The organism is Nonomuraea sp. NPDC005692 (assembly GCF_040631115.1).
Lineage (GTDB): Bacteria > Actinomycetota > Actinomycetes > Streptosporangiales > Streptosporangiaceae > Nonomuraea.
Window position 1 is genome coordinate 1 of the sequence record NZ_JBEXYU010000039.1, and the last position, 56830, is coordinate 56830.

The window sequence follows — 56830 nt, forward strand, 5'->3', positions numbered from 1 at the left end:
ACACAATCCCCTTTTTTCATACTTTTCCCCTCTCCGTTTTTTATTTTTTTTTTTTTTTTTTGCTCCTATGGTCACCTCCCTTTTTCCCGGGCGGCGGCCGGGATCCCGGCCGCCGCCTCTGGCGTGACTAGCTGCAACCCTCGGCCGGAGGCGCGGTCTCCGACAGCTTCAGGCCCTGGATGCCGCCGAACCACTTCTCCAGCAGCTGCTTCATGGTGCCGTTGTCCCACAGCTTCTTCACCGCGGTGTTGACGGCCTCACACGTCTTGCTGTCGCCCTTCTTCAGGCCGATGCCGTACTTCTCGTCGGTGAAGCCCTGGCCGAGCACCTTGAAGTTGCCGCCGGCCTGCTTGGCGAAGCCCGCCAGGATCAGGTCGTCGGTGGTGACGGCGTCGAGGTTGCTGCCCGACAGCTTCTGCACGCACTCGGAGTAGGTGGCGGCGTCGACGGTCGTGGCGTCGATGTCGAGCTTGCCGTCCGGGGGCGGGTCGGTGACGCGCTTGTAGGAGTTGGAGCCGGCCGCCTTGCAGATCTTCTTGCCCTTGAGGTCCTGCGGGGTGTTGATCGCGGTGTCGTCCTTGCGGACCATGATGTCCTGGTGCGCGATCACGTACGGGCCGCCGAAGGACACCTTGCCCTTGCGCTCCTCGGTGATGGAGTACGTGGCGAAGATGATGTCGACGGTGCCGTTCTGGAGGAAGGGCTCGCGGTTGGAGGAGGCCGACTCCTTCCACTCGATCGAGGCGTCCTTGCCGCCGTTCATCTCCTTCAGCACGGCCTTGGCGACGTCGACGTCGAAGCCCTCCGGCTCCGACCCCTTCTTCAAGCCCAGGCTCGGCTGGTCCCACTTGGTGCCGACCACGACCTTGCCGCCGTCCTGGACCTTCTCCAGGACGCTGGCGTAGGTCTTGTCCCCGCCGCAGGCGGCGAGCGCGGCGAGCATGCCCACTCCCGTGACCACCGCTCCCAAACGACGCATGTGCATGTATACCTGCCTCAAAATCTCAGTGCGTGAGGATCTTCGAAAGGAAATCACGCGCGCGGTCGGTCTGCGCGTTGGTGAAGAACTCGTCGGGGGTGTTCTCCTCCACGATCTGCCCGTCCGCCATGAAGACCACCCGGTTGGCGGCCCGGCGGGCGAATCCCATCTCGTGCGTGACGACCATCATCGTCATGCCGTCACGTGCCAGCCCGATCATCACGTCGAGCACCTCCTGGACCATCTCCGGGTCCAGGGCCGAGGTGGGCTCGTCGAAGAGGATCATCTTCGGGTCCATGGCCAGCGCACGTGCGATCGCGACCCGCTGCTGCTGGCCGCCGGAGAGCTGGGCCGGGTACTTGTCCGCCTGCGCGGCGATGCCCACCCGTTCCAGCAGCTCCATGGCCCGCGCGTCGGCCGCCTGGCGGTCCTTGCGGCGCACCTTGATCGGGCCGAGCGTGACGTTCTCGCGAATGGTCTTGTGCGCGAACAGGTTGAAGGACTGGAACACCATGCCGACCTCGGACCGCAGCCTGGCCAGCCCCCTGCCCTCCGCGGGCAGCAGCTGGCCGTCGAACACGATCCTGCCGTCGTCGATCGTCTCCAGGCGGTTGATCGTCCGGCAGAGCGTGGACTTCCCACCGCCCGAAGGGCCGATGACCACCAGAACCTCGCCACGAGAGACGGTCAAGTTGATGTCCTTCAGGACGTGCAACGCCCCGAAGCGCTTGTTGACGCCCTCCAACTGAACGAGTGGAGTGGCGTCGCCGTTCTCCGTCATGGACCAAAACGGTAGAGGTCATTAAGACGCTGGTCACTAACCAGGTGGTACCGATCCGGTCACATCGTGCCGTCAAGCTGGTGTTTTAGACGGGGGCGGCTGCCGCGAGCCGGACAACGACTACCCTTGAACCTGCCATGACTGTGACCCAGGAGAGCGCCCGCACGTACGAAGTGCGCACATACGGGTGCCAGATGAACGTGCACGACTCCGAGCGCCTTTCCGGCCTGCTGGAAGACGCCGGCTACGTGCCGGCCCCCGACGGCGCGACGGCCGACGTCGTCGTGTTCAACACGTGCGCCGTGCGGGAGAACGCCGACAACCGCCTTTACGGAAACCTCGGCCATTTGCGGCCGGCCAAGATGGACAACCCGCGCATGCAGATCGCGGTGGGCGGCTGCCTGGCCCAGAAGGACCAGGGCGACATCGTCCGCAAGGCGCCCTGGGTCGACGTCGTCTTCGGCACCCACAACATCGGCTCCCTGCCGGTGCTGCTGGAGCGGGCCCGGGTGGCCGGCGAGGCGCAGGTCGAGCTGAAGGAGTCGCTGGAGGTCTTCCCCTCCACGCTGCCCACCAAGCGCGAGTCGGCCTACGCGGCGTGGGTCGCGATCTCGGTCGGCTGCAACAACACCTGCACGTTCTGCATCGTGCCCTCGCTGCGCGGCAAGGAGAAGGACCGCCGTCCCGGCGACGTCCTGTCCGAGGTGCGCACGCTCGTCGGCCAGGGCGTCCTCGAGGTGACCCTGCTCGGCCAGAACGTCAACACCTACGGCGTCGAGTTCGGCGACCGGCTGGCCTTCGGCAAGCTGCTGCGCGCCTGCGGCGACGTCGAGGGCCTGGAGCGGGTGCGCTTCACCTCGCCCCACCCGGCCGCCTTCACCGACGACGTCATCGCCGCCATGGCCGAGACGCCCAACGTCATGCACCAGCTCCACATGCCGCTGCAGTCGGGCTCCGACCGCGTGCTGCGGGCCATGCGCCGCTCCTACCGCGCCGAGCGTTACCTCGGCATCATCGAGCGGGTGCGGGCCGCCATGCCCGACGCGGCCATCTCGACCGACATCATCGTCGGCTTCCCCGGCGAGACCGAGGACGACTTCCAGGCCACCCTCGACGTCGTCCGGCAGAGCCGCTTCGCCAACGCCTTCACCTTCCAGTACTCCATCCGTCCGGGCACCCCGGCGGCCACGATGGAGGACCAGATCCCGAAGGAGGTCGTCCAGGAGCGTTACGAGCGCCTGGTGGCCCTGCAGGAGGAGATCTCCTGGGAGGAGAACAAGAAGCAGGTCGGCCGCACGCTGGAGGTGCTGGTCGCCGAGGGGGAGGGCCGCAAGGACGACGCCACGCGCCGCCTGTCCGGCCGCGCCGCCGACAACCGGCTCGTGCACTTCGCGGTGGGCGAGGAGACCCCGAGGCCCGGTGACATGGTCACCGTCGAGGTCACCTACGCCGCCCCCCACCACCTGGTCGCCGACGGCGCGGTCCGGGCGCTGCGGCGCACGCGGGCCGGCGACGCCTGGGAGGCCCGCCAGGGCGCCCCGGCGAAGGGGCCCGGCGTGCTGCTCGGCATGCCGTCCGTCGGCCGCCCGGCGGCTCCCGCCCCGGCCGCCGGAGCCTGCTCGGCCCACTGAGTCACCGCGTTCCCGCACCCCGCCGCCCCTTCCGGACGGCGGGGTGTTCGGCGTGGGTCAGCGGCGGAGGCGGTCGAGGAAGCTGTAGCACGGCTGCCGGCGGAAGTCGTCGAACGTGGCGCACGGGTCGGGCGCGCCGGCCCGTACGGAGGGAGGCGGCGGCGGGGGAGGCGCCTGACGGTCCGGCTCGGGGACGACCCGTTCCCTGGGCGGCGCCTGCGGGGACGCGTGCGGAGCCGGACGGCGCACGGCGGCCCGCCGGGACGGACGCGGCGGCGCGACGAGCGGCGGACGCGTCGGAACCGCCTTGAGTGAGACCGGGGACGACGGCCCGCCCTCCACGGGCCTGCCCTTCCACGGCTCGCCCTGCACCGGCGGGAGCGAGGGCTCGCCCGGCTCCGTCGTCGTGGGCCGGCCGGGCGCCGGCACGGCCTCCATCCAGCCCGGCGACCAGGGGCCGGGCGACCAGGGGCCCGCCGACGGTGTGGGCGGCGCCGGGGACGGCTCGGCCACCGGTGAGACCGCGATCTGCGAAGGAAAATGCGATCTTGGGATAAGCGGTGTTTCCTGATCGAATTCACGACGGCTTTGCGGGCGCGATTCCGGAGAACTGGTGAATGCCAGGAAAATCCCGAGGCCGGCCGTGACGAGTACCCCGGCCGCTCCGGCCGCGGCGCCCAACCGGGGACGGCCACCTGGGCAAACAGATCTTTGGGGGGACAAGTCGTGATTCCTTTGTGATTGGTGTGCGAGCATTCCGCTGATGCGGCTAGTGTGGTCCATCACCCGCGGAAGCCGGCGAGCTTTCCCCGATACGACCGCAGGGAGCTGCACCACCATGCATGATCCGACCGAGACGGATCGTCAGGAGATCCTCTCCGGGCCGGGCCCGTCCCCGAGGCCCCCCGGCAAGAGCAGGAAGACCGCCATCATCGCCGCGTCGGCCCTCGTCGGCGTGCTCGCCGCGGGCGGCGCCGGCTACCTGCTGGCGGCCAAGCCCGGCCCGAGCGCCCAGCAGGAGCAGGGCTCCGGCCGCCCGTCCCCGGCCACGAGCGCCGGCGACGAGGTGTTCGAGGCCGACGAGGAGGCCACGATGGGCGACGCCACCACCGACGCCCCCGACGACGGCCTGCCCACCGACGGTTCCGACGACTCCGCCATGGGCGACGCCGTCACGGACACGGGCGGCGGCTCCGACCCCGCCGACAAGGGATCGACCGGTTCCGACGGCACCGGCGGCACGACGCAGACGGGCACCGGCAAGAAGCCCGGCACACCGTCCACCAAGGCCCCGCAGCCGGAGGGCGACAACCCCGCCGACGGCCCCGCGGGGGAGCTGACCGGCCAGTGCGCCAAGAACGGCTGCTGAGCGGACCGCGCCAAGTGGCTCGCCCTTTCCGGCCGGTAATGGACCTGCTGGAGAGCCGGCCGTCCTCGTAGGGTGCCGGGCATGACGACTGACAGAGCGGCCACGTTGCGCCGGCTGCATGTGCCCGGCAGCCCGCTGATCCTGCCCAACGTCTGGGACGCCGCCTCGGCGCGCGCGGTCCAGGAGGCCGGGTTCCCGGTGGTGGCCACCGGCAGCGCGGCCGTCTCCCGCGTGCTGGGGTACGCCGACGGCGAGAGCACGCCGGTCGGCGAGATGATGGCCGCCGTCGCCCGCATCGCCAGGGCCGTGGACGTGCCCGTGACCGCCGACGTCGAACGCGGTTACGGCCTCGCGCCCGGCGAGCTGGCCGAGCGGCTGGCCGAGGCGGGGGCGGTGGGCTGCAACGTGGAGGACTCCGACCCGCGTACCAGCGAGCTGGTCGACGCCGGGGCGCAGGCGGACTTCCTGGCCGGGATGCGGGCGGCCGCGGGCGACGCCCTGGTGATCAACGCGCGGGTCGACACCTACGTACGGGGCCTGCGCGACCGGGCGGCGGCCGTGTCGCGCGGCCGGCGCTACCTGGAGGCGGGGGCCGACTGCGTGTACCCGATCACGCTGGCGGACGAGGACGAGATCGCGGCCCTCGTCGCCGAGGTGGGCGGGCCGGTGAACATCCTGTTCCGGCCGAAGGCGCCGTCGTACGCGCGGCTGGCGGAGCTGGGGGTGGCCAGGATCAGCTTCGGCGGCGGCCTCCACCAGGCGGCCCACGCCTACACCGAGCGCCTGCTCACGGCCATCGGACAAGGCCACGACCCCTACACAACCTGACCACCGAACTCAGCGCGCGCACCGGGGTCCTGAGGGTTTGGGGCGCTGCACGCGTTGGGGTGTTGAGGGGTGCGGGCCCTGGGCGGGCTGGCCGTCGGGGGGTGGCGGGTGGCGCGTACGCTTGCGCTCGTGCTTGTCGCCGCGGCCGTCTGCCCGCAAACCCCGCTGATCGTGACCGGGCTGCCCGAGCTGCGCGCGGCCTGTCGTACCGCGGTCGCCGCGCTCCGGGCCGCCCGTCCCGACGTGCTGGTCGTGGTGGGCGGTGCGGAGACGACCCGCTCCTACGACGGCGCCGCGGCGGGCAGCCTGCGGCCCTGGGGCTTCGAGGTCACGGTGGGCGAGGGCCCACCCGTGCTGCCGCTGTCCCTGACCGTCGGCCGCCGCCTCCTGAACGACGCCGACCAGCCCTCCAACCGGCCGCCCACCACCGACGCCGAACGACCCCCCACTCGATCGCGCACTCACGACGCCGAGGGGGTTCCCGCGCAGGCGGTTGCCTTTGACGCGGCTCCGGCCGAGTGCCGGGCGATCGGTGCCGAGCTGGCCGCCCTCGGGCGAGTCGCGCTGCTGGTCATGGCCGACGGCTCGGCCTGCCTGACCCCGCGGGCCCCGGGCCGGTACGACGAGGCGGCGGGGCCGTACAACGACCTGATCGCCGAGGCGGTCGGCAGGGCCGACGCGGCGGCGCTGGCCGCGCTCGACCCCGTCGAGGCCGACCGGCTCTGGGTGACCGGCCGCGCGGCCCTCCAGGTGCTGGCCGGCGCGGCCGAGGGGACGCCCCTGACGGGCACGCTCCTCATGCAGTCGTCGCCCTACGGCGTCGGTTACTTCACAGGCGTGTGGAGCTGACGAGGCGGCACAGGGAGACGCGTCAAGCCAGGGGTCGGCGGCGGGGGACGGGGATGCGCATCAGGTCGCGGGCCGTGATCACTTCGCCGTCGAAGCTGCGCCGCACCTCCTCCACGAACGACGGCTCCTCGGCGAACCCGTACCGCTCGGAGAAGTGCGTGAGCACCAGCCTGCGCACGCCCGCGTCGGCCGCCACCACGCCCGCCTCGAACGCCGTCAGGTGCCCGTACTCCTTGGCCAGCGCGCTCTCGGCGGACAGGAACGTCGACTCGATCACCAGCAGGTCGGCCCCGGAGGCCAGCTCGAAAACGGCGTCGCACAGGCGGGTGTCCATGACGAACGCGGCGCTCTGCCCCGGCCTGGGCTCGCTGCACTCGGCGAGTGTGACGCCCCGGACCGAGCCCTTGCGCTGGAGCTCGCCGACCTCCGGGCCGCGGATGCCGTGGCGGGCCAGCCGGTCGGGGAGCATGCGGCGGCCGTGCGGCTCCTGGATGCGGTAGCCGTACGACTCGACGGGGTGGGACAGGCGGCGGGCGATCAGGGGCCCCACCCCGGCCAGCGCGCCGGAGACCGGATGCTCCTCGATCACCGTCGTGTCGGCGAACGCGGCCGCGTGCCGCAGCCTGCGCCAGTAGGTCTCGCCGGCGGCGGGGAAGACCGCGCGCACCGGATGGCGCACCCGGTCGCGGGCGATGCGCTGCACGACCCCGGGCACGCCCAGGCAGTGGTCGCCGTGGAAGTGGGTCACGCAGAGCCAGTGGACGTCGTTCGCGCTCAGCCCGGCGTGCAGCATCTGCCGCTGCGTGCCCTCGCCAGGGTCGAAAAGGTAGCCTTGCCCGTCCCAGCGCAGAAGGTACCCGTTGTGGTTACGGTGTCGGGTGGGCACCGCGCTGGAGGTGCCCAGCACCACGAGTTCACGTGAGGACATGATGACCACGGTCGCGTTCGCCGAGGTGCCGACGCCGGTCGGCCCGTTCGTCCTGGCCGTCACCGAGCGGGGGCTGGTCGCCTCGGGATGGGGATCGCCCGCCGGACTGGCCGGCCGGCTCGGCCTGGCTGAGGTTCATGATGCGGATCGTACGGCCTCCGCCGTCGCCGAGCTGAACGCTTATTTCGCCGGCGAGCTGCGCACGTTCAGCACCCCCGTGGACTGGCGGCTGATGACGGGCTCCCGGCTGCAGGTGCTGCAGGCCCTGCACCGCGTCCCGTACGGCACCGCCGTCACCTACGGCGAGCTGGCCCGGCGCGCCGGGTCGAGCGTGCCCGCCCGCGGCATCGGCTCGATCATGGGCTCCAACCCGATCCCCATCATCGTGCCCTGCCACCGGGTGGTCGCGGGCAACGGGCTGGGCGGGTTCAGCGGCGGCGTGGGGGTGGAGACCAAGCGCTGGCTGCTGACCCACGAGGGATACCTCCAGCCGACGCTCCTCGACCTGTAGGTGGTCCGTCCACACCCGGACAGTTGACACACTGGTCGGTGTGCGCCAGCAGCCAGTCATCGCCGTCGTGGGCCCCACGGCGGCCGGGAAGTCCGATCTCGCCGTCGACCTCGCGCTCCGGCTCGGGGGCGAGTGTGTCAACGCCGACTCCATGCAGCTCTACCGCGGCATGGACATCGGCACGGCCAAGCTCACCCTCGCCGAGCAGCGCGGCGTCCCCCACCATCTGCTGGACATCTGGGACGTCACGGTCACGGCCAGCGTCGCCGAGTACCAGCGGCTGGCCAGGGAGCTGTTCACGAAGATCGACGTCCCGGTGCTGGTCGGCGGCAGCGGCCTCTACGTCCGCGCGGCCCTCGACGACCTGGAGTTCCCCGGCACCGACCCGGTGATCAGGGCCCGGCTGGAGGAGGAGCTGGCCGAGCGCGGCCCGGCCCCCCTGTACGAGCGGCTGCGCGAGCTCGACCCGGCCGCCGCCGAGGCGATCCTGCCGAGCAACGGCCGCCGCATCGTGCGCGCGCTGGAGGTGATCGAGCACTCCGGCCGGCCGTTCTCGGCCACCATGCCGTCCTACGACGCCGTCTATCCCAGCGTGCAGCTCGGCCTGGAGGTGCCGCGGCCCGAGCTCGACGAGCGCATCGAGCTGCGGGTCGAGCGCATGTGGGCGGCTGGGCTGGTCGAGGAGGTCCGCGCGCTGCTCGGGCAGGGCCTGGCCGAGGGGCGCACGGCGGGCCGCGCGCTCGGCTACGCCCAGGTCATCCGGTTCCTGGAGGGGGAGTGGAGCGAGGAGCAGGCGTTCGCCGAGACGGTCAGGGCGACCAGGCGCTTCGCCCGCCGCCAGGAGTCGTGGTTCCGCCGCGACCCGCGGGTGCGCTGGCTCCCGTACGACGCCCCAGATCTGCTCGAACGCTCCCTCGCGCACATCGCCGACCCGGGTGCGGCATAAACTCAGGCAATGCGGTTTCTCAAGGGGCACGGCACCGAGAACGATTTCGTCATCCTGCCCGATCCCGATGACGGCGTGGAAGTGACGGCCGCGCTCGTGGCCAAGATCTGTGACCGGCGGGCCGGGATCGGCGCCGACGGCGTGCTCCGGGTCGCCAGGACCAAGCAGCACGCCGAGGTGGCCGAGCAGGCCGCGGTGGCCGACTGGTTCATGGACTATCGCAACGCCGACGGCAGCGTCGCGGAGATGTGCGGCAACGGCGTACGCGTCTTCGCCCGCTACCTGGTGGACGCCGGGCTGGTGGAGGGGGCGGAGTTCAGCCTGGCCACCAGGGGCGGCCCGCGCCGGGTCCGCGTCGAGCCCAACGGCGACATCACGGTCGACATGGGCAAGCCCGCCGTGCTGGGGGAGAGCGTGGCGGGCGTCGGCGGTCACGAGTACTCCGGTCTCCACGTCGACATGGGCAACCCCCACCTGGCCTGCGCGATCGGCGACCCGGTCGTCCAGCTCGACCTCAGCCACCAGCCCGGCTTCGACACCGGGGTCTTCCCGGCGGGCGTCAACATCGAGCTGTTCAACCCGGTCGGCGTCAGCCGCGTGGTGATGCGGGTCTACGAGCGCGGCTCGGGCGAGACGCGGTCCTGCGGCACCGGTGCCGTGGCGACCGCCGTGGCCGCCGCGCACATGTCCGGCGACACCACCGGCACCTGGACCGTCGAGGTCACCGGCGGCTCGCTGACCGTCATCCTCGACGAGGACACGAGCTACCTGTCCGGCCCGGCGGTGATCCTGGCGAGCGGCGAGCTGATGCTTGCAGAATGATGTTCTCCTGAGGGATGCTGGGTCCACTTTCCGAACCGAGGAGGGGTTGAGGATGGCGGACCCGCGTACCACGGCGGTCCAGGTCAAGGCGCCGATCGGCCAGTACGGCGGCGGCTTCATGGTCTCCCGCGAGGCCAAGGCCGTCTGCGAGGAGCACGGGCTCGGCCCGCGCGAGCTGTACTTCCGCGGGCGCTGCGGGGTGCTCGGCGAGTGCCATGCCGACGTGGTCACCTCGGTGGCGGTCTTCTTCCCGGCCGCCCACGTCCAGGAGAGCTGGAACGGCGGCAGGAAGATGCCCGTCGAGCAGGCCGTCGAGCTCTACACCGAGGCGTGCAGGCAGTGGGGGCGGCGCAAGTTCGGCGGCCACGACGGCTGCGCCCGGATCGCCGAGCTGCTCGAACCGGTCGTCGCGCAGGCCTCGCCGGTGGGCGCGCCGCTGTTCGCCGGCTGGCGGGCGGTGCCGCTGCCGGACGACGCGCCCGCGCGTGCCGTCCAGCTCATGCACGTCCTGCGCGAGCTGCGCGGGGGCCTGCACGCCAACGCCGTGCTCGCGGCCGGTCTGCATCCTCTGGAGGCCACGCTCGCCGCCGTCCACGACACCACCCCCTTCGGCTACGCCGACGGCGTGACGATCGCCAGGTTCTTCACCTGGCCCGAGCCCTACGCCACCCCCGGCCCCGAGGTCGTGGCGCGGCGGGCCCAGGTCGAGGAGACCACCGACGACCTGATGGCCCCGGTCTTCTCGGTCCTGCGCGACAGCGAATCGGACGAGCTGATCGAGCTTCTGCGTTTTGGGCACGCTCGTTGACCTGGCAGACTGACTGCCCATGGACGTGGACATCTGGGCCTGGGTCGGCGAAACCCAGCAGCAGCTTTCCGAGGCGGGCAACGTTGGCCTCGCCATGGCGCTGGGAGACCTTCCCGCACAGGCCTACGAGGGCCGGTATCCGCAGCTCGACGTGATGGCCCCGGCCATCGCCCAGCAGGCCGAGACGCTGGAGCTGCCCTGGCTGGAGTTCTACGCCCGCTACTGGCACCTCGTGGGCCGCATCGGCGACCGGGCCCAGGGCGCGGTGGCCATCGACGACGCACGGCAGCTGCTCACGTTCGCCCAGCGCGAAGACGTGCGCGAGTGCCCGGCCACCCCGGCCGCCGTCGAGGCGATGGCCATCGTGTGGGCCAACACCGACGGCCCCGGCTACGCCGGCGACCGCCTGGAGACGGTGGGCGCCTTCCTGGAGGGCATGAGCCCGGAGCGGCCCGCCTTCAGCGGCCTGGTCACCCAGTACGTCGCGGCGCTCGTCGACGCGGGCAAGGCCGGCGAGGCCGTCGCCTACGCCGAGTCCGCGGTCGAGCGGCTGCGCACGGCCGGTCGCGAGGCGAGCTGGGAGCTCGGCGCCGAGCGCGCCCGCGCCCTGCTGGCCGCCGGCCGGGCCGACGACGCGCTGGCCGCCCTGCAGGCCGCCGCCGACCTCGCCCCCGACGACCCGCCCGCCAAGGCCCATCGCGAGGGTGTGCGCCGCGCGCTCATCCTGGCCGAGCTCGGCCGCACGGCCGAGGCCGTCGACGCGCTGCCCGACCTCGACGTGGTCGGCGAGCACCCGCGTGTCTTCGTCGAGTGGTCGCGCGCGGTCGCCAAGCTGGCCGGGTCCTCCCAGATCACCAACACCTGGCAGCTCGGCCGGGTGCTGCGCCAGTGGATCGACTACTTCGGCATGATGGGCGGCTACCGCGCCCGCGTCGAGCTCGCGCTGGTCGCGGGCGACCTGGCCGTCGCCAGGAGCGGCGTGTGGCAGGCCCGCCTGCTGGCCGACCTGGCCGAGTCCGGCGCGGCGGAGCTGCGCGGCGAGACCGGCGACCTGACCGAGCGCGTCGCCGCGCTGCGGGCCGCCGCCGACGCCGCCGCCGAGCCCGCGGCCCCCGGGCCCCTGCCGGAGCGGGTCGGCCTGTTCGACGCCGCCGACGGCTTCAACGCCGACCCCGAGAAGTGGGTGGGCTGGCTCGCGCCGCTGTCCGGCGAGGACCTGGAGGCCACCCGCCGCCACACCACCACGCTCGGCTTCCTCGGCTTCCCCGCGGCGGGCGCCGACATCTACTGGAAGCTGCTGGTCGACTCCGGCGACATCGCCTCCGCCGACCCCGACGACGTGGCCTACCTGACCACCCTGCTCATCGAGGCCCGCCAGGACGAGCGCCTGGAGCAGATGGCCGCGCTGCTGCCGCACGCCGCCCAGTACCTCGCGCTGGCCAGGCTGCACAGCGCCCGCGAGCGCTGGCCGGAGACCCTCGACGCAGCCGAGCACGCGGTCGCGGCCGGGGCCGGCATCGAGGCCAGGCGCCTGCTGTCCGGCGCCGCCCAGCAGCTCGACCACAACGACAGGGCGGCCGGCGTGCTGGCCGAGGTGATCGACGAGCTGACCGACGAGGACACCTGGCGCATGGTCGTCATGGCCACCTCGGCGGAAGACTGGGACACCGTGCGCAAGGGCGCGGCCAAGATCGGCATGCCGATCAAGTCCAAGCAGGGCCCGATCGAGGAGGAGATGGGCCTGATCCGGCTCATCCTCCCGGCGCCCGACGGCGGCCAGCGCCAGGTGTTGTCCATCCGCACCGGCCCGGCCACCGCCCGGCTGGCGCTGCCGCAGCCGCGCGGCATGGACTACAACGCGGGCGACCTGGTCGTGTTCGACCCGCAGCTGCTGGAGCCCGTCCCGGAAGACCCGCAGGAGCAGCAGAACTTCGTGCCGCCGTTCGCGGCCGTGCGCATCCTGCGTCCCGGCGGTTACACCAGCTACTTCTTCGACGGCGCCGCGCCGAGCGAGGAGGACTGGGCGGAGTTCACCGAGGTCATGGCCGAGCGCGGCTGGCCGATGTGGGTCTACAGCGACGAGAACTACGCCGTCACCCACCCGACCAGCGGCGAGTCACTGCCGGGCGTGTTCGGCTGGGTCGCGGTGCCGCCGGACGTGTCGGCCGCCGAGGTCGACGCCCTGCTCGACGACGCCACCGAGCGCTGGGTGCACCCGCTGGCCTGGCTCGACCTGGCCCGCGAGATCGACGTCGAGGTCGAGCGGCACGAGCGCATCGTCAAGGAATACGGGCTCTGACGTGCTGGAGCGCTTCAGCCTCGACGGCAAGGTCGCCATCGTCACGGGCGCGTCGTCGGGGCTGGGCGTGGCCTTCGCCCGCGGGCTGGCCGAAGCGGGCGCCGACGTCGTGATCGGCGCCCGGCGCGCGGACCGGCTGGCCGAGACCGGGCGCCTGGTCGAGGAGACCGGGCGTCGCTGCCTTCCGGTCCAGACCGACGTGGCGGTGCCGGAGGACTGCGACGCGCTGGTCGCCGCGGCCGTGGCCGAGTTCGGGGCGGTCGACGTGCTGATCAACAACGCGGGGGTCGGCACCGCCGTGCCCGCGCTGCGCGAGCGGCCCGAGGAGTTCCGCCGGGTGGTGGAGATCAACCTGCACGGCACGTACTGGATGGCGCAGGCGTGCGCGCGGGTGATGCGGCCGGGCTCGTCGATCGTGAACATCGGCAGCATCCTCGGCGCGACCACCGCCGGGCTGCCGCAGGCCGCCTACAGCGCGTCGAAGGCGGCCGTGGCCGGGCTCACCCGCGACCTGGCCCAGCAGTGGACGGCCCGGCGCGGCATCCGGGTCAACTGCCTGGAGCCGGGGTTCTTCGCCTCGGAGATGACCGAGCAGTATCCGCCCGGCTACCTGGAACGCATGCTGGACCTGCGGGTGCCGATGAAGCGGGCCGGCGACCCGGTCGAGCTGGTGGCGGCGGCGGTCTTCCTGGCCTCCGACGCCTCGTCGTACGTCACCGGTGTCACGCTGCCCGTGGACGGCGGCATCCTGATCACCTAGACGGTCCTTCCAGTACGTTGTCGGGAATGAGCGCCCCCTACGTACGTTCCTACCGTCCGGCCGATCTGGCCGCCGTCTACGACATCTGCGTGCGCACGGCCGACGCCGGTGGCGACGCCCGCGGCCAGTACGCCTCCGACCTGCTCATGGGCGACATCTTCGCCGTCCCCTACGTCACCCTGGAGCCCGAGCACGCCCACGTCGTGGACGACGGCACGGGCCGGGCCGTCGGCTACGTCGTGGGCACCGCGGACACGGCGGCGTTCGTCCGCCGCTACCGCGAGGAGTGGATCCCGGCGTCCGCGGCCCGCTGCCCCCTTCCCGCCGACCCGCCGGTCACCGCGGACGACCTGATGCTCGCCCTGCACCACCGGCCCGAGCGCATGCTGGTGCCCGAGCTGGCCGATCACCCCGCCCACCTGCACATCGACCTGCTGCCCGACTGGCAGGGCAAGGGCTGGGGACGCCGGCTCATGAGCGCCTTCGTCGACGGCCTGCGCGCCGCCGGGGTGCCGCGGCTGCATCTGGGGATGGTCAGCACGAACACGCCCGCGCGGGCCTTCTACGACCGGCTCGGGTTCGCGGAGCTGGCCGTGGCCGACGCCGGGCCGGTGACGTACCTGGGACGGGACACCTCGCCACTCGGCTAGCTCTTGTCCGTGGGGAGCCAGGGCCTTATGTTCGTTGCGTAGTCCGGTGCGTGTTGCGTATTAAGGAACAACCGGAGGCGTGATGGGTCGGCCGCGCGTGGTGATCATCGGAGCCGGGATCGTGGGTTGCGCGGTGGCCGACGAGCTCACCGAACGCGGCTGGAGCGACGTCACCGTGGTGGAGCAGGGCCCGCTCTTCGCCGCGGGCGGCTCCAGCTCGCACGCTCCCGGCCTGGTCTTCCAGACGAACCCGTCCAAGACCATGACCGAGTTCGCCGCCTACACCGTGCGCAAGTACACCGCGCTCGGCGCGCACTGCTTCCGGCAGGTCGGCGGGCTGGAGGTGGCCACCACCCCCGAGCGCTGGACCGACCTGCACCGCAAGCTCGGCTGGGCGCAGTCGTGGGGCGTCGAGGGCCGCCTGCTGGAGGCCGCGGAGTGCGCCGAGCTGTGGCCGATGCTGGACCGCGACCGGGTGCTGGGCGGCCTCCACGTGCCGAGCGACGGCCTGGCCGCCGCCGTGGCCTGCGGCGAGACGCAGGCGGCGCGGGCCACGGAACGCGGGGCGCGCTTCCTCGGCGGGCACACCGTGACCGGCGTCGAGCAGCGGGGCGGCCGGGTCACCGGCGTGTCCTGCCTGGTCGCGGGGGAGTACCGGACGATCCCGGCCGACGTGGTCGTTTGCGCGGCCGGATTCTGGGGCCCGTCGATCGGGGAGATGGCCGGGCTGACCGTGCCGCTGCTGCCGCTGGCCCACCAGTACGCGAAGTCCGGCCCCCTGCCCCCGCAGCCCGAGGGCCCCATCCTGCGCCACCAGGACCGCGACCTGTACGCCCGGCAGCACGGCGACCGCATCGGCATCGGCTCCTACGCCCATCGCCCCATGCCGGTCGCCCAGCACGAGATCGGCCCCAAGGGCACCACGATGCCCTCGGTCCAGTCGTTCACCGAGGAGGACTTCGAACCCGCCTGGCGCGACGCCGCCGAGCTGCTGCCCGCCCTGGCCGGGTCCAAGTACGAGGACGGCATCAACGGCGTCTTCTCCTTCACCGCCGACGGCTTCCCGCTGATCGGCGAGGCGCCGCACCTGGACGGGTTCTGGCTGGCCGAGGCCGTCTGGGTGACGCACTCGGCCGGGGTGGCCAGGGCGGTCGCCGAGCTGCTGGTGACCGGCCGGTCGCAGGTGGACCTGCACGAGTGCGAGCTGGCCAGGTTCGAGCAGGCGCAACTGTCGCCCGCCTACGTCGAGGAGCGCGGCAGGCAGAACTTCGTCGAGGTCTACGACGTCATCCACCCGTTGCAGCCCATGGAGTCGCCGCGGCCGATGCGGACCAGTCCGTTCCACCCCCGCCAGGTGGAGCTGGGCGCGTACTTCCTGGAGTCGGCCGGATGGGAGCGGCCGCACTGGTTCGACGCGAACGCGCCGCTGCTCGCCGGCATCGAGGAGCCGCGGATCGGCGCCGACCGGCGGGACGCCTGGGCCGGCCGCTACTGGTCGCCCGTCGCCGCCGCCGAGGCGTGGGCCACCCGCGAGCGGGTCGCGCTCTACGACATGACCTCGCTCAAGCGCATCGAGGTCAGCGGTCCGGGAGCGGCGGCCTTCCTCCAGCACATGACCACCAACAACGTGGACAAGAAACCCGGCACGGTCACCTACACCCTGCTGCTGGACGCCGGCGGCGGCATCCGCTCCGACGTGACGGCGGCGCGGCTGGCGGAGGACAGGTTCCAGCTCGGCGCGAACGGCAACCTCGACCTCGACTGGCTGACCCGGCACGCCCCCCGCGGGGTGCACATCAGGGACATCACGCCCGGCACCTGCTGCGTCGGCGTGTGGGGGCCGCAGGCCAGGGAGCTGGTGCAGGGGCTCACGGACATGGACCTGTCCAACGACGGCTTCCGCTACTTCACCTGCCGGTCGGGGTACGTCGGGCAGGTCCCGGTGCTCGCGATGCGCGTCTCGTACGTGGGCGAGCTGGGCTGGGAGCTCTACACCGGCGCCGACATGGGGCTCAAGCTGTGGGACACGCTGCGGGCCACCGGGATGCCGATCGCGGGCGGGCGGGCCGCGTTCAACAGTCTCCGGCTGGAGAAGGGGTACCGGCTCTGGGGCGTGGACATGACCACCGAGCACGACCCGTACGAGGCCGGGCTGGGGTTCGCGGTCAAGGAGGACAAGGACTTCTACGGCCGCGACGCGCTCCGCGCCGAGCCGTCCCGCAGGCTCGTGCCGCTGCTCAGCGCCGAGGTGGTCATGGGCAAGGAACCCGTCCGGCACGCCGGCCGCGTCGCCGGGTACGTCACCAGCGCCGCGTACGGGCACACCATCGGCCGTCCGATCGCCTACGCCTGGCTGCCGGCCGAGCTGGCCGGACCGGGGACGCGGGTGGACATCTCCTACCTCGGCCGCCGCGTGCCCGCGGAGGTCGCCGCCGAGCCGCTGTTCGACCCCCGGATGGAGAAGATCAGACGTTGACCCACCCCGGCTTCCTCTGGCGCAACCCCGATCCGCGGCCCTCCTACGACGTGGTCGTCGTGGGTGGCGGCGGGCACGGCCTCGCCACCGCCTACTACCTGGCCCAGAACCACGGCCTGACGAACGTCGCCGTCCTGGAGAAGGGCTGGCTGGCCGGCGGCAACATGGCCCGCAACACCACCATCATCCGCTCCAACTACCTGTGGGACGAGAGCGCCGCCCTCTACGAGCACTCGCTGAAGCTGTGGGAGGGCCTGAGCGCGGAACTGGACTACGACCTGCAGTTCAGCCAGCGCGGCGTGCTCAACCTGGCGCACAACCTGGGTGACGTGCGCGAGGGCAGGCGGCGGGTCAACGCCAACCGGCTCAACGGCGTGGACGCCGAATGGCTGGACGCCGACGAGGTCAGGAAGTTCTGCCCGATCGTCGACGTCTCCGGCGGGGCCCGCTACCCCGTCCTGGGGGCCACGTTGCAGCGGCGCGGCGGCATCGCCAAGCACGACCACGTCGCCTGGGCGCTGGCCCGCAAGGCCGACGCGTACGGCGTCGACCTGATCCAGGGCTGCGAGGTGACCGGGTTCGAGATCACCGGGAACCGGGTGACCGGCGTGCGCACCTCGCGCGGGCCCATCGCGGCGGGCACGGTCGCGCTCGCCTCGGCCGGGCACACCTCGGTCCTGGCCGAGCGGGCCGGGATCCGGCTGCCGCTGCAGTCGCACCCGCTCCAGGCGCTGGTGTCGGAGCTGCTGGAGCCGGTGCTCGACTGCGTCGTCATGTCCAACGCCGTCCACGTGTACGTCAGCCAGGCGCACAAGGGCGAACTGGTGATGGGGGCGGGCATCGACGCGTACAACTCCTACGGGCAACGCGGCGGGCCCCATGTGATCGAGGCGCAGATGGCGGCGGCCCTGGAGCTGTTCCCGCTGTTCAGCCGGGTCCGCGTGCTGCGGACGTGGGCCGGGATCGTCGACGTCTCACCGGACGCCTCCCCGATCATCGGCGCCACCCCCGTGGACGGCCTCTACGTCAACGCCGGGTGGGGCACCGGCGGCTTCAAGGCGACCCCCGGCTCCGGCTGGGTGTATGCCGACACGATCGCCAACGGCCGGCCGCACCCGCTCGCCGAGCCGTTCGCGCTGGAGCGGTTCAGCACGGGCGCGCTCGTCGACGAGCACGGCGCGGCGGCGGTGGCCCACTGATGCTGCTCCTCGACTGCCCCCACTGCGGCCCCCGCGACGAGAACGAGTTCCACTACGGCGGCCAGGCCGGGATCGCCTACCCGCAGGCCCCCGGCGAGCTGTCCGACCAGGAGTGGGCCGCCTACGTCTTCCTGCGCGACAACCCCAAGGGCTGGTTCCGCGAACGCTGGTTCCACACGCACGGCTGCCGGACCTGGTTCACCGTCGAACGGCACACGGTCACGCACGAGATCAGGAAGGCGCCATGAGGTTCACCTTCGACGGCCGTCCCCTCCAGGGGGAGCCGGGCGACACGCTGGCGGCCGCGCTGCTGCGCAACGGGGTGCGGGTGGTGGGCCGGGGCGTCGAGTCCGGCCGCCCGCGCGGGGTCTTCTCGGCCGGCCCCGAGGAGCCGAACGCCCTGGTCCGCGTGGGCGCCGACCCGATGCTGGCGGCCACGACCGTGGAGCTGTACGACGGGCTGGAGGCGTGGAGCCTGCGCGGCAAGGGCCGGGTGGACCTCGACGCGGCCGACGACCGGCGTTGCGACAAGGGGTACCTGCACTGCGACGTGCTGGTGGTCGGCGGCGGCCCGGCCGGGCTCGCGGCGGCCGCCGCGGCGCGCGCGGCACGGGTGATCCTGCTCGACGACCAGCCCCGCCTGGGCGGCGACCTGCTGAACAGCCGGGTGCTGCTCGACGGCGCGCCCGCGCTCGACTGGGTGGACTCGCTCGACCTGTCCGGCGTGCGGGTGCTCACCAGGACCACGGCCGTCGGCTACCACGACCACAACTACGTGGTGGCCGTGGAGCGGCGGGCCCGCGGCGAGCGGCTGTGGCACATCAGGGCCCGCCGGGTGGTCCTGGCGACCGGCGCCCACGAGCGCTCGCTCGCCTTCCCCGGCAACGACCGGCCCGGCGTCATGCTGGCCTCCGCCGCCCGCGCCTACGCCAACCGGTACGGCGTGCTCCCCGGCCGCCGGGCGGTCGTCCTCGCCTGCGCCGACTCCGGCTACGAGGCCGCCGCGGACCTGCGCGCGGCCGGCGTGGAGATCGCCGCGATCGTCGATCCGCGCCCCGAAGGACTCACCCCCGACGCCCTGGCCGGGCAGGTGATCACCGGCACCACGGCCGGCGCGGACGGCGTGCTGACCGGCGTGCGGGTGGGGGAGCGGCACATCGAGGCCGACCTGCTGGCCGTGGCGGGCGGCTGGAACCCCGCCGTGCACCTGTTCAGCCAGTCGCAGGGACGGGTGCGCTTCGACGAGGACGTGCAGGCGTTCGTGCCGGACGCCTCGGCCCAGGCCGAATGCTCCGCCGGCGCCTGCCGCGGCCGGTACGGCACCCGCGAGGCCATCGCCGACGGCCACGCCGCCGGCCGGGAGGCCGCCGGTTCGGCCGCCCGCGAACTCCGCGTGCCCGACTGCGACGAACGGCCGCCGCGGCCGCCCGCCGCGTTGTGGCTGGTCGAGGGGGACGGCGACGAGCCCGCCTTCGCCGATCTGCACCGGGACGTGACCGTGGCCGACCTGGCCAGGGCGACCGGGACCGGCATGCGCTCGGTCGAGCACGTCAAGCGCTACACCACCGCGGGCACCGGCGCCGACCAGGGCAAGACGTCGGGCGCGGTCGTCGTGGGCGTGATGTCGGCTCTGCTCGGGACCGCGCCGGGGCAGGTGGGCACGACCACGTTCCGGCCGCCGTACACGCCGGTGTCGTTCGCGACGCTGGCCGGGCGCGACCGGGGCGCGCTCTCCGACCCGGTCAGGACCACCGCCATGCACGCTTCGCACGTCGCGGCGGGCGCGGTGTTCGAGGACGTCGGCCAGTGGAAACGCCCCCGCTACTTCCCGCTGGACGGCGAGACGATGGAGGCCGCCGTGGCGCGCGAGTGCGTGGCCGCCCGCACCTCCGTCGCCGCCATGGACGCCTCCACCCTGGGCAAGATCGACATCCGGGGCGCGGACGCGGGCGCGTTCCTGGACCGGATCTACACCAACATGTACTCCATGCTCGCCGTCGGCGCCTGCCGCTACGGGCTCATGTGCCGGGCCGACGGCATGGTGTTCGACGACGGCACCACGACCAGGCTCGCCGACGACCGCTACCTCATGACCACGACCACCGGCAACGCCGCCGCGGTGCTCGACTGGCTGGAGGAGTGGCGGCAGACCGAGTGGCCGGAGCTCGACGTCTCCTTCACCTCGGTGACCGACCACTGGGCGACGGTCGCCGTGGCCGGTCCCAAGGCGCGGCGGGTGATCGCCGCCGTCGCGCCCGGCGCGCTCGGCCTGCCCTTCATGCGGTACGCCGAGACGGACGTGCTCGGCGTGCCCGGCCGGGTGTTCCGGATCAGCTTCTCCGGCGAGCTGGCCTACGAGGTCAACGTGCCCTGGCCGTACGGCAGGGCGTTGTGGGAGGCCGTGCTGGAGCTGGGCGCGGTGCCGTACGGGACCGAGGCGATGCACGTGCTGCGGGCCGAGAAGGGGTTCGCCATCGTCGGCCAGGAGACCGACGGCACGGTCACGCCGTGGGACCTCGGCATGTCGTGGATCGTCTCCCCGCGCAAGCCCGACTTCGTGGGCAAACGCTCGCACGCCCGCCCCGACACCGCCCGCGACGGCCGCAAACGCCTGGTCGGCCTGCTCGCCGACGACCCCGCGGCGCCGATCGAGGAGGGCGCCCAGCTCGTCAGGGGCGGGCTGGGCGCGCCGATGCTGGGGCACGTGACGTCCGGTTACGCCAGTGCGGCGCTCGGCCGGACGTTCGGGCTGGCCATGGTCAGGGACGTCGTGCCCGGGGACCGGCTCACGGCGGTGTCGGGGGCGGCGGCCACCGGCGTGACGGTCGTCGAGCCGGTCCTGTACGACCCGGGCAACACCCGCCGCGACGGCGACCCCCTGGAGGAGGACGTGCCCGCGGCCCTCGGGGGCGTTCCGGCGCGGGAGAGCCCGGCGGCGGCGTTCGCCGGGCGGTTCGCGGCGGCGAGCGGGCCGTCCGTGCGGCTGCGCGAGCTGCCGTTCGAGCCGATGTGGGAGGTCCGGGGCGCCGATCCCGGCGTGGGCCTGCGGCTCGGCCCGTCGTGGTGGCTGGTGACCGGGGACGCCGAGCCGGGCCCCGGCTGGGTGGACGTCTCGGGGCAGCGGACGATCCTGGAGCTGTCCGGGCCGGCGGCGGACGACGTCCTGATCACCGGCTGTCCCGTGGACCTGCATCCCGACGTGTTCCCCGGGTCCGCGCAGACGCTGCTGGGCCGGGCCCCGGTGATCCTGGAACGGCGGGCGCCCGGCGAGTACCGGATCCACGTCAGGTCGTCGTTCACCGCGTACCTGGCAGAGTGGCTCTTGGACGCCCTTTTGGCGTTATAAGACCATTTAGGGGTACTTGCTATACCTAGACTTTACGAAAACCGAAGTCTGGGGGATCTCGTGCGCGTACGGGCGTTCACGGCCGGTCTGGCCATGGTGTCGATGTTGGCCGGCTGCGGCGGCCTGGAGGCGCAGTCGGGCGGCGGCCCCGACCCGGCCAAACCGGACTCCGCGTCGGTCTCGGACGCCCGCAAGAAGCTGGACAAGCTCAAGGTCAAGGGCCGAGCCCCGCGCACCGGCTTCGACCGCGACAAGTTCGGCCCCGCCTGGGCCGACGTCGACCACAACGGCTGCGACACCCGCAACGACATCCTCAAGCGCGACCTGAAGGACGAGACGTTCAAGTCGGGCACCCACGACTGCATCGTGCTCACCGGCACGCTGGACGACCCCTACAGCGGCAAGACCATCAAGTTCAAGCGCGGCCAGGACACCAGCACGGCCGTCCAGATCGACCACCTGGTGCCGCTGTCGGACGCCTGGCAGAAGGGCGCGCAGCAGTGGTCGCCCACCAAGCGCAAGGAGTTCGCCAACGACCCGCTGAACCTGATGGCGGTGGACGGCCCGCTGAACAACCAGAAGAGCGACTCCGACGCGGCCACCTGGCTGCCGCCGCGCAAGGCGTACCGGTGCGCCTACATCGCCCGCCAGATCGACGTGAAGAGCAAGTACGACGTCTGGATCACCGACGGCGAGAAGAGCGCGATGGCAGGCATACTCAAGGACTGCTGAGAGGCCCGTCGGGGGCGGTCAGCGTCAGCTCCACGCGGGCCCCGCCGCCCTCGGGCGCCGAGACGGCGAGCGTGCCGCCGCACGACTCGGCGGTGCGCCGCGCGATGTCCAGCCCCAGGCCGGTCGAGCCGCCCCCGCTGATCCCCCGCTCCAGCGACCCCGGGTCGAACCCCGGCCCCGAGTCCTCGACGACCAGCAGGGCCCCGGCCGGCCGGGACGACAACCGCACGGCCATGGCGGCCCCTTCCGGGGTGTGCGCGAACACGTTGCCGAGCAGCGCGTCCACGCACGCGGCCAGCTCCTTGCCGCCGACGGCGACCGGCGCGGGCGCGTCGGGCAGCGACACCGACACCGGCCGCCCCTGGTCCTCGGCCAGCACCGACCAGAACCGCACCCGCTCGCGCACCACCTCGGCCGCGTCGCACGAGCCGCGCCCGGCCGAGCGCCGCCGCGCCTCGGTGATGACCGCGCTGACCGCCCGCTCCAGCGCGTCCACCCTGGCCTGGACCCGGGCGGCCTCCTCCGGGTCGCGCAGCGACTCGGCCTCCAGCCGCAGGCCGGTCAGCGGCGTGCGCAGCCGGTGGGACAGGTCGGCGACCGACTCGCGCTCGGCGGCCAGCAGGTCGCCGATGCGCCCGGCCAGATGGTTGAGCGCCAGCGCCACCGACCGCACCTCCGGCGGCCCGCCCGGCTCGGCCCGCGCGCTCAGGTCGCCGCCGGCCAGCCGGTGCGACACGCGGGCCAGCCCGACCACGGGCCTGGTCACGGCCAGCGCCAGCCGGTCGGCCAGCACGATGCCGAGCACCACGAGCCCCAGCCCGAGCACGAGCAGCGCCAGCCAGGCCGCCCGCACGCCGTGCGTCAGCTCGTCGTCCGGCACGAACACCCTGATCACGGCCGTGCCGTCGGGGGACTGCGCCGAGACCAGCACCTCCCGGCCGCCGGGGGCGACGGCGGTCACGCTGCGGCCCGTCGCGGCCAGCCGCACGGCGTCGGAGCGCCCGGCGGGCGCGCCCATCGTGCCCCCGCCGGGCAGGAACACCGTCACCCGCCGCGGCACCTGCTCGACGGCCAGCGGCAGGTCGGGCGTGCCGACCGCGACCGCGACGGACTCGGCGGCGGCGGTGGCCCGGCTCATCGCGCCGTTCTCGGCCACCGTGCCGATCAGCAGCGCCATCGGCACCAGCAGCGCGATCAGCACGAGCGACGTCGTCGCCGCCACCAGCAGCGCCAGCCAGCGCCTCACGAGGGCCCCACCAGCTTGACGCCGACGCCCCTGACGGTGTGCAGGTAGCGGGGCTCGGCCGCGGTCTCGCCGAGCTTCCTGCGCAGCCACGACAGGTGCACGTCCACGGTCTTGTCGGCGCCGCCGTACGGGAGCCGCCACACCTCCGTCAGCAGCTCGCGCTTGGTGACCACCTCGCCGGGCCGGGCCGCGAGGAAGTGCAGCACGTCGAACTCGCGCGGCGTGAGGTCGAGGGACACGCCGTCGAGCGTGGCCGTGCGCGCCCGGGGGTCGACCCGCAGCCCGCCCACGGCCAGCGGCTCCGGCGCCGCCTCGCCCGCGCGCCGCAGCACCGCCCGCACCCGGGCGTCGAGCTGCCGGGCGCTGTACGGCTTGACCACGTAGTCGTCGGCCCCCGCGTCCAGGACGGGCACCATCTCGGCGTCGCCGTCGCGGGCGGTCGCCACGATCACCGGCACCCGGCTCACCGCCCGCAACATGCGCAGCAGCTCGACGCCGTCGAGGTCGGGCAGGCCCAGGTCGAGCACGATCAGGTCGGGACGGTCCTGCACCGCCAGCCGCAACCCCTCCAGCGCGGTCGGGGAGGAGGAGACCGCGTGGCCGAGATCGCGCAGGCCCCGGCTCAACGACGTCCGGATGGTCACGTCGTCCTCGATGAGCAGGATGTCAGCCATATACCCAAACCGTAGACGGTCCGTGGCGATGCACCGAGCATCGTTAGCGTCGCCTTAACCTGCGCTTAGCCGTACGTGGGGGAGGGTGAGAGCGTGAAGCGTCTCGTGCTGGCCTGGGCCGTCACCGCGGCCTCCGCGACCGGGGCGGCCGTGGCCGTGCTCGGCCTGCTCGGAACCGGGGTGACCGGCACGTCCAGCCGGGTGCTCAGCGGGCCGGAGGTGCGCGCCGCGCTCTCCACCGCCACCGCGCGCGCCGCCACGCCCATGCCGCGGACGTCCGCCCGCGCCCAGGACCGGCTCATGCGCACCCCGGCCGGCACGGTGATCGCCTCCTGCTCCGGCGGCCTGGTCACCCTGCGCTCCTGGAGCCCCGCCCAGGGCTACTCGGTGGACGGCGTCCAGCCCGGCCCGGCCCGCGAGGCGAAGGTCGAGTTCGAGCCGGAGGACGGCGAAGAGGTCGAACTCAAGATCTTCTGCACCCCCGAAGGCCCCGCCACCCGCTGACCCGCTTCTTCAGAGTCCGGTGGCGATGACCGATCTCGTGACGTCGGCCTGCCGCCTGATCTGTCCCAGGACGATCGGGTTGACGCCCTTCGCCGCGAACAGCCCCACCATCCGGTCCAGGACGGCGCCCGCCCGCGCCAGGTCGCCCCGCCGGGCCTCGGCCCGAGCCAGGCGGCGCAGCACCAGGTTGAGGGTGATGTTGTCGATGCCGTCCTGCCGGACGACCCGGGACAGGTGCTCGATGCCCTGCTCGGGGTCGGGCGGCCGGACGCGCAGCCGTTTGCCCGCGGTCAGCGCCTTGAACCCGCGTTCGGCGTTGAGGCCCTTGACCAGCCGGGCGTAGACGGCGAGCGGGTGGCCGCCGTACCGGTCGAGCAGCTCGTCGAGCGCCTGGTTGCCGGCGCGCAGGGCGGGCGAGTCCGAGCCGAGCAGCGAGAACAGCTTGCCCTGCTGCTCGCCCAGCATCAGCTCGGCCACCGCGTGGTCGTCCCGGCCGGCGGGCGGGCGCACCCGGATCACGCACGGCGGGGACAGGACGCGGGAGCCGTCGGCGGCGACGTACCGGGCGCGGACCCGGTACTCGCCGGGCCGCTGGAAGTAGTGGCCGTCGCGGCCGTGGCCGACGTAGGCGCTGCGGTACACGGCCGGGTTGCGGTCGTCCAGGCGGATCTGCGGGGAGGCGTCCACGCAGTGGCGCATCATCGGCCGGTACAGGACGGTCCCGCCGTCCGGCCGGGTGATCGAGACCTGGGTGAACTCGGTGTCGGGATGCAGGTGGCCGTGTGTGGCGCGGGGCCCGCCCGTGACGGCGAGCTTGAGCTCCACCACGACCGGCTCGCCCAGCCCGAACGACTCCTTGGCCCGCAGCTCCAGCCGCAGCCCCGGGTCGCCCTCGACCGGCTGCTCGAACGGGGTCGCCTCGGCGGCCCCGGTGCCGAAGGCGTTCGCGCCCATGGCCACGTCCCGGTAGAAGCCGTGGCGGAGGTGGACCAGCTCCGCGTCGGTGAACTGGAACGGGAAGGCCGCCCAGTAGCCCGGCTCGCCGCCCGGACGGTAGTTCTGCACGTAGTTCATCCACGACAGGTCGCCGAAGCCGCCCTCGGGACCGAGCGGCTGCGGCGGCACGGCCAGGTCCTTCTGCCAGGAGTGCAGCAGGTTGAACGCGTGCCCCAGCTCGTGCATGTACGTCCGCAGCTGCGCCCGCTGGGCCTGCGGCGTCGTGCCCTTGATCTCGTCGTGGAAGACGGCCGAGCCCTGCCGCTGGGAGGCGCCTTCGTAGTCGAACATGATGCCCCGGTAGCCGCTCACGTGCCTGCTCGCCACCAGCAGCCACACCCGCCAGGCCGGCCCGTCCGCATATGCGCTGAAGTGCTGGGTCATCGCGTGGTGCAGCTCGGCGTCGTCCCAGGCCAGGTCGGTGCCGGCGCCGTCCACCGGGATCACGCCGGGCGGGGCGAGGGTCAGCTCCACGCCGGCCTCGGCGTAGGCGGCGGCGACGCTCAGCGTCCTGGCCGGGCAGCCGGTCGGCGCGGGCAGCGAGCCCGTGCCGTACGACACGAACGGCACGGTCCCGGCCACCGAGTCCTGCTCCAGCAGCACGCTGCGGAAGTACGGGGAGGAGTGGGCCAGCCGGAAGTCGTGCCCGGCCAGCGTCGCCGTGCCGTCCCGGCCGGTGACCGTGACCGTGACGTGCCGGTCGGGGGTGTCGAAGGTGAACGCGCCCCGCCCCTCGACGCGCGTGCCGTCACCCTCGGCCCGCACGGCCGGGGCGCCGACGACGAACGAGCCGGCGTAGGAGGTCGTGGAGCCCGCCACGGTGAACAGGTCGCCGCTGACCCTGCCGGTGGGCCTCGGCCCGTCGACGTCGACCCGGAGCGCGAGCCGGGAGTCACCGTCCTGCCCCTCGTACAACCCGCTGATCATGGCCGCTCCCCGGGGATGACTGGGTCATATGCCAGGGAGAATTCTCCGGCGGCGCGGACGTGTCAACGACCTCCGCGAACTTCCAGCGCCCCCAGCAACTCCTCGGACGCCCTGGTGATCGCCTCCACGGCCCGGTCGAACGCCTCGGCGTTGTGGGCGGCCGGGGCGCGGAAGCCGGAGATCTTCCTGACGTACTGGAGCGCGGCGGCCCGCACGTCGTCCTCGGTCACGCTCTCGGCGTACGGCGGCCGCAGGGTCTTGATGCTTCTGCACATGCTCTCAACGGTAATAGCCGATGCGCTGGCTTATCTCCCTCGCGCCCGCGGCCAGCAGCTCGCCGACCTCGGGCAGCCGCTCGGGCGTGAGCCGGTACGACGGCCCGGACGCGCTGACCGCGGCCACCACCGAGCCGTCGGCCCCCCTGATCGGCGCCGCCACCGCGTTCAGCCCGACCTCAAGCTCCTCCACCGTGGCCGCCCAGCCGCGCCGCCTGATCTCCTCCAGGCCCAGGCCGGCCGGGGAGGTGACGGTGCGGGGGGTGTAGCGCTCCAGCTCGCCGGCCAGGCGCAGGGCGCCGAAGGCGAGCAGCACCTTGCCGCTGGAGGTGGCGTGCGACGGGGTGCGCTGGCCGACCCAGTTGTGGCCGCTGATCGCCGCCGGGCCGCGCACCTGGCTGATGTTGACCGTGTCGCCGTCCTGGGGGACCGCGATGTTGACGGTCTCGCCGACCGCCTCGGCCAGCCGCAGGCACACCTCGCGGCCCTCCCTGGACAGGTCGAGCTGGGCCGTGGCCGCGCCGGCCAGCCGTACGACGCCGAACCCCAGCCGGTAGCGCCCCCGGTCGCCGCTCTGCTCCACCAGCCCGCCCTGCTCCAGGGCGGCCAGCAGCCGGAACGCGGTGGACTTGTGCACGTCGAGCTCGACCGCGAGGTCCGTCACCCGGGTGGCGCCCTCGCGGGCCAGGATCTCCAAGATCGCGATGGCCCGGTCGACGGACTGAACCGTCGTGCTGTTGCTCACAGCGCAACAGAATAGCCGCCGGAGCCGTTCGGCAGGCGCTACTTCGACGTGGCCGGGGCCAGCTCGCGGCCGAAGTCGGAGGCGATCCTCCGCATGCCCTCGGCCAGCTCGTCGCGGTCGAGGGCGTCGATGCGCTCGGCCGGCCCCGACACCGACATCGCGGCCACCACCCGCTCGCCGTCCCGGACGGGCACCGCCAGGCAGTGGACGCCCAGCTCCTCCTCGCCCAGGTCCATCGCGTAGCCGCACTCCTTGACCCGGTCGAGCTCGGCCAGCATGCCGGCCGCGTCGGTGATCGTGTTCGGGGTGCGCCGCGGCATGCCCGTACGCTCGAACACCGCCATCGCCTCGGCGGCCGCCCGCCCGGCCAGCAGCGCCTTGCCCACGGCCGTGCTGTGCGGCAGCACCCGCCTGCCGACCTCGGCGAACATGCGCAGCCTGCGCGGCGAGGGCACCTGCGCCACGTAGACGACGAAGTCGCCTTCGAGCACCGCCAGGTTCGCGGTCTCGCCGGACAGCTCCACCATCCGCGTCAGGTACGGCTGCGCCCACACGCCCACCATGCTCTCCGCGATGCCGCCCAGGCGGACCAGCCCGCCGCCCAGCGCGTACCGGCGGTCGGACTCCTGGCGCACGTAACCGCGGGCGAGCAGCGTCTGCAGCAGCCGGTGGATCGTCCCGTACGGCAGGCCCGTCCGCGCCGCTATCTCCGACAGCCCGGCCTCGCCGCCGTGCTCGGCCAGCGCCTCCAGCACGTCGAGCGCCCGCTCGACCGACTGCACGCTCACAGCGACACCCCGCGCAGGGAAGCGTCCAGCACCTCGGCGGTGTGGGCCACCCTGATCTCCTTCCCGGCCCGGCGCATCGCCGTGGCGATCTGCATCGTGCATCCCGGATTGGCCGAGACCAGCAGCTCGGCCCCGGTCGAGGCGACCGCACCCGCCTTCCGGTCGCCGAGGTCGCGGGCCGCCTCCGGCCGCAGGATGTTGTACGTCCCCGCCGACCCGCAGCAGATCGCCGACTCGGGGACCTCCCGCAGCTCCAGCCCGGGGATGCCGCGCAGCAGCTCGCGCGGCTGCGCCCGGACGCCCTGGGCGTGGGCCAGATGACAGGCGTCGTGGTAGGCGACGGTGAGCGGCAGCGGATGCCGCGTGGCCGCCGGGCCCAGCTCGGCCAGGAACTCCGACAGGTCCCGCACCCGGAACCCGGGATCGGCGCCGAACAGCTCGCCGTACTCCTTCATGACCGAGCCGCAGCCGGCCGCGTTCACCACGACCGTCTCGACCCCCGCCCTCCTGAACGCCCTGACCGTCCGGCGCGCCAGCCGCCGGGCCTGATCAGCGCGCCCGGCGTGCACGCTGAGTGCCCCGCAGCAGCCCTGCCCGGCCGGGACGAGCACGTCGCAGCCCTCCAGCGCCAGCACCCGCGCGGTGGCCGCGTTCACCTGCGGGAAGAACTCGCCCTGCACGCACCCGGTGAGCATCCCGACCACGGCCCTGCGCCTGCCCCTGGCCCTGACCAGGCGCGGCAGACGCTGCCGGTGCTCCACGCGCGGCGCGAGTGCGGCCATGGCGCCCAGGCTCGGATGGGCGCGTGTCAGGAACGGCGCCATCCGCCCGGCCAGCCACATCGTCGGCCGCAGCAGCCGCAGCCTGCGCGGGTAGGGGAACAGGCTGAACACGATCTCGCGCACCGCCCGCTCCCGCGGCTCGCGCACGTGCGTGCGCTCGACCTCGGCCCGGGTCTGCTCGATCAGCCGGTCGTAGCGCACGCCCGACGGGCAAGCCGTGACGCACGCCATGCAGCCCAGGCAGGCGTCGAAGTGCCCGGCCATCTCCGGGGTGACCGGAGTGCCCTCGACGTGCTGCTTCATCAGGTGGATGCGCCCGCGCGGCGAGTCCATCTCCTCGCCCCACAACGCGTACGTCGGGCACGTCGGCAGGCAGAACCCGCAGTGCACGCAGTCGCCGATCAGCTCCGGGTCCATGGTCACAGTCCTCCCGCCAGCCGTCCGGGCGACATCCTGCGCCCGGGGTCGAACCGTTCCTTGACCCGCCGCATCAACGGCAGCGCGCTCACCCGCCCCCACCTGTCGACCCCGGCATGCGGCGCGGCCAGCACGTTCACCCGGCCGCCCGCGGCCTCGACCCGCTGCCGCAGCCCGCTCACCAGGCCCGGCAGCGCGTCCTCGGCGACGGGGACGCCCGGCTCCACCAGCACCCGGCCGGCGGCCACCGACCCGCGCAGCGACAGGCCGCACCCGGCCGCCGCCCGCAGCGCCGCGTCGGCCGCCGCGGGCGGGAAACGCACCTCGACCAGCACCTCACCCCGTGGGACGACCCCCCACCAGGACGGCGGCTCGCCGGTCACCGCCCCGCCGCCGGCCAGGTCGCGCAGCGCCTCGGCGCGTGCCTGCGCGGCCGTGCCCTCCACCAGCACCGCCAGGGTCACCGGCCCGCCCGGCTCCGGACGGTCCACCTCGACCGCGCTCGGCTCGGCCTGCGCGGCCGCCAGCGCCGCCGCGGCGCCCGGCACGTCGTCCGCGGGCATCCCGGCGACCACCCAGCGCCGCTCGCCGGGCAGCGGATGCAGCCGGAACGTGGCCTCCGCGATCACCCCGAGGGTGCCGTACGAGCCGGTGAACAGCTTGCCGAGGTCGTAGCCCGCGACGTTCTTGACCACCTTGCCGCCCGACCGGGCGACCGTGCCGTCGGCCAGCACCACCGTGACGCCGATGAGCAGGTCGCGGGCGGTGCCGTAGCGGAAGGCGCGGGGGCCGGGCAGGGCGGTGGCGAGGGTGCCCCCGACCGTCGCCTCCTCGCCGAACGGCACGTCGAGCGCCAGCTCCTGCCCCCGCGCCGCGAGCGCCGCCGCCAGCGCCGCCGTCCGCACGCCGGCCTGCGCGCGCACCACCAGGTCGCCCGCCGCGTGCTCCAGGACCGCGTCCAGGCGGGACAGGCCGAGCAGCACGTCGCACCGCTCCGGCGGCGGCCCCCAGTGCAGCTTCGTGCCGCCGCCCGCGGGCACCGCCGCCAGGTCGGCCGCGGCGCACGCGCGCAGCACGGCGGCGACCTCCTCCACGGTCTCCGGCAGTGCCACCCACCGGGCCCCCCACGCGTGCGCGGGATCTTCGGGCCCGGCCGCCCTGACCGTCACGCCGGTGCCCGAGAACGGATCCGCCATCAGAACTGCTCCGCCCTGCCCGACTCGACCAGCGGGTGCGCGCCCTTGCGCACGCCCGGCACCTCGCCGCACAACCGCGGCGTGGGGAACACCTTGCCCGGGTTGGACAGGCCGCCCGGGTCGAACGCGCACCGGACGAGCTGCATGGTGTCCAGATCGGCGCCGGTGAACATCTTCGGCATGTAGCGGGCCTTGTCCACCCCGACGCCGTGCTCGCCGGTGATCGAGCCGCCGTGCTCGACGCACAGGTCGAGGATCGCGCCCGAGACCGCCTCGGCCCGCTCGCCCCCGCCCGGCTCGGCGTCGTCGAACAGCACCAGCGGGTGCAGGTTGCCGTCGCCGGCGTGGAAGACGTTGGCCACCCTGATGCCGTGCTCGCGCGAGAGCCGGTCGATGGCCGCCAGCACGCCGGGCAGCGACGTGCGCGGCACGACGCCGTCCTGGACGATGTAGGCCGGGCTGATCCGGCCGACCGCGGCGAAGGCCGACTTGCGCCCCTTCCAGATGGCCGCGCGCTCCTCGGGCCCGGCCGCCACGCGCAGTTCGAACGCGTCCGAGCAGATCTCCGTCAGCCGCGCGAACTCCCGCTCGACCGACTCCCGCGGCCCGTCCAGCTCCACGATCAGCACCGCGCCCGCTCCCCGCGGGTAGGAGCAGGCGACCGCCGCCTCGGCGGCCTCGATGGCCAGCGCGTCCATCATCTCGATCGCGGCCGGCACGATGCCGGCCCCGATGATCGCCGACACCGCCCGGCCGCCCTGCTCGATGTCCTCGAACGCGGCCAGCACCGTGGTCACCGCCTCCGGCGCCCGGCTCAGCCGTACGGTGATCCTGGTGGCGATGCCCAGCGTGCCCTCCGAGCCGACGAACGCGCCGAGCAGGTCGTAGCCCGGGTCCATACGGTCGAGGACGACCAGGTCGCCGTCGGGGGTGACGATCTCGCACGCCTCGACGTGGTTGACGGTGAAGCCGTACTTGAGGCAGTGGGCGCCGCCGGAGTTCTCGGCCACGTTGCCGCCGATCGAGCAGACCTGCTGGCTGGAGGGGTCGGGGGCGTAGTAGTAGCCCGCGTCGCGCACGGCCTCGGTGATCGCCAGGTTCGTCACGCCCGGCTCGACCACGGCCCTGCGGTTGAGCAGGTCGATCTCCAGGATCCGGCGCATCTTCGAGGTGACGATGAGCACGCCGTCCTCGCGGGGGAGCGCGCCGCCCGACAGGCCCGTGCCCGACCCCCTGGCCACGAACGGCACCCCGAAGTCGTTGCACATCCGGACGACCCCGGCGACCTGCTCGGCCGTCGCGGGCAGCACGACCACGCCCGGCGTCGCCCGGTGGCTGGTCAGCCCGTCGCACTCGTAGGTGCGCAGGCGTACCGGATCGGTGATCACCGAGTCGGGAGGCAGCAGCGAGCGCAGCGCCGCCGTCAGCGTGTCGAGCACCAGTCACTCTCCAGATCCGTCACCTCTAGTGTGCGACTGTTTCCACCGGTCTGGCCAGTTTTCGGAGGGGATTTGGCTGGGTTTCGGGGGGTCCGCTTATGTCCGGCGCTGGCGCGCCGGACATAAGCGGAAATTTCAATATCTACGGCATTTGGGCGTACGCCGGCAGCGTCAGGAACTCGGCGAAGTCGTCGTCCAGCGCCACCTCCTTGAACAGCGCCGTCGCCTGCCCGAACAGCCGCTCGTCGTAGCCCGGCTCGGCCGAGATCCGGGCCAGCTCCTCGGCGATGATCCGCTCGACCAGCTCCTTGGTCACCTGCTCACCGGTGTCGGCCAGCGTGATGTCGTTGTGGATCCACTGCCAGATCTGCGAACGGGAGATCTCGGCCGTCGCGGCGTCCTCCATGAGGTTGTGGATCGCGACCGCGCCCAGCCCGCCCATCCAGGCGGCCAGGTAGCGCAGGGCCACGTCGACGTTGTTGCGCAGGCCCGTCTCGGTGATCTCGCCGGGCGTCTCGGAGACCGACAGCAGGTCGGCGGCCGAGACGCGGACGTCCTCGCGCAGCCGGTCGAGCTGGTTGGGCCGCGCCCCGAGGACGCCGTCGAACACCTCGCGGCACACCGGCACGAGGTCGGGGTGGGCCACCCAGGAGCCGTCGAACCCGTCGCCCGACTCGCGCGTCTTGTCCGCCCGCACCTTCTCCAGCGCCACCGCGTTGACCTCGGCGTCGCGCCGGGAGGGGATGAACGCCGCCATCCCGCCGATGGCGTGCGCGCCGCGCTTGTGGCACGTACGCACCAGCAGCTCGGTGTAGGCCCGCATGAACGGGGCGGTCATCGTCACCGCGTTCCGCTCGGGCAGCAGGAACTCCCGCCCCCGCGTGCGGAACTTCTTGATCACGCTGAACAGGTAGTCCCAGCGGCCCGCGTTGAGCCCGGCCGAGTGGTCGCGCAGCTCGTAGAGGATCTCCTCCATCTCGAACGCCGCGGGATAGGTCTCGATGAGCACGGTCGCCCTGATGGTGCCGTACGGGATGCCCAGGAGTTCCTGCGCCCGGGTGAAGACCTCATTCCAGAGCCGCGCCTCCAGGTGCGACTCCATCTTCGGCAGGTAGAAGTACGGCCCCTTGCCCTTGTCGAGCTGGCGCTGCGCGCAGTGGAAGAAGTAGAGCCCGAAGTCGAACAGCGACGCCGACACCGGCCGCCCGTCCACCTGGGCGTGCTTCTCGTCCAGGTGCCAGCCGCGCGGGCGCACCACGATCGTGGCCAGCTCGTCGTCGGGCCGCAGCGCGTACGTCTTGCCGCCGGTCTCGAAGTCGATCGCCCGGTCGAGCGCCTCGCGCAGGTTGAGCTGCCCGGACACGCAGTTCTCCCACAGGGGTGAGTTGGCGTCCTCGAAGTCGGCCAGCCATACCTTGGCGCCGGAGTTGAGCGCGTTGATGGTCATCTTCCTGTCGACCGGCCCGGTGATCTCGACGCGGCGGTCGGCCAGGCCGGGGGCCGGCGGCGCGACCTGCCAGTCGCCCTCCCTGACCTCCTTGGTCTCCGGCAGGAAGTCGAGCGTCCCGCCGGCCGACAGCTCCGCCTGACGCGCCTGGCGGGCTTCGAGCAGCTCCAGCCGCCTGGCGCCGAACTCCCGCTGGAGAGCCGCCACGAAGCCGAGCGCCTCCGGCGTGAGGATCTCGTCGAACCGTTCGAGCATCGGGCCGGTGATCTCCATGTCCCCCTCTTTTCCGTAGAGTGGAAAACCGATTCTAGATTGTGGAAGTGAAGCTACTCCGCTCAGGGTTCCCGGGTCAAAGGCTGGGGTATCCCTGGGGCGCCTTCCGGGGCATCCCCGATGCGCAGGGGGTCATGCCCGCGAAAGGATCGGGGGCATGAAGACGATTGCTGTGGCGGGTGGGCTGCTGGCCGCCGCGCTGGTGCTGACGGGTTGCCGGATCGAGAGCATCGGCGGTGCCACGAACCAGGACACCGTGTCCTACCAGGTGACGGACAAGGTCTCCAAACTGCAGGTCAGGAGCGACGCCGGCGACACCGTGATCACCGAGACCGACGGCACCGCCGTCCGGGTGATCGAGACGTTGCGCTGGCGGGGCGACGACAAGCCCAAGCCGCAGCACAAGGTCGAGGGCCAGGCGCTTCTGGTGACGTATGACTGCCCGTCGGCCTGGGCGAACTGCAGCGTCGACTACAAGATCGAGGTTCCCAGGGGGCTGGCCGTCGACCTCGACAGCGACTCGGGTGACATCACCTTGCGGGCGCTGAGCGGTCAGCTCGACGCCAGGCTCGACTCCGGCGACCTCGAAGGATCAGGGATGACCGGCAAGAAGGTGTTCGTCAAGGCCGACTCGGGCAACATCGAGCTCAAGTACGCCACCGCGCTGGACAGCGCCGAGCTGGAGGCCGGCTCGGGCGACGTCGTCCTGAAGGTGCCCACGGGGTCCTACGACGTGAAGACCGACGTGGACTCCGGCGACGCCTCCGTCTCCATCAAGTCCGACCCCAGCTCGCCCCGCAAGATCTCGCTGACCGCCGGTTCCGGCAACGTGACGCTCTCTGCGGGATAACCAGGTGATGACGCCGGGGATGTCGTGCCACCATCGTGGGAAGACACCGAGGTGTCCAGACGTTCCCTCATAGAGATGACACGAATGCACGAATACACCGCGCTCGACGAGTTCGAGACCGGCGACATGGACCTCGAGGAGCGCCAGGCGCTGCGCCGCGTGGCGGGCCTCTCCACCGAACTCCAGGATGTCTCCGAGGTCGAGTACCGGCAGCTGCGGCTCGAGCGGGTCGTCCTCGTCGGCGTCTGGACCTCCGGAACCGCCGAAGACGCCGAGAACTCCCTGCTGGAGCTCAAGCTCCTGGCCGAGACCGCCGGGTCCGAGGTGCTCGAAGGGCTCATCCAGCGGCGCCAGAAGCCCGACCCGGCCACCTACATCGGCTCGGGCAAGGCCCTGGAGCTGCGCGACGTGGTCGAGTCGACCGGCGCCGACACCGTGATCTGCGACGGCGAGCTGGCCCCCGGCCAGCTCCGCCAGCTGGAGGAGACGGTCAAGGTCAAGGTCATCGACCGTACGGCGCTGATCCTCGACATCTTCGCCCAGCACGCCAAGAGCCGCGAGGGCAAGGCCCAGGTCGAGCTGGCGCAGCTGCAGTACCTGCTGCCGCGCCTGCGAGGCTGGGGTGGCAACCTGTCCCGCCAGGTCGGCGGTCGCGCCGCGGGCGGCGTGGGCATCGGCGGCCGCGGCCCCGGTGAGACCAAGATCGAGCTCGACCGGCGCCGCATCCGCGAGCGCATGTCCAAGCTGCGCCGCCAGATCAGCGGCATGTCCACCTCGCGCGACACCATGCGCCACCGGCGCCAGCGGCGCGAGGTCCCGGCCGTGGCCATCGCGGGCTACACCAACGCGGGCAAGTCCTCGCTGCTCAACCGCATCACCGGTGCGGGCGTGCTGGTCGAGGACGCGCTGTTCGCCACGCTCGACCCGACCGTGCGCCGCGCCCGCACGCCGGAGGGCCGGCTGTTCACGATCGCCGACACCGTCGGCTTCGTGCGCCACCTGCCCCACCAGCTCATCGAGGCGTTCCGGTCCACGCTGGAGGAGGTCGCCGACGCCGACCTGATCCTGCATGTCGTCGACGGCTCGCACCCCGACCCCGAGGGTCAGCTCGCGGCCGTCCGCGAGGTGTTCGCCGACATCGAGGGCGCCTCCGAGGTGCCCGAGGTCGTGGTGATCAACAAGGCCGACGCGGCCGACCAGGAGGTGCTCGACCGCATCGCCAGGCGCGAGCGCGACAGCATCGTCGTCTCCGCCCGCACCGGCAAGGGCGTCCCCGAGCTCATGCGGCTCATCGAGGAGCGGCTGCCGCGCCTCGACCACGAGGTCAACCTGCTGGTGCCCTACGACCGGGGCGACCTGATCTCGCGGGCCCACAAGGAGGGCGAGGTGCTCTCCGTCGAACACGTCCAGGACGGCACCGTCCTGCACGCCCGCGTGCTGCCGAGTCTGTTCCAGGAGCTGGAGCGGGTGGGCAAGCCGGTCGAACGCGTCTCTTAGCGGGACGGCTGGGCAGCTCTCGCTCAAAGTAGCGCAGAGCTGCCCAAATAGGGCAGTGGTCCCCGAACCCTGGGGTTGCTAGGATGGCCAGACCTAACGTTGGTCTGGTTTTTTGGTTTCGGTTCTGGGTTTCGGATGATGACGTTAAGTGCGACAGTCGTCAGCGGGGCCATGGGGGCGAGGCGTGGCTGGGTGACGGATGGGATGAGTGGTCTTTCTTCCGAATAACCCTGTACACCGAGCCCGGCTGTGAAATAACGTAACTGAACTGAAATCGCCGGGTCACGTCTCCGGCGATACGGTCACCGCACAACATCACGCGGATGAGAGCAGGAGACCCCCATGTCGTCCGGACCCGGAGCGGACTCAGTGGGCGCGGCACATGCCGTGCGCTGGGTGCTGCGCCTGCACGGGGTGGTGCGATGACCGTTCGGCTCTTGACCAACATCGGCCGCCTGTGGACAGGTAACGAGGTCCTCAGCAACGCGGCCATCCTCGTGCACAACGACCGCATCGCCTGGGTCGGGCGGGCGCCCGACCTCCCGCAGAGCGTGCCCGGCGTCGTCGACGACATCGTCGACGTCGACCACGTGGAGAACCTCGGCGGCGCGCTCGTCACGCCCGGCCTCATCGACGCCCACACGCATCCGGTCTACGCGGGCAACCGCTACGCCGAGCTGGCCATCCGCACCGGCGGCTCCAGCGCGGCCTCGATCACCGCGGCGGGCGGCGGCGTCGGCTCCACCGTCACCGTGACGCGCGGCACCGACCCCTGGACGTTGTGCAACGGCGTGCGCGAGCGGCTGCGGAGCTGGCTGCTCAGCGGCACCACCACCGTCGAGGCCAAGACCGGCTACCACCTCACCCGCGACGGCGAGCTGGCCGACGTGCGGCTCCTGCGCGAGCTGGAGAAGGAGCCGATGATGCCGCGGGTGCACGTCACCTTCCTCGCGGCGCACGTCGTTCCTCCCGAGTACTTCGGCCGCCAGCGCGAATACGTCGAGGCCGTGGGCGCCTGGTGCGCCGACGCGGCGGCGGCCGGCGCCGACAGCGTCGACGTCTACTGCGACGAGGGCCACTTCACCACCGAGGAATCCCGCTGGGTCCTCGCCTCGGGCCGCAACGTGGGGCTGCTCCCGCGCATCCACGCCGGCCTGTTCAGCCGTCGCGGCGCCGTGCAGCTGGCCGCCGAGCTCGGCTGCGCCTCCGCCGACGGCCTGCACCACATGTCCGACGAGGACATCGCGATCATGTCCCGTTACGGCGTGCCCGCGGTGGTCTGCCCCGCCACGGCGCTCCAGCGCGGCCACGTGCCGCCGGTCCGCCAAATGATCAAGCACGGCGTACAGATCGCCCTCGGCAGCGACCACAACCCCGGCTACTGCGGCATCACCTCGATGTCGCTGGTCATCGCCATGGCGGTGTCGGCGTTCGGCATGAGCGTCAACGACGCGCTGCGCGCCGCCACGCTGGGCGGCGCGACCGTCCTCGGGGCGCCCGACCGCGGGGTGCTGGCTCCCGGGCGGCTGGCCGACATCGTCCAGTGGGACGCCGACCACGAAGGCGCCTTCGCCTGGTCCTTCGGGCTCAAGCCGCGCCGGGTCTGGCGGGGCGGGACGCCCGTCCAGTAACCCCGGACTCGGGATCGGGTGGCTAATCTCGGGATATGCCGCCCTCTGTCGCTGTTGTCACCGATTCCACCGCTTACCTGCCCGCCGTGCCCGGTGTGACGGTGGTGCCGGTACAAGTGGTCGCCCGCGGCATCCCGCACGACGAGGACGCCTTCACCGGCGACCTGGCCACCGCCACCACCTCACGTCCGTCGCCTGCGCGCTTCGCGGCCTGCTATGACGCGCTGGCCGCCGCCGGCGCCACGGGCGTGGTCTCGATCCACCTGTCCGGCGAACTGTCCGGCACCGTCGAGTCCGCCCTCGCGGCGGCCAAGGACGCGCCCGTGCCGGTGGAGGTGATCGACAGCCGGTCCATCGCGATGGGCCTGGGCTATCCCGTGCTGGCGGCGGCGCGGTCGGCCGCCGCCGGCGCCTCTCTGGCCGACGTGGCCGCCGCCGCCCGCCGTACCGCCGCCGTCACCCGGACCTTCTTCTACGTGGACACCCTGGAGTACCTGAGGCGAAGCGGCCGCATCGGCGCCGCCACGTCGTTGTTCGGGTCGGCCCTCATGATCAAACCGCTGCTGCACATCATGGACGGGCGCATCTCCCTGCTGGAGAAGGTGCGGACGTCGGGGCGGGCGATCGCGCGGCTGGAGGACCTGGCGGTGGAGGCGGCCGTGGAGCTGGACGGGTCCGGGGTGGCCGTGCAGCACATGGGGGCTCGGGGGCGGGCCGAGGCGTTGGGGGAGCGGTTGTCGAAGCGGGTGGCGGGGGTTCGTGAGGTGCGGGTGGTGGAGGTGGGGGCGGTGATCGGGGCTCATGTGGGGCCGGGGATGCTGGGGGTGACGGTCACGGCGTACGAGGGGTGACCGGTTTGGCCCTTTTGTTTGAGGGGCCGTCATCTGGTCGGTGCCGTGTTTTCCACAGCTCTCTCGTCTCTTGGCTCCGCCGTCCCCAGAACTCGGTTCGGTAGCTCGGGGCGGGGGTGACCTTCCCTAGGTTCGTCGGCGTGCGATCTCAGGACCCGACGGCAGAGCGGACCATAGCCGAATCCAGGCTCCGGTCGATCACCAGCCCTGCCCGACGGCCGCGTCCGGGACGCCGCAACAGACATCCCTACGGTGACGAGGCCCAGAACCTCCCGACGTCCCGACTCAGAACAGCCTCACCACCTTCTGTGTCGGCTTTTCCTGCGCCCGTGTCTCCCGCGCTGGCTGCTCCCGCGCTGGGTGGTCCTGCGTCTGTGTCTCCCGTGCTGGGTGGTCCTGCATCCGCGTTTCCTGCTCTGGCTGCTCCTGTGCTGGGTGCTGCTGCGTCCGCTTCTCCTGCGCTCGCTTCTCCTGGTTCCGTGCCTCCCGCATTGGCTCCTCCTTCGTCTGCTTCTCCTGCAGGCCCTTCTTTCGTGGGCCCTTCCCCGGTAGGGGCGGCGCGGCCGTGGGAGCCCTTCCTGGCGGCTCCTTGGAGTGACTCGCAGGCAAGGCGGCCGGCCCGCCAGGCCGCCTCTCAGAGGGCCTCAGGGGCCGACCAGCGGGATGAGCCTTGGCCCGACCTGGGGGATAGGCGTCGGGTTGAGTCCTCGTTCGAGCCATTGGGCGACCGCGGGGTTGCGTCTCCCGAGGCGTGGGCTGAGCGTGGGGTTGAGCCCTCCTCCGGCCGGTGGGCTGATGGTGGGGTTGAGCCCTCCTCTGAGCGGTGGCATGTGCATGGGGTTGAGCCATCTTCCGAGCGGTGGCATGAGCGTGGGGTTGAGCCATCTTCCGAGCTGTGGGGCGATCGTGGGGTTGTGCCTTCCGTTGAGTCGGGGGGCGACGGGGGTGAGCCTTCGGCCGAGCTGCGGGGTGAGCCTCGGCCTGAATCGGGGGCCAGGCGTTCGGCGGGGCCTCAGGCGATGTCGCAGCCCGAGTACCAGGCAGAGCGACAGGATGGGCCGGCGAAGAGCGTGCCCCGAGCCGAGCGACGGGCGGGGCGCCGAAGTCAGTCGTGCATCGAGCCCCAGGCCGCCACAGAGGCGCCCCCACACATCCCTCGGCGGCTCACAGGCAGCCCTGCCCCCATGCCCCCGACCTTCCAGGCGTTCCGCGACGCCATCACCTCGGCTCAGCCCTCCACCACCATCGACCTCAGCAAGCCCGGCCTGCGCGTGCTCGTCGCCGTCGGTGCTCTGGCCGTCGCGGTCGCCGCCTTCTTCGTCTGGCGTTCCCAGCCCACCCCCGAGCCCCTCCCGCCGTCACCCGCGACAACCCCTCCATCTCCGTCACCCACCGCCGCCAAAGTGACCGTCCAGGTGGCGGGCAAGGTCCGCAACCCCGGCGTCTACCTGCTCCCGCAGGGCTCCCGCGTGACGGACGCGGTGACGGCGGCAGGCGGGCTCAAACACGGCGCCTCCACGGGCCCCCTCAACCTGGCCAGACGCCTGATCGACGGAGAGCAGATCATCGTGGGCGCCCCCTCCGCGGTCGTGGCCGCCGTACCTCCCGGATATCCCGGCGCCGACCCCGCCGCAGCCATCCTCGACCTCAACGCCGCCACCCCCGACCAACTCGAAGAGCTCCCGGGAGTGGGAGAGGTGCTGGCCGCCAGGATCGCCGAGTTCCGCACTGCCCACGGCGGCTTCACCAGCGTGGACCAACTTCGCGAGGTGAGCGGCATCGGCCCGAGAAAGTACGAAGAGATCAAGCCGAAGGTCCGCGTCTGACATGCCGCCCCTCGCCGACCCCTCGCACCCCGGCCCCGCTGCAACCTCCGTGCGTCCCGCCGCCACCGCCCCTCTGCGTCCCGCCGCCACCGCCCCTCTGCGTCCCGCCGCCGCAGACGACGGCGAGCACAAGCGCTCCTGGACACTCGTCCTCCCGGCGCTGTCCGCCTGGGCCGGCGCTCTGATCATGCTCGGCCAATCGCCCATCGTGGGCATGACGACAGCCGCTGTCACCGCCCTGGCCGCCGGCGTCCTGGCCTGGCACACCCGCTCGCCGTTCGCCCGCTCGTCCCTCATCTGTTCGCTGATCAGCAGGTTCCTGCCTGCGGCGTTCGGGTCTGTCCTGTCCGCCTCTCCACTGCTTCTGCCGTTCAGGCGCCACCGGTCGCCACGTCCGTCGTCCTCTCCCTCGGGACGGATCCCCTCCGGTCGGACTTCGCCTTTCTGGGGTGCCTGGCGGAACGTCGTGCTCGCCACGCTCATCTGCGCGGCGGCGGCCTCCGCGTCTGTCGCCTTCCGAGTCCAGGCACTGACCACCGGCCCGGTGGCCGAGCTCGCCGCCAGGAACGCGACCGTGACCGCCCAGATCGTCCTGTCCGACGACCCGAAGCGCAGGTCACGCAGAAGCGGCCACTTCAACCGGGACAGCTACGTGATCCCGGCCACCCTCAAGATCATCGAGTCCGCTGCGGGGCGGAGAGGTAGATCCACTACCGGTCAACCGGAGGGGAACCGTCCCGGCCTCCTCGGAGGCAGCGACGGAGGTGTGACGCAGGCATCCCCATCACCGGAACGCCAAGCCGTAAATGTCCCCATCACGGTGTTCGCCGGCGGCAACGCCTGGAGCACCCTGCTGCCGAGCCAACGCCTGCAGGTCACCGGCCGCCTGGCGCAACCAACGCCCGGCGACCTGGTGGCGCCCATCCTCCTGGTACGAGGCGAGCCCCGCATCCTGACACCACCTTCGTCCATACAGACCATGGCGGGCACCCTCAGAACCGGCCTCCGGACAGCCGCCGACCCCCTACCGCCCGACCAGCGCGGCCTCCTGCCCGGCCTGGTCGTCGGGGACGTCTCCCGCATCGACCCTCAGGTGGCGGCCGACCTCAAAGAAGCGGGCCTGAGCCACCTGAATGCCGTAAGCGGTGCAAACCTCGCCATCGTCGCAGGTGCCGCCCTGGCGCTCTCCCGCCTGGTCGGCCTCTCCCTGCCGCTGAGAGCCGTTTTCGCGGCTGTCGCGATGCTTGCGTTCACCGTGGTGGCCAGGCCGTCTCCGAGCGTTCTGCGTGCCCTGCTGATGGGCCTGGCCGCCGCCCTCGCCCTGGGTACCGGGCGGGCCAAGGACGGCCTCGCCGCCCTCTCGGCAACCGTCCTCCTGCTGGTGCTGTTCGCACCGGAACTGGCGCGTTCGTACGGCTTCGCCCTCTCGGTCGCGGCGACCGCCGGCATCCTCCTCCTCGCTCCACGCTGGCGCGACAAACTCTCCATGCCACCACCGACGGAGACCTGCGACCGTGACGCCACCACAAGGCCCACGGCGACAGGTCGGAAAGCGGAGAAGGGAAGAGGGCGCGGCAGCGCACAGGGGAGTGCGGCGAGTGCATCCGAAGAGGCCGGTGCCGGTGACTGCCACGCGACTTCGCCCTCCGAAGATGCGTCCGCTGGTCGAGGGCATGCCGTCGCAAGGATGTGCCGCTTGCCGAGGTGGCTGGCGGAGGCGCTGGCCGTGTCGGCTGCCGCGCAAGCGGCCGTGACGCCCGTCCTGGTGCTGATGTCGGGTCAGTTGACGTTCGTGGCGGTGCCCGCCAACCTGCTCGTGGCCCCCGCCGTGGCTCCCGCGACCCTGCTCGGTTTCGCCGCCGCCCTGGTGGCCCCGATCTGGCCGGACGCCGCCGGCATGCTGGTAATCCCGGCCGGATACGCGGTGGGCTGGATCGTCACCGTGGCTCACTGGGCCGTGAACGTGCCTCTGGCCACCCTGCCCTGGCCGGGCGGCCTTCCTGGTCTGGGGCTCCTCGCCCTCGCCGTGGCCGTCGCGATCCCGGTGCTCAGGCACCGCCGTTGGCGGACGATGGCGCTGCTGACGGCAGGAGCCGCTCTGGTCGCCGTGCTGGTGATCCGTCCGCTGGCGGGGGCTTGGCCACCCAAGGGCTGGTTGATGGTGATGTGCGACGTGGGGCAGGGCGACGGCCTGGTGGTGGCGGCCGGACCTGGACGAGGCGTGGTCGTGGACACCGGCCCGGACCCGGTCGTCATGGATCGATGCCTGCGCAGGCTCGGAGTCGAGGAGGTTCCCCTGCTCGTCCTGACCCATCCGCACGCTGACCACGTGGACGGCCTTCCGGGCGTGCTCAGGAACCGTCGCGTGGGAGCCGTGATCGTCAGCCCTCGGCCGACGGCGGTGCAGTCCAGCGCGCGGATCTCGGCCGTACTGGCTCGACACCGGATTCCTGAAGGGAACGCGGAACCTGGAACGCGATGGCGGTTCGGCCCGTCCGAGCTGACTGTCGTCGCCCCCGACCCCACGTCAGGCGGCAGGAGCGGCCAGGGCGAAGGCAGCGTGATCAACAATTCCAGCGTCGTCATCCACGTACGCTGGCGCGCCGGTTCCGTCCTGCTCGCCGGAGACCTCGAGACCGAGGCGCAGGACGATCTCGCGCGCCACCTCTCCCTGCGTGCCGACATCCTCAAGACCCCGCACCACGGCTCGAATCGCCAGTCCCCGGCCTTCCTTGGCTCGCTGGGTGCACGGGCCGCCCTGATCAGCGTGGGCGCCGGCAACGACTACGGCCACCCGGCCACATCGACCCTCGCCCTCCTCCACCGCCTCGGCGCCGCCATCTACCGCACCGATCGATCGGGTGACCTGGCAGTTGTCGAACACGAAGGCAGCCTGGCCGTGGTCCCCCGTGGACCGTGAGCGGTCCGACGCCGGACGAGCGGGACCCGGGCCCACCGGGGCGCAAGGAAGCGGGGACTGGGGGCCGGTGGGTGGGTTCATCGTCCTGGCGCCCAACATGGGCGTCAGGGGCAGCCGGGTGGCCAGCTTCACCGTCTACACGCCGTGAGCCACGTCCACTCCCCAGGCCCCCTCCAGGGGGAGTCTGAGCCTGTACGGAGTCCGGGTCTCCGGCCAGGCGGGGGAGCCTAGGGGCGGTAAGGGCGCCGCGCAGGTGCGGGCCGCTCGGTCGGCTGTCGGGCGTCCTGTCGAACCGAAAGGCCAGTCCCGGAGCGCCTTCGGCTGGTTGATGCGGCGTTCCTGCCGGGGAGGTCGGCTCGCCACCGGGCGTAAGGGCCACCGTCCAGCGACCCGTCCAGCGACCCTGCCCGGCGACCCGCCCCGCGGCCCCGCCCCGCGGCCCCGTCCAGCGGCCCCGTCCAGCGGCCCCGCCCGGCGACCCTGCCCGGCGACCCGCCCCGCGGCCCCGTCCAGCGGCCCAGCCCGCACCCGTTTCGCCACCTCTCGGCAGTGTTGTGCTGCTTGTGGAGCTCGGGATCGCGGGTGACCGTCGGCCGCCGCAGGGAAGTGTGCTTCCTGCGGCGGCCACTTTCCGGAAGGCCATGCCCCTGAAGGCTGAGGCCCCTGAAGGCCGAGGTCGACGGCGACGGCCGGTCGGGGCGTGGAGTCGTTCGATGGCGTCCGGGTGGGGTCGAGGTGTTCGGTCAGGGCGTCGCGGGTCAGCCTGCCGGGCCGGAAGTCGGGGGTCAGATTCGCTTGGCATCGTTCATGTGCGGCATGCTACTGTCCTTATATCATTCAACTTATGAACGATTTTAGGTGAGAACAGTGATTGACCACCGCACCGTGCAGATCGTCTTCGCCGACCTGCAGGACAGCATCGTGGCCCTGAGCGGTACGAACAGTCCCGAGGCCATCAGGCGGTCGGCCGGGGTGCTCGGCACGGTCGCGCAGGCGCTGGAAATCCCCTTCACCGTGTCGGTCGCCCCCAGACCCGGTGGGCCCGGCGTCATCGCCGAACTTCCCGACTCGTCCCCCTTCGTGCGCGGGGGACCATGCTGCTGGGACGACCGGGCATGGCGCGAAGTGATCGCCGCCGAGGACCGCAAAACGCTGGCCGTATGCGGCGTGACCTCGGAGATCGTCGTCCTGCACACCGCGCTCGACGCCCTGGCCGACGGCTATGACGTGATCGTGCTGGTTGACGCGAGCGGTGGCATGTCGGAGCGCACCGAGAACGCGGCCTTCCGCCAGATCGAAGCGGCGGGTGGCACGGTGACGTCGGTGGCGAGCTTCGTCACCAGCATGGTGCGCGACTTCACCACCCCCGTCGGCCGCGACGTCATCACCGCGCTGCACGGCCTGCGGGGCTAGCGATCATCGCCGCGGCCCCGCCCTCAGACCCGTCTCCCGTCCAGAACTCCGGAAGAAGTTCCATGAAACTCGCGCCCCATCTGCACCGCCTCGGCAACGACCTCGTGGCCTGCTACCTCGTCGACACCGCCGAAGGCATCACGCTCATCGACGCCGGACTGCCCGGCCACTGGCGGGATCTGCAGCGTGAACTCCGCTCCCTCGGCAAGTCCGTCGAAGACATCCGCGGACTCGTCCTGACCCATGGCGACTCCGACCACATCGGCTTCGCCGAACGTCTGCGAAGCGAGCACGGAGTGCCGGTGTTCGTGCATGCCGCCGACGCCGTCCGGGCCCGTACCGGAGAGAAGCCCAAGGTCCCGGTCGGGCCTGTGCGTCTCGCTCCGGCGTTCGGCTTCCTCGGGTACTCCGTCCGCAAGAACGGCCTGCGCACCCGCTATGTCGGCGAGCTCACCGAGATCGGCGACGGCGCCGTCCTGGACCTGCCCGGAAGCCCGGTGATCGTGGGCATGCCGGGACACTCGCCGGGAAGCGTGGCGGTGCACGTCCCGCTCGCGGACGCCGTCTTCGTCGGGGACGCCCTGACCACCCGGCACGTCCTCACCGGACGCGAAGGCCCCCAGCCGGCGCCCTTCACCGACAATCCCGACGAAGCTCTCGGCTCTCTCGACCGGATCGCCCGGCTGCCGGCGTCCTGGGTGCTCCCCGGCCACGGCGCCCCCTGGCGCACGTCACCGGCCCGAGTGGGGGAGGAGGTCCGGGCGGCGTCGGCCGGCACCCGCGGATGAGCCCGGCGCCCACGTCCCTCGAGACCGGCGGCGGTACCGGCCGAGACGGTGACCGATGCCGTGTGGCTCGGCGAGCGGGCGGTGAACGCGGGCGGGTCGCGTTCAGACAGTCTCGTCGGTGATCGCGACGGCGTCTACTTCGAACAGCGTGTTGGGCAGGGCGAGGAGTATCTGAGTGGGTGGCAGGTTTCCCCGGATGTTTGAGAAGGGTTTCCAGCTTGTCCTCCGGCGGCGGTATCGGTCGAGAGGGTGATCGATGCCGTGTGGCTCGGCGGGCGGGCGGTGAACGCTGGTGGATCGCGTTCAGGCGGCCTTGTCGGTGATCGCGATGGCGTCTACTTCGAACAGCATGTTGGGCAGGGCGAGCGGGGCCACGCCGAAGAGCGTCTGAGTGGGTGGCAGGTTCCCCAGATGTCTGAGAAGGATCTCCAGTTTGTCCTGATCGTGGTTGACGATGTAGGTGCGGAGCTGCACGACGTGGCCGCGGCCGGCTCACTGCCCTGGTTCGCGGACGTCTGCCTGACCTGATCGGAGATGACGTGGTCATCGCGGTCGGAGGCGTACTGTCCGGCGACGAAGACGGCCTCTCCGCAGGTGCGGGCGATGTGGCTGCAGCCGTGTCCGACCGGGTTGCGCAGAGTCTCGGGGTCATGAGGGTGTGTGACCCCTTTCCGACGTCAGAGCGCAACCCGTCGTGCTACTTCGCGATCGCCTCGCGGACGGACGGCACGATCTCCTGGGCCCAGCGGGCCAGCGTGGTGAGGTCGGTGGCGCCGTGGCCGGAGGAGAAGAGGATGAAGCCAGAGGCGTCGTGCTCCAGCACCGCTTCGGTCAGCTCCTCGACCCACTGCCCGACCGAGCCGCCGATCCAGCGCCCGTCGTGGTCGCGGGTGGCGGTCAGCGGACGGTCGGTGATGCGGCCAGGGAAGTTGTAGATCGTACGGATGTCGCGCGGGTCGCGGCCCACCGCGGCCGCCGCCTCGTCGATGACGGGCCGCGAGGTGCGATACCGCTCGCTGCGCCAGTCGGCGGCGTGGCCGGGGATCCAGCCGTCGGCCACCCTGCCCGTGGCGGCCAGGGATTTGGGCCCGTTCGACCCGGTCCACACCGGGGGCGCGGCCACGGGGGCGGGCTCGATCTGGCGCACCCGGTAGTGGTGTCCCTCGTGGGTGACCGGCGCACCGCCGCCCGACAGCTTCCGGATCAGGACGATCGCATCCTCGAAGGCGTCCACGGCGTCGCCGGGGGTCTGCCGGGGCACGCCCATGTCGGTGATGCGGTCCCACAGGCCGCCCGCGCCCATGCCGAGCACGACGCGGCCGTTCGACAGCGCCGACAACGACGTCACCGTCCTGGCCAGCATGGGGGCGGGCCTGGTCGGCAGGTTGGTGACATTGGCCAGACCGGCGATGTGCCGCGTACCGCCCAGAAGGAAACCGATCGTGGCGTAGGCGTCAAGCCGCTCGCCGAGGTAGGGATGGTCGGACAGCGAGAAGAGATCAAGCCCGTCCCGGTCGGCCTGCTGGACCATGCGCAGCAGCTCGGGCAGGTCCTCGAAACCGGAATGCGCGCCAAAACCGAACACCACGTCAGATGCGGACACAGTATTGCCTTTCATGTAAGGAGGGGTCACCAGGCGTACGCTTCTGGTGCGGGTTTGGGGCCGTTGGGGCCGGGTGGTGGGAACAACTCGTCCAGTCTGGCCAGGGTGCTTCCGTCGAGGGTGATCGCGGCAGCGCGGAGCGAGCCGTCGAGCTGCCCGGCCGTACGGGGCCCGATGATCGGCGCGGTCACGCCGTCCTGGGCGAGCAGCCAGGCCAGCCCGACGTTCGCCGGCTCCTCGCCGAGGTCGGCGCAGAGCCGCTCGTACGCCTCGATCGTCTCCTGGTGCCGGGCGAGGACGGCGGCCGACCGGCCCGTGGCTCCGCGGGAGGCGCCGCCCTGCTCCCGCTTGCGCAGGACACCGCCGAGGACGCCGCCGTTCAGCGGCGACCACGGGATCAGGCCCAGCCCGTAGTGCCGCGCCGCGGGCAGCACCTCCAGCTCCGCCCAGCGGTTCATCAGGTTGTAGATGGACTGCTCGGCGACCAGCCCCAGCGCGTGTCGCGCCCGTGCCGCCTCCTGGGCCTGCGCCAGGTGCCAGCCGGCGAAGTTGGACGAGCCGAAGTAGAGCACCTTGCCCTGTTGCCGCAGGACGCCGAAGGCCTCCCAGATCTCCTCCCACGGCGTGTTCCTGTCGATGTGGTGCATCTGGTACAGGTCGATGTGGTCGGTGCCCAGCCGCCTGAGCGAGGCGTCGCACGCGCGTCTGATGTGCAGCGCGGACAGGCGGCTCTCGTTGGGCCACCGCCCGGTCGGGAGATAGAGCTTGGTGGCCAGGACGGTCCTGTCGCGCCTGCCGTCCCCTTGGGCGAACCAGCGGCCGATGATCTGCTCGGTGCGGCCGTCGGCATAGACGTCGGCGGTGTCGAAGAAGTTGACGCCGTGCTCGTGTGCGCGATCCATGATCGCGTGGCTGTCTGGTTCGGACGTCTCCGTCCCGAAGTTCATCGTGCCCAGGGCCAGCCGGGACACCGACAGGCCGCTTCGGCCGAGCTGGACGTGATTCATCTCGGACCACCTGTGGCCGGACCTTTTGCGCATCGCGGCCTCGGAGGCTGACGCCTGGTGGACGCCAGGCCCACGGCTGTACGACTCGTCATCATGACTCCAACAGAATTCAGTTCGCCTTCCGAACTATAATCGTTCGTAACACGAACTGCAACCGGCCTCGGTCGCCCCTTCGGCGGGTGTGGCGTCGAGTACCAGGTTGTCGGTGCCGCATGGCATGCTGCCTGACATGGCGGGAACCGATCCAGCACTTGTCACCCTGGTCCTCGGCGACGAGGAGCTGCTTGCCGAGCGGGCGGTGGGTGTTGTCGTCGCGGCGGCGCGGGCCGGCGATCCGGGGGCCGAGGTGCATGATCTCGTCGGCGGAAAGGTGGCCACCGGCGAGCTGACCCAGCTGACCTCGCCCTCGCTCTTCGGCGATCGTTCGGTGGTCGTCATCCGCTCGGCGCAGGACCTGCCGAAGGACGTCATCACCGAGGTGGTGTCCTACGCGAAGCAGCCGTCGGACGACACGGTTCTCGTGCTGGCGCACCCGGGTGGGGTGAAGGGGAAGGCGCTGGTCGACGGGGTGAAGAAGGCCGGGGCCAAGGTGGTGACGATCAACAAGGTCACCAAGGCCGGCGAGCGGCTGGAGTTCATCAAGGCGGAGATCAAGCGGGCCGGGCGGAACATCGCGGGGGATGCGGCCCAGGCGTTGCTCGACGCGGTGGGCAACGATCTGCGCGAGCTGGCGGCGGCGTGCAGCCAGCTCGCGTTCGACACCGAGGACAAGACGATCGGCGCGGCGGCGGTGGCGCGCTATCACAAGGGGCGGGCCGAGGTCACCGGCTTCAACGTGGCCGACTCGGCGATCGAGGGGCGCCTGGCCGAGGCCCTGGAGCAGCTGCGCTGGGCTCTGGGCACCGGTGTGGCCCCTGTGCTGCTGGTGAGTGCGCTGGCCGGTGGGCTGAGGTCGCTGGCCAAGGTGGGGAGTGCGCCTCGCAACCTGCGCGGGGGGCAGCTGGCCGCCCATGTGGGGATGCCGCCCTGGAAGGTCGACCGGGTCAAGCGTCAGCTGAACGGCTGGGGGCCGGAGGGGCTGTCCCGGGCGATCCAGGCGGTGGCCACCGCGGACGAGCAGGTCAAGGGCGGCGGGGCGGACGCGGCGTACGCCCTGGAGCATGCCGTGCAGGTGATCGTCGCCAGCCGTACGGGCCGGTAGCGAACACCCGCGCGGCACCTGGGAGGCCAGGTCCTGTGGCGCCCCGGTGATGCTTCTCAGGGGTGGCGTAGGGGGCGGAAGAACGTGGTGATGTCGGTCGCCAGCTGGGCCGGTTCTTCCAGGGGCATGAAGTGGCCGCCTCGGGCAGGGGTGTTCCAGTGGCGCAGGTCGGTCAGGGCGCGTTCGGCGAAGCTGCGGGGAAGGTTCGCCACGGAGGGTTCGTGGCTGAGGGTGACGGCGGACGGCACGGTGATGGGCGGTCGCGGCGGGTTGCGCGGCCAGTCGTAGTACGACTTGAACGAGGTGCCGATCGAGCCGGTGGCCCAGTAGAGGGTCAGCATGGTGAGCAGGGTGTCGCGGTCGAACCGGGATTCCAGGTCACCGTGGCAGTCGCTCCAGTCGCGCAGCTTGTCCACGATCCACGCGGCCAGGCCGGCCGGTGAGTCGAGCAGGGCGGCGGCGATCGTGTCGGGACGGGTGAGCATGATCTCGCTGTAGCCGCCGTCGCGCTGGTCGTAGGCCGCCTCGGCGTCCAGGAAGGCCTGTTCGTCCGGCGTCAGCGGCGGGACGTCCAGGGACGCGGGGGCGGGCGGGTGGATGAGATGGATCCCGGTCACCTGCTCCGGATAGAGGGCGCCGAGCCAGCCGACGGCCGCGCCGCCGATGTCGCCGCCGAAGGCCCCGTAGCGTTCGTGGCCCAGGACCTCGGTCATGAGCAGATGCAGCATGCGGGCCATCGCGGCTCGGGTGAGGGGCTCGTCCGGCAGGTCGGAGTAGAGGAAGCCGGGCATCGACGGGATCACGACGTCGAAGGAGTCGTCGGGGTCGCCGCCGTACCGGGCGGGGTCGGCCAGGCGTGCCGCCAGGGGAAGCATCTCCAGGAAGCTGCTCGGCCAGCCGTGGCAGAGCAGGACGGGCAGCGGGGCGCGGCCGGTGCCGGGGACCCGGATGAAGTGGAGGTCTCGCCCCTGGACGGGGGCCTTGTAGTGGTCCAGCTCGTTCAGGCGGGCTTCCTGGGCGCGGAAGTCGAACCCGTCGGCCCAGTACGTCACGAGTTCCCGCAGGTAGGCCGGGTCGGTTCCGCCCTCCCAGGGGCGGTGGTCCAGCGAGCGGGCGAACCTGGCGTTGCGGAGACGGGTGCGCAGGTCGTCGAGGACGTCGTCGGGAACCTCTATGCGGAACGGCGTCACGGCCATGTGGTCTCCGAGGTCGGAAGTGTCATCCCAGCATGGGTATCACCGGACGCTCGCCGGTCTCAATGCAATTGATTGGGGTTCGTCTCCACGTAGAGCATCAGCTGTTTGAGCAGGTTGTCCAGGGTGTCCTGGTCGTCGGGGGAGAGGGTGTTCACCATGGCCGTCTCCAGCACGGCCAGGACGGCCATGGCGTCCGTCCAGAGGTCGTGACCCTTGGGCGTGAGCTCGACGTCCACGCGACGGCGGTCTTCGGTGCTGCGGACGCGGCGTACCAGACCTGCCTTCTCCAGCGTGTCGAGGCGGCCGGTCATGCCGGCGGGGGAGAGCAGCAGCTCGGCGGCCAGCTCGGTGGGGGTGGCGGTGCCGTTGTGAGCGGCGAGCCGGTGGAGCGTCTGGAACTCGAAGTCCTGGACGCCGGTCTGGGCCAGCGCGGCCGCCTTGGCGTGGCCGAGGTGTTTCACCAGCGCCTGCATGCGGGTCACGATGCCCTCCACCCGCTCGTCGAAGGGCGCCTTGCCGCGCCAGCGGGCCAGATGACGATCGACGGAGTCCTCCACGACACAGGATCATACGCCAACAAGTAATTTGTTGACGAAACATTCGCTGACGAAATACCTTCTTGGGCATGTCGTTTTCGTTGTTCGCCGGGCCCAGGAACCGGCTGCTGGCCGGACGCTGCATGTCCGCGCTGGCCACGGCCATGATCCCGACCACGCTGACCCTGGCCGTGCTGCGCGCCACGGGGTCGGGGGAGGCGCTGGGGCTGGTGCTGGCCTGCGAGATGGTGCCGTTGTTGTTGCTGCTGCCGGTCGGTGGCGTGCTGGCCGACCGCGTCAGGCCCGGACGGGTCGTGCTGCTCGCCGACCTCACGCGATGCCTGGCGCAGGGGCTCATGGCGGTCGAGCTGCTGGCCGGGGTGAATCGGGTTCCCGACCTCGCCGTGTTGTCGGCGGTCTCGGGGGCGGCGATCGCGTTCGGGAGTCCTGCCGTGCCGCGGCTGGTGGTGGCGGTCGTGCCGGGGCCGGACAGGTTGCGGGTGAACGCCCGGATCGGGGTGGTGACCAGCCTGTCGGCGGTCCTGGGGCCGGCGCTCGCGGGGACGCTCACGCTGGCCGCCGGGCCCGGGTGGGCCGCGGGGGTCACGGCGATGTTGTTCGCGTGCTCGGCGCTGACTCTCGGCGGGGTCGTCGGCGGGGTCGTCGGTGGGGTCGGCGGTGCGGATGGCGGGTCCGTGGGCGGGGCGGAGGTCGTGGGGGAGCGGAAGGCGGTCTCCGGCGGGGAGGCCGGGCGGCGGCGGTGGGGGGTCGGGTTCGGGCGGGAGCTGGCCGAGGGGTTCGGGGAGGTCAAGGGACGGCCGTGGTTCCTGGCCTGTGTGCTGGCGCACGGCGTGTGGCACTTCATGGCCGGGTTGTTCCTCACCCTGGGCCCGGTGGCGGCCGTGCAGCGGTTGGGGGGCGAGGCCGGTTGGATGATCATCGTGCAGAGCGGCACGGTCGGGCTGCTGGCGGGGGTGCTGGTCGCGCCGCGCTTGCCGGTGCGCAGGCCGCTGGTGGTCGTTCAGGTGGGGGCCGCGCTCTATCTGCTGCCGATGGTGGCGTTGCCGGTGGCGGTGGGGTTCGGGCTGTCGGCCGTGGTGGTCGCGGTGGCGTACTTCGTGGCCATGGTGGGGCTCGGGGTGCTCAGCCCGTTGTGGGAGACGGTGGTGGCCGAGGAGATCCCGGAGGGGGCGTTGGGGCGGGTGCGGTCGTTCGACCAGCTCATCTCGTTCGCGGCGCGGCCGGTGGGGCTGGCGGTCGCCGCGCCGCTGGCGGCCGTGACCGGGATGGGGGTGCTGATGGTCACCGGAGGGGTGGTGGTCGCCGTCGCCAACTTCGCCGCCGTGGCGCGCTCGCCCAGGCCCGCGCCCCCGCCGCCCGCCGCTGACCGGGATCAGGTGGCGGCCCGGCGCCGCGACTGAGCGACCGGGCGGACCACCGGCGCGGATGGGGGAGGGGAGGGTCAGGTGAGGGCGGGTTCGCGGACGATGCCGTCGCTGATCTCCAGCACCCGGTCCGCCAGCGTGATCAGGCTGGGGTCGTGTGTGGCGACCAGCGCCGTCACCCCCTCGCTGCGCACCAGCGCCCGCAACAGCTCCATGATCTGCCGCCCGGTCTGCGAGTCGAGCTGTCCCGTCGGCTCGTCGGCCACCAGCAGCCTGGGCCGGTTGGCCAGAGACCGGGCGATCGCCACCCGCTGCCGCTGCCCGCCCGACAGCTCGTACGGCCGCTGGTTCATGTGCTGCCCCAGCCCCACCAGCGCCAGCAGCAGCCGGACCCGCTCCTCCCGCTCGGCGGACGGCACGCGGGCCAGCCGCATCGGGACCCCCACGTTCTCGGCCGCCGACAGCACCGGGATCAGGCCGAACGACTGGAAGACGAAGCCGACCACGTCCCGGCGCAGCTCCAGCAGGGCGTCCTCGGACATGGACGTGACCTCGCGCCCGTCCACGACGACCCGCCCGGCGTCGGGGCGGTCCAGGCCGCCGATCTGGTTGAGCAGCGTGGTCTTGCCCGACCCCGAGCGTCCGCGGACCGCCACCAGCTCGCCGGGGAACACCTCGAAGGACACCTCGCGCAGCGCGACGACCTCCTTGGGCCCGCTCCGGTACACCTTGCGGACCCCCTCCACCACGACCAGGGGCTCATTGCTCATGGGAGGGCTCCTCTCGGGCGGGCCAGACGCCGATGTGGTCGGATTCGAGTTCGAGGCGCACCCGGCGTTCCATGTCCAGGGCGTTCATGAAGTCGCGGGGGAGCTGCAGGCGGCCCACGCGGTCCAGCACGGCGTACTCCTCGGCGACGATCTGCCCCTCGGCGCCCTCGCGCCGCAGCGTCTCGCTGCTGGTACGTCCGTCGCGGATGCCCACGGTGCGGTCCACCTGCTCCGACACCAGCGGGTCGTGGGTCACGATGACCACGGTCACGCCGAGCTCCCGGTTCGCCTTGCGCAGGGAGTCGAAGACCTGCTCGGACGTCTCGCTGTCGAGCTCGCCGGTGGGCTCGTCGGCCAGGATGAGCTGCGGCTCGTTGGCCAGGGCGACGGCGATGGCGACCCGCTGCTGCTCGCCGCCCGACATCTCGGGCGTGCGGCGGTCGGCGCAGTAGCCGACGCCGAGGAGCTCCAGCAGCTCGCCGGCGCGGGCGCGGCGCGCCCGGCCGCCGCCGGCCAGCTTCATGGGCAGCTCGACGTTCTCCCTGGCGGTCAGGTACGGCAGCAGGTTGCGCGCGGTCTGCTGCCAGATGAAGCCCACCACGGAACGCCGGTAGCGCAGCCGGTCCTTGGCCGTCATCGCCAGCAGGTCGGTGCCCGCGACCCTGGCCACCCCGGCGGTCGGCACGTCGAGCCCCGACAGCACGTTGAGCAGCGTGGACTTGCCCGACCCGGACGCGCCGACGATGGCCACCAGCTCGCCCTTGTCGATCACCAGGTCGAGGCCCTGCAGGGCGACGACCTCGACGCCCTCGGTCTTGTAGATGCGCACCAGGTTGTCGCAGACGATGTGCGCGTCGGCGCCGAACGCGGTCTTCTCCCGCGTGGCCTTGGCTTCCAGCTCTGACAGGGTCGGGTTCATGTGAGGTCCCCCACTCGAAGGACGGCGCCGAGGCTGCGACGGCGGCTGATGGCGGTGTGCGTGTACGCGCCGAGCACGGCCACGACGGCCAGCCCGGCCGCCAGCGCGGTCGGCGTGAACAGGTCTAGGGAGTAGTCGCCGACGGGCAGGTCGCCGGCGTAGGAGGACAGGTCGACGCCCGGCCCGAGCGCCGTGGGCAGCCCGAGGCCGAGCAGCAGGCCGGCCAGGGCGGTCAGCAGGATCATCGGCATGATCTCCAGGACGGTGAGCCGCTGCGCCTGCCGGTCCGACAGCCCCAGCGTGCGCAGGAACGACAGCGCCCTGGCCCGGTCGGCCGCGCCGATCACCAGCGAGAGGATGACGGCGACCAGCGCGTACGCGGCCAGCGCCACCGTGACCACGACCAGCGTGGTCCGCACGGTGCTGGTCAGCGGGTCGTCCTGGATGGCGGCCAGGGACAGCGCCTGGGACTCCACGGTGCTGAGCGGGACCAGCGGGCGCAGCTCGTCGAGCGCGGGGTTGCCGCGGATGAGCAGGGTGTTCACGGCGGGCCGCACGAGCGAGTCCATCGGAAGGATCATGAACTTGCCCTGGTTGTAGAAGCCGGGCACGGAGGTGATCACACCGCCCTCGGGGACCTTGAGCCGCGACTGCCAGCCGATCTCGTACGTCCCCCGCCCCTTCAGGTCGGGCGAGACGAAGGCGCCGCTCCCGGTGGGCACGCCGATCGGCGCTCCCGCCAGCAGCCCCCGCCACTCGGGCAGGTTCACGGCGATGGCCTCGGCGCGCTCGGCGCCGTACCCGACCTGGACCCGGCCGGTCTGCGCGAGTACGACCTGCTCGACGCCGGCGACTTTGCGCACCCGCTCGATCGCGTCGGCCGGGATCTCGACCCTGGACGTGATCTTGACCGGCGCGCCCACCTGCTGCCAGGACGCCAGCCGCTGCGTGCTCACCAGCCCGTCGGAGATCACCGCGGCGAACACCGACACGCCGAGCGCGGGCAGCAGGATCAGCACCGGCAGCACGGACGCGGAGCGCGCCCTCGCCGCCCTGGTCAACCCCAGGAACGGCACGGCCCCGGGCCGTCGCGCGGCCAGCCGGACGAGCAGCCGCAGCGGGTACGGGTAGCAGCGCAGGATGATCACCGCCGCGGCGAGCGTCAGCGCGATCGGCACCACCAGCAGGAACGGGTCGAACCCGGCCGAGGCCGCCAGCCCGCGGGTGCGCAGCAGGTACGCCCCGGCCAGCGCGAGCACCACCACCAGCACCTCCAGCGTGAGCCGGCGGGCGGACGGACGGGCGGTGCTGACGTCCGCACGCTGCTCGTGCAGCGGCACGCGGTGCGTGACCGCCAGCCCCGCGGCGGTGTACCCGACGGCGGCCAGCATCACCAGCAGCGGCCCGACGTGCACGATCGGCAGCACGGGCCCGGGGACGAACCAGGACAGCCCGTACCCGGCGAGCCCGGCGGGCACGACGGCGAGCGCGGTCAGCGCCGCGCCGGTGCCCGCCACCTGCCCCAGCGACCCGCCACGCGCCCGCGTCAGCGCCAGCGTGTGGTCGAGCCGGCCGGAGAGCAGCTGCACGGCCAGCACGATCACGCCGACCGCGACCAGCAGCAGCCCGCCGAGCATCAGGTACATCACGGTCTGCGCGGTGGACTGGGCGGCCAGGAAGTCCGTCAGCAGCTTGGACAGCGCGGTCAGCACCCGGTACGGGCTGTACGAGCCCGACGCCTGCAACCCGATCACCCGCTCGAACTCGCTGACGGCCGCCTGGAGGTCGGTCGTGGCCAGCGCGTCGGCCTTGTCCGGGGCGATGGGGAGCACCCAGTTGTAGGACAGGTTGCGCCCGTCGCCGCTGAGCGCGGTCAGCCCGTCGTCGGACATGATCGTCGTGATGTGCTTCTCGAACTCCATCTTGCCCGGCGGCAACATCCTGGTGACGGTCAGGATGTCGCTGTTGTGGCTCCAGTAACGGTCGTCGGCCTTCTTGGCCCTGAACGCGCCGACCAGCTTCACCGCCACGTAGTGGCTCTCGCCGAGCACCTTGACCTGGCCGATCTTCAGGTCCATCGCGGTCAGCGCGGACTCGACCAGGCCCACCTCGATGAGCGGGATCGTCTCGCCCTCGAAGCGCATGGTCGAGGGCTTGCCCGGCGCCTGCCCCTGCACCCAGTCCACCCGCCGGTCGGCGTCGGACAGCCAGCCGAGGTTCATGAACATGGTGCCGCCCGAGCCGTTGATCGGGGTGACCACGGTCTTGGCGCTCATGTGGCTGTCGCCCGTGCCGGCGGGCACCACCAGCGACCGCAGCGCCGGGGGCACGAGCTGGCGCCAGCGCCGGTCCCTGGACTCGAACTGGTCGCGCTCGTGCAGGTCCTCTTCCTTCGACATCGACGCGACCGTCACGGTCAGGTCGGCCTGCTCGGCGGGCGCGGTCCTGAGCGCCTCGCGCAGCGCCTGGTCGAACGACGACTGCATCGCCCTGGGCAGCCCCGCGACGAGCAGGCAGGCGCTCAGCGTCAGCACGAAGAGCACGGCCACCGCGCCCAGGTGCGTGCGGGCCAGCAGCGGGATCCTCACTGTTCCTCCCGAATGCCGAGACCCTGCCTGCGCAGGTTGCGCGCCAGTCCGGCGACGATGGCGAGCAGCACGGCGGCCACCCCGGCGAGCATGGCGCCCGTGGCGCCCCACGGGATGTCGAGCACCACGCCGGGGGTGACCGCCGACGCCTGCCCGGTCAGCACGATGTGCGGCACCACGAGCATGCCCACGACCACGGCGAGCCCGGTCCCGGCCGCCAGTGACA

At 72.3% G+C, this 56830-nt stretch carries 51 protein-coding genes (1 of these 51 cut by a window edge); 29 read left to right on the forward strand and 22 right to left on the reverse strand.

What is annotated here, in order from left to right; translation table 11 throughout:
• Positions 1-127 precede the first annotated feature (127 nt).
• Complete coding sequence (locus tag ABZ459_RS45400) at positions 128-979, reverse strand: glutamate ABC transporter substrate-binding protein (RefSeq protein ID WP_357985135.1); 852 nt, start codon at positions 977-979, stop codon at positions 128-130.
• Between the two features lie 25 nt (positions 980-1004).
• Positions 1005-1760, reverse strand: a complete 756-nt coding sequence (locus tag ABZ459_RS45405) for an amino acid ABC transporter ATP-binding protein (protein WP_357985138.1) — start codon at positions 1758-1760, stop codon at positions 1005-1007.
• Between the two features lie 137 nt (positions 1761-1897).
• Between ABZ459_RS45405 and miaB the strand changes: the two genes are divergently transcribed.
• Complete coding sequence (gene miaB / locus ABZ459_RS45410) at positions 1898-3391, forward strand: tRNA (N6-isopentenyl adenosine(37)-C2)-methylthiotransferase MiaB (RefSeq protein WP_357985141.1); 1494 nt, start codon at positions 1898-1900, stop codon at positions 3389-3391.
• 57 nt (positions 3392-3448) lie between these two features.
• Here the strand turns inward: miaB and ABZ459_RS45415 are convergent, their stop codons facing one another.
• Positions 3449-3904, reverse strand: coding sequence for a hypothetical protein (locus tag ABZ459_RS45415; RefSeq protein ID WP_357985144.1), 456 nt, complete (start codon positions 3902-3904; stop codon positions 3449-3451).
• 325 nt (positions 3905-4229) lie between these two features.
• Between ABZ459_RS45415 and ABZ459_RS45420 the strand changes: the two genes are divergently transcribed.
• The 3 genes from ABZ459_RS45420 to ABZ459_RS45430 all read left to right on the forward strand — a co-directional run bounded on the left by ABZ459_RS45420 (position 4230) and on the right by ABZ459_RS45430 (position 6437).
• A complete protein-coding gene (locus ABZ459_RS45420) occupies positions 4230-4760 on the forward strand; it encodes a hypothetical protein (protein WP_357985147.1) in 531 nt (176 codons plus the stop codon).
• Between the two features lie 81 nt (positions 4761-4841).
• A complete protein-coding gene (locus ABZ459_RS45425) occupies positions 4842-5588 on the forward strand; it encodes an isocitrate lyase/phosphoenolpyruvate mutase family protein (protein WP_357985149.1) in 747 nt (248 codons plus the stop codon).
• A 129-nt stretch (positions 5589-5717) separates the two neighbouring features.
• On the forward strand, positions 5718-6437 hold the full coding sequence (locus ABZ459_RS45430; RefSeq protein ID WP_357985152.1) for a hypothetical protein: 720 nt from the start codon (positions 5718-5720) through the stop codon (positions 6435-6437).
• Between the two features lie 22 nt (positions 6438-6459).
• Here the strand turns inward: ABZ459_RS45430 and ABZ459_RS45435 are convergent, their stop codons facing one another.
• On the reverse strand, positions 6460-7365 hold the full coding sequence (locus ABZ459_RS45435; protein ID WP_357985155.1) for a ribonuclease Z: 906 nt from the start codon (positions 7363-7365) through the stop codon (positions 6460-6462).
• Here ABZ459_RS45435 and ABZ459_RS45440 point away from each other — a divergent pair.
• The 12 genes from ABZ459_RS45440 (at position 7364) to ABZ459_RS45495 (ending at position 21914) form a co-directional block, all read left to right on the forward strand.
• The gene (locus tag ABZ459_RS45440) at positions 7364-7876 is read left to right on the forward strand and encodes a methylated-DNA--[protein]-cysteine S-methyltransferase (RefSeq protein ID WP_357985158.1); all 513 of its coding nucleotides are present in this window, start codon (positions 7364-7366) and stop codon (positions 7874-7876) included. The genes ABZ459_RS45435 and ABZ459_RS45440 overlap by 2 nt on opposite strands.
• 40 nt (positions 7877-7916) lie before the next feature.
• Complete coding sequence (gene miaA / locus ABZ459_RS45445) at positions 7917-8822, forward strand: tRNA (adenosine(37)-N6)-dimethylallyltransferase MiaA (protein ID WP_357985161.1); 906 nt, start codon at positions 7917-7919, stop codon at positions 8820-8822.
• Positions 8823-8831: 9 nt separating this feature from the next.
• Positions 8832-9644: a diaminopimelate epimerase gene (gene dapF / locus ABZ459_RS45450; protein ID WP_357985164.1), complete on the forward strand. Its 813-nt coding sequence runs from the start codon at positions 8832-8834 to the stop codon at positions 9642-9644.
• Positions 9645-9696: 52 nt separating this feature from the next.
• Entirely contained in the window at positions 9697-10452 is a 756-nt protein-coding gene (locus tag ABZ459_RS45455) for a hypothetical protein (protein ID WP_357985167.1), read from the forward strand.
• Positions 10453-10471: 19 nt separating this feature from the next.
• Entirely contained in the window at positions 10472-12751 is a 2280-nt protein-coding gene (locus ABZ459_RS45460; RefSeq protein ID WP_357985170.1) for a tetratricopeptide repeat protein, read from the forward strand.
• 1 nt (position 12752) lies between these two features.
• A complete protein-coding gene (locus ABZ459_RS45465; RefSeq protein ID WP_357985173.1) occupies positions 12753-13511 on the forward strand; it encodes a glucose 1-dehydrogenase in 759 nt (252 codons plus the stop codon).
• Between the two features lie 26 nt (positions 13512-13537).
• Positions 13538-14161: a GNAT family N-acetyltransferase gene (locus tag ABZ459_RS45470; RefSeq protein ID WP_357985176.1), complete on the forward strand. Its 624-nt coding sequence runs from the start codon at positions 13538-13540 to the stop codon at positions 14159-14161.
• A gap of 82 nt (positions 14162-14243) precedes the next feature.
• The gene (locus ABZ459_RS45475) at positions 14244-16637 is read left to right on the forward strand and encodes an FAD-dependent oxidoreductase (protein WP_357985179.1); all 2394 of its coding nucleotides are present in this window, start codon (positions 14244-14246) and stop codon (positions 16635-16637) included.
• Positions 16634-17836: a sarcosine oxidase subunit beta family protein gene (locus tag ABZ459_RS45480; RefSeq protein WP_357985181.1), complete on the forward strand. Its 1203-nt coding sequence runs from the start codon at positions 16634-16636 to the stop codon at positions 17834-17836. Before ABZ459_RS45475 ends, ABZ459_RS45480 begins: the two co-directional genes overlap by 4 nt.
• The gene (locus ABZ459_RS45485; RefSeq protein ID WP_357985184.1) at positions 17836-18084 is read left to right on the forward strand and encodes a sarcosine oxidase subunit delta; all 249 of its coding nucleotides are present in this window, start codon (positions 17836-17838) and stop codon (positions 18082-18084) included. Before ABZ459_RS45480 ends, ABZ459_RS45485 begins: the two co-directional genes overlap by 1 nt.
• The gene (locus ABZ459_RS45490; protein WP_357985187.1) at positions 18081-21182 is read left to right on the forward strand and encodes a 2Fe-2S iron-sulfur cluster-binding protein; all 3102 of its coding nucleotides are present in this window, start codon (positions 18081-18083) and stop codon (positions 21180-21182) included. Before ABZ459_RS45485 ends, ABZ459_RS45490 begins: the two co-directional genes overlap by 4 nt.
• A gap of 60 nt (positions 21183-21242) precedes the next feature.
• Positions 21243-21914 carry an HNH endonuclease family protein gene (locus tag ABZ459_RS45495; protein WP_357985190.1) on the forward strand — a complete coding sequence of 224 codons (672 nt, stop codon included), beginning with the start codon at positions 21243-21245 and terminating at the stop codon, positions 21912-21914.
• Here the strand turns inward: ABZ459_RS45495 and ABZ459_RS45500 are convergent.
• Positions 21901-23160, reverse strand: a complete 1260-nt coding sequence (locus tag ABZ459_RS45500) for a HAMP domain-containing sensor histidine kinase (RefSeq protein WP_357985193.1) — start codon at positions 23158-23160, stop codon at positions 21901-21903. The two genes, ABZ459_RS45495 and ABZ459_RS45500, sit on opposite strands and share 14 nt — an antisense overlap.
• The gene (locus ABZ459_RS45505; protein WP_352322768.1) at positions 23157-23834 is read right to left on the reverse strand and encodes a response regulator transcription factor; all 678 of its coding nucleotides are present in this window, start codon (positions 23832-23834) and stop codon (positions 23157-23159) included. Before ABZ459_RS45505 ends, ABZ459_RS45500 begins: the two co-directional genes overlap by 4 nt.
• A 93-nt stretch (positions 23835-23927) precedes the next feature.
• Between ABZ459_RS45505 and ABZ459_RS45510 the strand changes: the two genes are divergently transcribed.
• The gene (locus ABZ459_RS45510; protein WP_357985196.1) at positions 23928-24338 is read left to right on the forward strand and encodes a hypothetical protein; all 411 of its coding nucleotides are present in this window, start codon (positions 23928-23930) and stop codon (positions 24336-24338) included.
• Positions 24339-24347: 9 nt separating this feature from the next.
• Here the strand turns inward: ABZ459_RS45510 and ABZ459_RS45515 are convergent, their stop codons facing one another.
• The 8 genes from ABZ459_RS45515 to aceB form a co-directional block, all read right to left on the reverse strand.
• On the reverse strand, positions 24348-26261 hold the full coding sequence (locus tag ABZ459_RS45515) for a hypothetical protein (protein WP_357985199.1): 1914 nt from the start codon (positions 26259-26261) through the stop codon (positions 24348-24350).
• Between the two features lie 62 nt (positions 26262-26323).
• Positions 26324-26536, reverse strand: coding sequence for a DUF2277 domain-containing protein (locus tag ABZ459_RS45520; protein WP_352322770.1), 213 nt, complete (start codon positions 26534-26536; stop codon positions 26324-26326).
• Positions 26537-26540: 4 nt separating this feature from the next.
• Positions 26541-27281 carry an IclR family transcriptional regulator gene (locus ABZ459_RS45525; RefSeq protein WP_357985202.1) on the reverse strand — a complete coding sequence of 247 codons (741 nt, stop codon included), beginning with the start codon at positions 27279-27281 and terminating at the stop codon, positions 26541-26543.
• Positions 27282-27319: 38 nt separating this feature from the next.
• Positions 27320-28069: an IclR family transcriptional regulator gene (locus ABZ459_RS45530; RefSeq protein ID WP_357985205.1), complete on the reverse strand. Its 750-nt coding sequence runs from the start codon at positions 28067-28069 to the stop codon at positions 27320-27322.
• Entirely contained in the window at positions 28066-29268 is a 1203-nt protein-coding gene (locus ABZ459_RS45535) for a heterodisulfide reductase-related iron-sulfur binding cluster (protein WP_357985208.1), read from the reverse strand. Before ABZ459_RS45535 ends, ABZ459_RS45530 begins: the two co-directional genes overlap by 4 nt.
• 2 nt (positions 29269-29270) lie before the next feature.
• Positions 29271-30464 carry an FAD-binding oxidoreductase gene (locus tag ABZ459_RS45540; RefSeq protein WP_357985211.1) on the reverse strand — a complete coding sequence of 398 codons (1194 nt, stop codon included), beginning with the start codon at positions 30462-30464 and terminating at the stop codon, positions 29271-29273.
• Positions 30464-31903 (reverse strand): FAD-linked oxidase C-terminal domain-containing protein, encoded by a 1440-nt coding sequence (locus ABZ459_RS45545; RefSeq protein ID WP_357985214.1) that lies wholly within the window; start codon positions 31901-31903, stop codon positions 30464-30466. Before ABZ459_RS45545 ends, ABZ459_RS45540 begins: the two co-directional genes overlap by 1 nt.
• A gap of 142 nt (positions 31904-32045) precedes the next feature.
• Entirely contained in the window at positions 32046-33623 is a 1578-nt protein-coding gene (gene aceB / locus ABZ459_RS45550; protein ID WP_357985217.1) for a malate synthase A, read from the reverse strand.
• A 157-nt stretch (positions 33624-33780) separates the two neighbouring features.
• On the opposite strand from aceB, the gene ABZ459_RS45555 reads away from it, so the two are divergent.
• The 10 genes from ABZ459_RS45555 to ABZ459_RS45600 all read left to right on the forward strand — a co-directional run bounded on the left by ABZ459_RS45555 (position 33781) and on the right by ABZ459_RS45600 (position 45927).
• A complete protein-coding gene (locus ABZ459_RS45555; RefSeq protein WP_357985220.1) occupies positions 33781-34473 on the forward strand; it encodes a DUF4097 family beta strand repeat-containing protein in 693 nt (230 codons plus the stop codon).
• 84 nt (positions 34474-34557) lie between these two features.
• Positions 34558-35970: a GTPase HflX gene (gene hflX / locus ABZ459_RS45560; RefSeq protein ID WP_357985340.1), complete on the forward strand. Its 1413-nt coding sequence runs from the start codon at positions 34558-34560 to the stop codon at positions 35968-35970.
• A 422-nt stretch (positions 35971-36392) separates the two neighbouring features.
• Positions 36393-37601: an imidazolonepropionase gene (gene hutI / locus ABZ459_RS45565; RefSeq protein WP_125633626.1), complete on the forward strand. Its 1209-nt coding sequence runs from the start codon at positions 36393-36395 to the stop codon at positions 37599-37601.
• 35 nt (positions 37602-37636) lie between these two features.
• Positions 37637-38452 carry a DegV family protein gene (locus tag ABZ459_RS45570; protein WP_357985223.1) on the forward strand — a complete coding sequence of 272 codons (816 nt, stop codon included), beginning with the start codon at positions 37637-37639 and terminating at the stop codon, positions 38450-38452.
• Positions 38453-39636: 1184 nt separating this feature from the next.
• Positions 39637-40278: a ComEA family DNA-binding protein gene (locus tag ABZ459_RS45575; RefSeq protein ID WP_357985226.1), complete on the forward strand. Its 642-nt coding sequence runs from the start codon at positions 39637-39639 to the stop codon at positions 40276-40278.
• Positions 40279-40744: 466 nt separating this feature from the next.
• Entirely contained in the window at positions 40745-43198 is a 2454-nt protein-coding gene (locus tag ABZ459_RS45580) for a ComEC/Rec2 family competence protein (protein ID WP_357985229.1), read from the forward strand.
• A gap of 858 nt (positions 43199-44056) precedes the next feature.
• On the forward strand, positions 44057-44611 hold the full coding sequence (locus ABZ459_RS45585; protein ID WP_357985232.1) for an isochorismatase family protein: 555 nt from the start codon (positions 44057-44059) through the stop codon (positions 44609-44611).
• A 62-nt stretch (positions 44612-44673) separates the two neighbouring features.
• Positions 44674-45399 carry an MBL fold metallo-hydrolase gene (locus ABZ459_RS45590; RefSeq protein ID WP_357985235.1) on the forward strand — a complete coding sequence of 242 codons (726 nt, stop codon included), beginning with the start codon at positions 44674-44676 and terminating at the stop codon, positions 45397-45399.
• 48 nt (positions 45400-45447) lie between these two features.
• Positions 45448-45603: a hypothetical protein gene (locus ABZ459_RS45595; RefSeq protein WP_357985238.1), complete on the forward strand. Its 156-nt coding sequence runs from the start codon at positions 45448-45450 to the stop codon at positions 45601-45603.
• A 45-nt stretch (positions 45604-45648) separates the two neighbouring features.
• Entirely contained in the window at positions 45649-45927 is a 279-nt protein-coding gene (locus ABZ459_RS45600) for a hypothetical protein (RefSeq protein ID WP_357985241.1), read from the forward strand.
• A 169-nt stretch (positions 45928-46096) separates the two neighbouring features.
• Here the strand turns inward: ABZ459_RS45600 and ABZ459_RS45605 are convergent, their stop codons facing one another.
• Both ABZ459_RS45605 and ABZ459_RS45610 read right to left on the reverse strand, forming a co-directional pair.
• Positions 46097-47002, reverse strand: coding sequence for an LLM class flavin-dependent oxidoreductase (locus ABZ459_RS45605; RefSeq protein ID WP_357985244.1), 906 nt, complete (start codon positions 47000-47002; stop codon positions 46097-46099).
• A 26-nt stretch (positions 47003-47028) separates the two neighbouring features.
• A complete protein-coding gene (locus ABZ459_RS45610; protein ID WP_357985247.1) occupies positions 47029-48009 on the reverse strand; it encodes an aldo/keto reductase in 981 nt (326 codons plus the stop codon).
• A gap of 229 nt (positions 48010-48238) precedes the next feature.
• On the opposite strand from ABZ459_RS45610, the gene holA reads away from it, so the two are divergent.
• Positions 48239-49210 (forward strand): DNA polymerase III subunit delta, encoded by a 972-nt coding sequence (holA, locus tag ABZ459_RS45615; protein ID WP_357985250.1) that lies wholly within the window; start codon positions 48239-48241, stop codon positions 49208-49210.
• A gap of 56 nt (positions 49211-49266) precedes the next feature.
• On the opposite strand, the gene ABZ459_RS45620 is transcribed toward holA, so the two are convergent.
• Both ABZ459_RS45620 and ABZ459_RS45625 read right to left on the reverse strand, forming a co-directional pair.
• Positions 49267-50406 (reverse strand): epoxide hydrolase family protein, encoded by a 1140-nt coding sequence (locus ABZ459_RS45620; RefSeq protein WP_357985253.1) that lies wholly within the window; start codon positions 50404-50406, stop codon positions 49267-49269.
• 59 nt (positions 50407-50465) lie between these two features.
• Positions 50466-50963, reverse strand: a complete 498-nt coding sequence (locus tag ABZ459_RS45625; RefSeq protein WP_357985256.1) for a MarR family transcriptional regulator — start codon at positions 50961-50963, stop codon at positions 50466-50468.
• Positions 50964-51031: 68 nt separating this feature from the next.
• Here ABZ459_RS45625 and ABZ459_RS45630 point away from each other — a divergent pair, with 68 nt between their 5' ends.
• Positions 51032-52363, forward strand: coding sequence for an MFS transporter (locus ABZ459_RS45630; RefSeq protein WP_357985259.1), 1332 nt, complete (start codon positions 51032-51034; stop codon positions 52361-52363).
• Positions 52364-52404: 41 nt separating this feature from the next.
• Here ABZ459_RS45630 and ABZ459_RS45635 read toward each other — a convergent pair whose 3' ends face one another.
• The 4 genes in view from ABZ459_RS45635 to ABZ459_RS45650 are tightly spaced (each overlapping or abutting the next) and all read right to left on the reverse strand, a layout consistent with a single transcriptional unit that may run on beyond the window.
• Entirely contained in the window at positions 52405-53097 is a 693-nt protein-coding gene (locus ABZ459_RS45635; protein ID WP_357985262.1) for an ABC transporter ATP-binding protein, read from the reverse strand.
• The gene (locus tag ABZ459_RS45640; protein ID WP_352352447.1) at positions 53087-54016 is read right to left on the reverse strand and encodes an ABC transporter ATP-binding protein; all 930 of its coding nucleotides are present in this window, start codon (positions 54014-54016) and stop codon (positions 53087-53089) included. The genes ABZ459_RS45635 and ABZ459_RS45640 overlap by 11 nt, the downstream gene beginning before the upstream one ends.
• Entirely contained in the window at positions 54013-56604 is a 2592-nt protein-coding gene (locus ABZ459_RS45645) for an FtsX-like permease family protein (RefSeq protein WP_357985265.1), read from the reverse strand. The genes ABZ459_RS45640 and ABZ459_RS45645 overlap by 4 nt, the downstream gene beginning before the upstream one ends.
• A protein-coding gene (locus ABZ459_RS45650; protein WP_357985268.1) for an ABC transporter permease crosses the window boundary here: on the reverse strand, positions 56601-56830 show its 3' portion. The gene runs 2830 nt beyond the window's last position; the window shows 230 of its 3060 coding nt (coding positions 2831-3060); its start codon lies beyond the right edge, outside the window — the gene reads right to left on this strand; its stop codon occupies positions 56601-56603. The genes ABZ459_RS45645 and ABZ459_RS45650 overlap by 4 nt, the downstream gene beginning before the upstream one ends.

Excerpts from the sequence above, each read along its gene's own strand:
- ABZ459_RS45400 (WP_357985135.1), bottom strand. The coding sequence starts at position 979 with ATGCGTCGTTTGGGAGCGGTGGTCACGGGAGTGGGCATGCTCGCCGCG.
- ABZ459_RS45405 (WP_357985138.1), bottom strand. The coding sequence starts at position 1,760 with ATGACGGAGAACGGCGACGCCACTCCACTCGTTCAGTTGGAGGGCGTC.
- miaB (WP_357985141.1), top strand. The coding sequence starts at position 1,898 with ATGACTGTGACCCAGGAGAGCGCCCGCACGTACGAAGTGCGCACATAC.
- ABZ459_RS45420 (WP_357985147.1), top strand. The coding sequence starts at position 4,230 with ATGCATGATCCGACCGAGACGGATCGTCAGGAGATCCTCTCCGGGCCG.
- ABZ459_RS45425 (WP_357985149.1), top strand. The coding sequence starts at position 4,842 with ATGACGACTGACAGAGCGGCCACGTTGCGCCGGCTGCATGTGCCCGGC.
- ABZ459_RS45440 (WP_357985158.1), top strand. The coding sequence starts at position 7,364 with ATGATGACCACGGTCGCGTTCGCCGAGGTGCCGACGCCGGTCGGCCCG.
- ABZ459_RS45435 (WP_357985155.1), bottom strand. The coding sequence starts at position 7,365 with ATGTCCTCACGTGAACTCGTGGTGCTGGGCACCTCCAGCGCGGTGCCC.
- dapF (WP_357985164.1), top strand. The coding sequence starts at position 8,832 with ATGCGGTTTCTCAAGGGGCACGGCACCGAGAACGATTTCGTCATCCTG.
- ABZ459_RS45455 (WP_357985167.1), top strand. The coding sequence starts at position 9,697 with ATGGCGGACCCGCGTACCACGGCGGTCCAGGTCAAGGCGCCGATCGGC.
- ABZ459_RS45460 (WP_357985170.1), top strand. The coding sequence starts at position 10,472 with ATGGACGTGGACATCTGGGCCTGGGTCGGCGAAACCCAGCAGCAGCTT.
- ABZ459_RS45470 (WP_357985176.1), top strand. The coding sequence starts at position 13,538 with ATGAGCGCCCCCTACGTACGTTCCTACCGTCCGGCCGATCTGGCCGCC.
- ABZ459_RS45475 (WP_357985179.1), top strand. The coding sequence starts at position 14,244 with ATGGGTCGGCCGCGCGTGGTGATCATCGGAGCCGGGATCGTGGGTTGC.
- ABZ459_RS45485 (WP_357985184.1), top strand. The coding sequence starts at position 17,836 with ATGCTGCTCCTCGACTGCCCCCACTGCGGCCCCCGCGACGAGAACGAG.
- ABZ459_RS45490 (WP_357985187.1), top strand. The coding sequence starts at position 18,081 with ATGAGGTTCACCTTCGACGGCCGTCCCCTCCAGGGGGAGCCGGGCGAC.
- ABZ459_RS45505 (WP_352322768.1), bottom strand. The coding sequence starts at position 23,834 with ATGGCTGACATCCTGCTCATCGAGGACGACGTGACCATCCGGACGTCG.
- ABZ459_RS45515 (WP_357985199.1), bottom strand. The coding sequence starts at position 26,261 with ATGATCAGCGGGTTGTACGAGGGGCAGGACGGTGACTCCCGGCTCGCG.
- ABZ459_RS45520 (WP_352322770.1), bottom strand. The coding sequence starts at position 26,536 with ATGTGCAGAAGCATCAAGACCCTGCGGCCGCCGTACGCCGAGAGCGTG.
- ABZ459_RS45535 (WP_357985208.1), bottom strand. The coding sequence starts at position 29,268 with ATGGACCCGGAGCTGATCGGCGACTGCGTGCACTGCGGGTTCTGCCTG.
- ABZ459_RS45540 (WP_357985211.1), bottom strand. The coding sequence starts at position 30,464 with ATGGCGGATCCGTTCTCGGGCACCGGCGTGACGGTCAGGGCGGCCGGG.
- aceB (WP_357985217.1), bottom strand. The coding sequence starts at position 33,623 with ATGGAGATCACCGGCCCGATGCTCGAACGGTTCGACGAGATCCTCACG.
- ABZ459_RS45555 (WP_357985220.1), top strand. The coding sequence starts at position 33,781 with ATGAAGACGATTGCTGTGGCGGGTGGGCTGCTGGCCGCCGCGCTGGTG.
- hflX (WP_357985340.1), top strand. The coding sequence starts at position 34,558 with ATGCACGAATACACCGCGCTCGACGAGTTCGAGACCGGCGACATGGAC.
- hutI (WP_125633626.1), top strand. The coding sequence starts at position 36,393 with ATGACCGTTCGGCTCTTGACCAACATCGGCCGCCTGTGGACAGGTAAC.
- ABZ459_RS45570 (WP_357985223.1), top strand. The coding sequence starts at position 37,637 with ATGCCGCCCTCTGTCGCTGTTGTCACCGATTCCACCGCTTACCTGCCC.
- ABZ459_RS45575 (WP_357985226.1), top strand. The coding sequence starts at position 39,637 with ATGCCCCCGACCTTCCAGGCGTTCCGCGACGCCATCACCTCGGCTCAG.
- ABZ459_RS45590 (WP_357985235.1), top strand. The coding sequence starts at position 44,674 with ATGAAACTCGCGCCCCATCTGCACCGCCTCGGCAACGACCTCGTGGCC.
- ABZ459_RS45610 (WP_357985247.1), bottom strand. The coding sequence starts at position 48,009 with ATGAATCACGTCCAGCTCGGCCGAAGCGGCCTGTCGGTGTCCCGGCTG.
- holA (WP_357985250.1), top strand. The coding sequence starts at position 48,239 with ATGGCGGGAACCGATCCAGCACTTGTCACCCTGGTCCTCGGCGACGAG.
- ABZ459_RS45620 (WP_357985253.1), bottom strand. The coding sequence starts at position 50,406 with ATGGCCGTGACGCCGTTCCGCATAGAGGTTCCCGACGACGTCCTCGAC.
- ABZ459_RS45630 (WP_357985259.1), top strand. The coding sequence starts at position 51,032 with ATGTCGTTTTCGTTGTTCGCCGGGCCCAGGAACCGGCTGCTGGCCGGA.
- ABZ459_RS45635 (WP_357985262.1), bottom strand. The coding sequence starts at position 53,097 with ATGAGCAATGAGCCCCTGGTCGTGGTGGAGGGGGTCCGCAAGGTGTAC.
- ABZ459_RS45640 (WP_352352447.1), bottom strand. The coding sequence starts at position 54,016 with ATGAACCCGACCCTGTCAGAGCTGGAAGCCAAGGCCACGCGGGAGAAG.